Below are 57,671 nucleotides of genomic sequence, written 5' to 3'. Positions count from 1 at the left end.
TGCCCCCGCTGGCGGCCCTGGCCAAGCGGATGGGCGGGATCGCGCCCGAGCGGGACATCCCGGAGCTGGCCCGGGAGCCCTTCACCCGGTGGTGGCGGGAACATGCCCGCACGGTGCCTCGCGCCGGAAACGGCGCCCGCACCGTCGTCCTGTGGCCCGATACCTTCACCAACCACCTCTCCCCCTCCGTCGGCCGGTCGGCGGTCGCCGTACTGGAGGCGGCCGGGCTGCGGGTGGTCGTCCCGCCGGGGCCCGTGTGCTGCGGCCTGACCTGGGTCTCCACCGGCCAGCTCGACCGCGCCCGCGCGGTCATGCGGCGCACCCTGGACGTCATGGCCCCGGCCCTGGACGCCGGCCTTCCGGTGGTCGGCCTCGAACCCAGCTGCACCGCCGCCCTCCGCACCGACCTCCCCGAACTCCTCGGCGCCGACCCCCGCTCCGCACGCCTCGCCGAGTCCGTCTCGACCTTCGCCCAGGCCCTGGAGGACTACGCCCCCGACTGGCGGCCCCCGAAGGTCGACCGCCCCGTGGTCGGCCAGACCCACTGCCACCAGCACGCCGTCCTCGGCGACGCCGCCGAGCGCCGCCTCCGTGAACGCGCGGGCCTTGCGGGCGCGTTGAGCGGCGGCTGCTGCGGTCTGGCGGGCAACTTCGGCTTCGAGGACGGCCACTACGACGTCTCGGTGGCCTGCGCCGAGGAGCAACTGCTGCCATCGGTGCGCGCCGCGGACCCCGGCACGGAGATCCTGGCGGACGGCTACTCCTGCCGTACCCAACTGACCCAACTGGCGGGCCGGAAGAGCCGCCACCTGGCGGAGGTCCTGGCAGAGCGCTTGCGGTGAGGGGCGGGCGGCTCGGCGAGGTGTGGCGTTCGTCTCGCGCCTTCGGCGCACTTGGACTGCGGGCGGTAGGCGGCAAAATCCCCACCAGTGCGACGGCCCGCCCCTCCCGGTACCCCTCCGAAAAACGCTTGATCTGACGCAACTAATTCATCAAACGATTTCCAGAGGGGGTACCCACCCCCCGGCTGTCCGGCATCGGCCTCGCCCGCCGACCACGGAAGCCGCCACCGGCGCTCGCCTCCACCGGCCCGGCGGCCGGCTCGGCCCCGGCGCCCCCTGCCCCGCTGCTCAATGGCGCCGAAGGCGCGAGACGAAACCCGCACCCGACCGAGCCGACGAGCCCAGCACACCTCACAACGCACGCCCCACAACGCACACCCCACAACGCACACCTGACAAGACCTGGCCCCAACTCAGCCCAACCGGCTGAATCATGCAAGCGTGCTTGATTGTTTCCCGTCGCGCTGCCACCCTCGCTCGACAAGAACGAAGGACAGCCGACACACGACTGACCCGACGACGGGAGCGACGCGTGTCCGAGACGGAGGCTCTGCTCGGCGATCTGCGGGCGGAGGGGGACGAGTTGGACGGCTTGGTGGCCGGGCTCGGGGGCGCGGAGTGGCGTACGGCGACGCCCGCGCCCGGGTGGAGCGTCGCGCACCAGATCGCCCATCTCGCGTGGACCGACAAGCGGGCCGTACAAGCCGCCGAGGACCCGCAGGGGTTCGCCGACGAGGTGCGCCGGGCGTGGACCGCGCCGGAGGCGTTCGTGGACGAGGGCGCGGAGCGCGGGGCGGCCGAGCCGCCCGAGGTGCTGCTGGAGCTCTGGCGCGCGGGGCGGGAGCGGTTGCTCCGGACGCTGGCCGCGCAGCCGCCGCGCGCCCGGCTGCCGTGGTACGGGCCGCCGATGAGCGTGATGTCGATGGCCACCGCCCGGCTGATGGAGACCTGGGCGCACGGCCAGGATGTCGCCGACGCGTTGAGGGTGCGCCGGGTACCCACCGCCCGGCTGCGCCATGTGGCCCGGCTCGGGGTCCGGGCGCGGGGTTACGCGTACGCGGCGCGGGGGCTGGAGCCGCCGGCCGAGGAGTTCCGGGTCGAGCTCACCGGCCCGGACGGTGAGTGGTGGACGTACGGGCCCCAGGACGCGGCCCAGCGGGTGACCGGGCCCGCGCTGGACTTCTGTCTGCTGGTGACCCAGCGGGCGCACCGCGACGACCTGGCCGTACGGGCCGAGGGGGCGGACGCGGACCGCTGGCTGGACATCGCGCAGGCGTTCGCGGGCCCGCCCGGCAAGGGCCGCGCCCCGGGGCGGAGACCGGGTCACCCGGCGGGTGACGACGGCGTGAGCGGCGACCGCGCCGGAGGCGCTCCGTGACCCCGCCGCCCCCACCCCTCCGGATCGGCAATGCCTCCGGCTTCTACGGCGACCGCTTCGACGCGGTGCGCGAGATGCTCACCGGTGGCCCCCTGGACGTGCTGACCGGGGACTATCTCGCCGAATTGACCATGCTCATCCTGGGCCGGGACCGCGCCAAGGACCCGGCGCGCGGCTATGCCACCACCTTTCTGCGCCAGCTCGAGGACACCCTGGGGCTCGCCATGGAGCGCGGCGTACGGCTCGTCACCAACGCGGGCGGGCTCAACCCGGCCGGGCTGGCCGACGCGATCCGCGCCCTCGCCGAGCGGCTCGGCATCGGCTGCCGGGTCGCCCATGTCGAGGGCGACGACCTCCTCGGCATCCGGGACTGGGGGCCGGGGGTGTTCGCCGCCAACGCCTATCTCGGCGGCGCCGGCATCACGGCCTGTCTGCGCGGTGGCGCGGACGTGGTGGTCACCGGGCGGGTGACGGACGCCGCGCTGGTGACGGGCCCGGCCGCGGCGCACTTCGGCTGGGCCGCCGACGACTGGGACGCGCTCGCGGGAGCCGTGGTCGCCGGGCACATCCTGGAGTGCGGTACGCAGGCGACCGGCGGCAACTACTCGTTCTTCACCGAGCACGACCTCCGCCGCCCCGGCTTCCCCCTCGCCGAGATCCACCCCGACGGCTCCAGCGTGATCACCAAGCATCCGCACACCGGCGGCGCCGTCACGGTCGGGACCGTCACCGCCCAGCTCCTCTACGAGACGGCGGGCGCCCGCTATCCGGGCCCGGACGTCACCGCCCGGCTGGACTCGGTGCGGCTCGCCCCGGACGGCCCGGACCGGGTGCGCGTCCACGGCGTACGCGGCGAGGCGCCGCCGCGCACCCTCAAGACCGGGCTGACCCGGCTCGGCGGCCACCGCAACGAGGTGGTGTTCGTGCTCACCGGCCTGGACGTCGAGGCCAAGGCGGCGCTCGTACGGGACCAGATGGAGGGGGCGATGAGCAAGCGCCGCCCCGCCGAGGTCCGTTGGACCCTCTCCCGTACCGACCACTCCGACGCGGCCGTGCAGGAGGAGGCGAGCGCCCTGCTGCGGCTGGTGGTCCGGGACCGGGACGCGGCGGCGGTGGGCAGGGCGATCAGCGGCGCGGCCGTCGAACTGGCCCTCGCCAGCTACCCCGGCTTCCATGTCACCGCCCCGCCCGGAAAGGGCTCCCCTTACGGCGTCTTCGAAGCCGTGGACACCCCGGCCGACACCGTGCCGCACACCGCCGTACTGCCGGACGGCTCCCGGCTGACCATCCCCCCGGCCCCCACCACGCCCGCCGCCGGAGGCCGCGCGGACGAGCCGCCCCTTCCGCCGCCGCTGCCGCCCGGGCCGACCCGCCGCGCGCCGCTGGGCGCGGTCGCCGGGGCCCGCAGCGGCGACAAGGGCGGCAGCGCCAACATCGGCGTCTGGGCGCGAAGCGAGGACGCCTGGCGCTGGCTGGCCCACACCCTCACCGTCGACCGGCTGCGCGAACTGCTCCCGGAGACGGCCCCGTTGAAGATCACCCGCCATCCGCTGCCCCGGCTGCGGGCCCTGAACTTCGTCGTGGCGGGCCTGCTCGGTGAGGGCGTGGCCGCACAGGCCCGCTTCGACCCCCAGGCCAAGGCCGTCGGCGAATGGCTGCGCTCACGCCATCTGGACATACCGGAGGTACTGCTTTGACCGCGCTCGCGTCCGCGCTCGACCCCGCAGGCGCCGATCACACGGCCCATCGGGAGGCGATGCTCGCCAAGCTCGCCGAGTTGGAGGGAGAGCACGCCAAGGCGCTCGCCGGGGGCGGTGAGAAATACCTCCAGCGCCATCGCAAGCGCGGCAAGCTGCTGGTCCGCGAGCGGATCGAGCTGCTGCTCGACCCCGACACCCCCTTCCTGGAGCTGTCGCCGCTGGCCGGCTGGGGCAGCGAGTATCCGGTGGGGGCCTCGCTCGTCACCGGCATCGGGGTGATCTCCGGTGTGGAGTGCCTGATCAGCGCCAACGACCCGACCGTACGCGGTGGGGCCAGCAACCCCTGGACGCTCAAGAAGTCGCTGCGCGCCCATGAGATCGCCCGCGCCAACCGGCTCCCGCTCGTCAGCCTCGTCGAGTCCGGCGGTGCCGATCTCCCGTCCCAGAAGGAGATCTTCATCCCGGGCGGGGCGATGTTCCGGGATCTCACCCGGCTGTCCGCCGCCGGAATTCCCACGATCGCCGTGGTCTTCGGCAACTCCACCGCCGGAGGCGCGTACATCCCCGGGATGTCCGACCACGTGATCATGGTCAAGGAGCGCTCCAAGGTCTTCCTGGGCGGTCCGCCGCTGGTGAAGATGGCCACCGGCGAGGAGAGCGACGACGAATCGCTGGGCGGTGCCGAGATGCACGCCCGCACCTCCGGCCTCGCCGACTACTTCGCCACCGACGAGCCCGACGCGCTGCGCCAGGCCCGCCGGGTCGTCGCCCGCCTCAACTGGCGCAAGGCGCACGCCGATCCGGGGCCCGCCGAACCGCCGAAGTACGACGCCGAGGAGCTGCTCGGCATCGTTCCCGGCGATCTCAAGGTCCCCTTCGATCCGCGCGAGGTGATCGCCCGGATCGTGGACGGCTCGGACTTCGACGAGTTCAAACCGCTGTACGGGCGCAGCCTGGCCACCGGCTGGGCCGCGCTGCACGGCTATCCGATCGGCATCCTGGCCAACGCCCAGGGGGTGCTGTTCAGCGAGGAGTCCCAGAAGGCCGCGCAGTTCATCCAGCTCGCCAACCAGCGCGACATCCCGCTGCTCTTCCTGCACAACACCACCGGCTATATGGTCGGCCGCGACTACGAGCAGGGCGGGATCATCAAACACGGCGCCATGATGATCAACGCCGTCTCCAACTCCCGCGTCCCGCATCTGTCGGTGCTCATCGGCGCCTCGTACGGCGCCGGTCACTACGGGATGTGCGGCCGGGCGTACGACCCCCGCTTCCTCTTCGCCTGGCCCAGCGCCAAGTCAGCCGTGATGGGCCCGCAGCAGCTCGCCGGGGTGATGTCGATCGTCGCCCGGCAGTCCGCCGCCGCCAAGGGGCAGCCGTACGACGAGGAGGCCGACGCCGCGCTGCGCGCCATGGTGGAGCAGCAGATCGAGTCCGAGTCGCTGCCGCTCTTCCTCTCCGGGCGGCTCTACGACGACGGCGTCATCGACCCGCGCGACACCCGCACCGTGCTCGGCCTGTGTCTGTCCGCCCTGCACACCGCGCCGGTCGAGGGCGCGCGCGGTGGCTTCGGCGTCTTCCGGATGTGAGTGAGGAACCCGTGATTCGTTCCCTCCTGGTCGCCAACCGCGCCGAGATAGCGCGACGTATCGTCCGCACCTGCCGTGACCTCGGCATCGCCACCGTCGCGGTCCACTCCGACGCGGACGCCGGCGCGCCCCACGCACGCGAGGCCGACACCGCCGTACGGCTGCCGGGCGATGCCCCGGCCGACACGTATCTGCGCGGCGATCTCCTCGTGAAGGCCGCCCTGGCCGCCGGGGCCGACGCCGTCCACCCCGGCTACGGCTTCCTCTCCGAGCACGCCGACTTCGCGCGCGCCGTAAGGGACGCGGGGCTGGTGTGGGTGGGGCCGCCGCCCGAGGCGATGGAGGCCATGGCCTCCAAGACCCGCGCCAAGGAGATCATGCGCAAGGCGGGCGTGCCGCTGCTGGACGCGATCGACCCGGCCGAGGCCACCGCCGATGATCTGCCGCTGCTGGTCAAGGCGGCGGCGGGCGGCGGCGGCCGGGGCATGCGGGTGGTCCGCGAGCTGGACGCGCTCCCCGCCGAACTCGACTCCGCCCGCGCCGAGGCGGCCGCCGCCTTCGGCGACGGTGAGATCTTCGTGGAGCCCTATATGGAGGGCGCCCGCCATGTCGAGGTCCAGGTGTTCGCCGACACCCACGGCACCGTCTGGACCCTCGGCACCCGCGACTGCTCCCTCCAGCGCCGCCACCAGAAGGTCATCGAGGAGGCCCCGGCCCCGGGTCTGGACGAGGAACTGCGGCGCACCCTGGCCGAGTCGGCGGCGAACGCGGCGCGTGCCATCGGCTACGAGGGCGCGGGCACGGTGGAGTTCCTGGTCTCGTCGGCGGGGCGGGCGTACTTCCTGGAGATGAACACCCGCCTGCAGGTGGAGCACCCGGTCACCGAGGAGATCTACGGCCTTGACCTGGTGGCGCTGCAACTGCGGATCGCGGAGGGGGAGCCCCTCGACGCAGAGCCGCCGGCGCCCCGGGGGCATGCCGTCGAGGCGCGGCTGTACGCCGAGGACCCGGCGCGCGACTGGCGGCCGCAGACGGGGATCATGCACCGGCTGGACATCCCCGGGCTGCGGGTCGACTCCGGACCGGCCGACGGGGACGCGATCGGCGTCCACTACGACCCGATGCTGGCCAAGGTCATCGTCGTCGCGCCCACCCGGGCGGAGGCCGTGCGGCGGCTGGCCCACGGGCTGGAGCGGGCCCGGATCCACGGCCCGGTGACCAACCGGGAGCTGCTCGTACGGGCCCTGCGGCATCCGGAGTTCGCGGCGGCCCGTATGGACACCGGCTTCCTCGAACGCCATCTGGCCGAGCTGACCGCAGCCGCCTTTGATGACGACGGGGCGGCCTCGCCCGCCGAGCTCGCCGCCCTCGCCGCCGCCCTGGCCGACGCGGCGCGGCGGCCGGGGACCGCGACCGTGGCCGGGCGGTTGGGCGGGTGGCGGAACGTGCCCTCGCAGCCGCAGTCGAGGAGCTACCGCGCCGAACCGGGCGGCACCGAGCACGAGGTGCGCTACCGCCTCACCCGCGAGGGGCTGCACGCGGAGGACATGCCCGACGTGCGGGTGCTGGGCGCGGCAGCGGAGTCGGTCGTCCTCGATGTGGCCGGGGTCCGACGGACGTTCGAGGTGACGGCCCATGGGGACCGCCGCTATGTCGACACCCCCAGGGCGGCTTTGTGTTCACCGCGCTGCCCCGCTTCCCCGACCCCACCGCCCGTGCCGAACCGGGCTCGCTGCTGGCGCCCATGCCGGGCACGGTGGTCCGGGTCGCCGAGGTGGCGGTCGGGGACCGGGTCGAGGCCGGACAGCCCCTGCTGTGGCTGGAGGCCATGAAGATGGAGCACCGCGTCACGGCGCCCGCCGCCGGGGTGCTCACCGCCCTGCACGCCACCACCGGCCGCCAGGTCGAGGTCGGAGCCCTGCTCGCCGTCGTGGCGGCGGGGGAGTGACGAACCCCCGCGCGCCACTCAGCACGTCCGGGCCCGGACAGACCGTCCGGGCCGTGCGGGAGAGCACACCGCCCGCACCACGCATCGCAAGTGGGAGGAGCCGTCCATGACCAGCCCGCATACGCCCGTGGACACCCCGGAGCGCGTGGCGCTCCGCGCGGCGGTGTCGTCGTTCGCCAAGGGACACGCCCCGGGCGGCCCCCAGGAGCGCGACGGCGTGCGCCAACTGTGGGCCGAGGCAGGCAAGCTCGGCTATCTCGGCGTCAACCTCCCCGAGGAGTACGGCGGCGGGGGCGGCGGCATCACCGAGCTGTCCATCGTCCTGGAGGAGCTGGGCGCCGCGGGCTGCCCGCTGCTCATGCTGGTCGTCTCGCCCGCCATCTGCGGCACCGTCATCGCCCGGTTCGGCACCGCCGAGCAGAAGGAGCGCTGGCTGCCCGGTCTGGCCGACGGCAGCCTCACCATGGCCTTCGGCATCACCGAGCCCGACGCCGGATCCAACTCGCACCGCATCACCACCACCGCCCGCCGGGAGGACGACGGCGGCTGGATACTCAACGGCCGTAAGGTCTTCATCTCGGGTGTGGACATCGCCGACGCGACCCTGATCGTCGGCCGCACCGAGGACGCCCGGACCGGGAAGCTCAAGCCCTGCCTGTTCATCGTCCCGCGCGAGGCGCACGGCTTCTCCTACCGCCACATCCCCATGGAACTGGCCGCCGCGGAGAAGCAGTTCGAGGTGGTGCTGGACGACGTACGGCTGCCCGCCGACGCGCTGGTGGGCGACGAGGACGCCGGGCTGCTCCAGCTCTTCGCGGGGCTCAACCCGGAGCGCATCATGACGGCGGCGTTCGCGCTGGGGATGGGCCGCTACGCGCTCGACAAGGCCGTCGACTACGCCCGCACCCGGCAGGTGTGGAAGGAGCCCATCGGCGCCCATCAGGCGATCGCCCACCCCCTCGCCCAGTCCCATATCGAGCTGGAGCTGGCCCGGCTGATGATGGCGAAGGCGGCGTACCTCTACGACATGGGCGATGACGCGGGCGCGGGCGAGGCCGCCAACATGGCCAAGTACGCGGCCGGGGAGGCCACGGTGAAGGCGGTGGACCAGGCGGTGCACACCCTCGGCGGCAACGGCCTGACCGCCGAGTACGGGCTGGCCCGGCTGATCACGGCGGCCCGGGTGGCCCGGATCGCCCCCGTCAGCCGGGAGATGATCCTCAACTACGTCTCCCACCAGACCCTGGGGCTGCCGAAGTCGTACTGATCGTTCCTTCCGCTGCGAGGGGCGTCCGGAGGCGCCGTACCGGCCTTGCGGGCGCCGTACCGGACGGCGTCGTACCGGCCTCACGAGTTGGGCAGAACGGACAGGTAGGTCCATCAGAGCTGAGGGGAACGGCCATGGTGCTGCGCAGCGAGTATCCCGATGTCCCGCCTGTCGATCTGCCCATCCACGACGCCGTACTGGCCCGCGCGGCCGAGGAGTTCGGCGACCTGACCGCGCTGGTGGACGGCGTGACCGGGGCGGCCCTGAGCTATGCCGCACTGGATCGCGCCTCTCGCCGGATCGGGGCCGCGCTGGCCGAGGCGGGGGTGCGCAAGGGCGATGTGGTGGCCCTGCACAGCCCCAACTCGATCATGTACCCACCGGCCTTCTACGGCGCGACCCGCACCGGGGCCGCGGTCACCACGGTGCATCCGCTGGCGACCCCGGAGGAGTTCGCCAAGCAGCTCCGGGACGCGGCCGCGTCCTGGGTCATCACCGTCTCGGCCCTGCTGGGCGTGGCCCGGCAGGCCGCCGAACGGGCGGGCGGGGTACGGGAGATCTTCGTCTGCGACGAGGCGAGCGGCCATCGTTCGCTGCGCTCCATGATGAGGAGCACCGCGCCCGAACCGGTGGTGGAGATCGACCCGGCCGAGGACATCGCGGTGCTGCCGTACTCCTCGGGCACCACCGGCACCCCCAAGGGCGTGATGCTCACCCACCGCAACATCTCCACCAACCTCGCGCAGGTGGAGACGCTGGTCCCCAACCAGCCGGGGGAGCGGGTGCTGGCCGTCCTGCCGTTCTTCCACAGCTACGGCCTTACGGCGCTCATGAACGCGCCGCTCCGCAACGGCGGCACGGTGATCGTGCTGCCCCGCTTCGAACTCGACACCTTCCTCGCCGCCATCGAGAAGCACCGGGCCCAGGCGCTCTATGTGGCCCCGCCGATCGTGCTCGCGCTCGCCAAGCATCCGTCGGTGGACGGCCACGATCTGTCGTCGGTGCGGTACGTGCTGAGCGCGGCGGCCCCGCTGGACGCCCGGCTCGCGGAGGCGTGCGCCCGGCGGCTCGGCGTACCGCCGCTGCTGCAGGCGTTCGGGATGACGGAGCTGTCGCCGGGCTGCCACCTGGTGCCGCGCGACGCGAAGAACGCACCCCCGGGGACGGTCGGAAAGCTGCTTCCGAGCACCGAGATGCGCATCGTGGCCCCGGACACCGGCGAGGACCTGGCCGTCGGCGAGGACGGCGAGATCGTCATCCGCGGACCGCAGGTGATGAAGGGCTATCTGGGCCGCCCCGAGGACACCGACGCGCTGATCGACGCCGAGGGCTGGCTGCACACCGGCGACGTCGGGCACGTGGACGCGGACGGCTGGCTGTATGTGGTGGACCGGGTGAAGGAGTTGATCAAGTACAAGGGCTATCAGGTCGCCCCGGCCGATCTGGAGGCCGTGCTGCTCGCCCATGAGGCCGTCGCCGACGCCGCCGTGATCGGGGTGACGGACGGGGCGGGCAACGAGATCCCCAAGGCGTATGTGGTGCGCCGGCCCGGGACCCGGATCTCGGAGGACGACCTGATCGCGTACGTTGCCGGACAGGTGGCCCCGTACAAGAAGGTGCGCCGCGTGGAGTTCACGGACACCGTGCCGCGCTCGGCCACCGGCAAGATCCTGAGGCGTGAACTGCGCGCCAGGGAAAGGAGCTCGACCACCCCATGACCGACGGCCCCACGACCGATGGCCCGCCGACCGGAGACCTCACCGCGATGCCAAAGCCCCTCGTACGGTCCGCCTCCGCGCGCGGTATCACCACGCTCACCCTGGACTCGCCGCACAACCGCAACGCCCTCTCGACGCGCCTGGTCGCCGAGTTGCGCGAGGCGCTGGCGGCGGCCGGGCGGGACGACCGCGTCCGGGCGGTGCTGCTCACCCACACCGGCACCACCTTCTGCGCGGGCGCGGACCTGAGCGAACCTCCCTCGGCGTCCGGTGCGGCCGGACTGGTGGCGCTGTTGCGGTCGATCGTGGAGCTGCCCAAGCCGGTCGTCGCGCGCGTCACCGGACATGTGCGGGCCGGTGGGCTCGGACTGCTCGGAGCCTGCGACATCTCGGCGGCCGGGCGCGGCGCCAGCTTCGCCTTCACCGAGGCGCGGCTCGGCCTCGCCCCGGCCGTCATATCGATGCCGCTGCTGCCCCGGCTGGACCGGCGCGCGGCGGCCCGCTACTACCTCACGGGGGAGCGGTTCGACGCCGCCGAGGCGGCCCGGATCGGGCTGGTGACGATCGCCGACCCGGATGGCGACGCGGACGAGGCGCTGGCGCCCGTCCTCGACGGGCTGCGCCGGGGCTCCCCGCAGGGCCTCGCCGAGTCCAAGCGGTTGGTGACCGCCGATGTGCTGCGCGCCTTCGACCGGGACGGCGAACCGCTGGCCGCGCTGTCGGCCCGCCTCTTCGCCTCCGAGGAGGCCCGGGAGGGCATGACGGCGTTCCTGGAGCGGCGCGAGCCGGTGTGGGCGCGGGAGACGGCGGGGGACGTGGCGCCGGACGCTCAGACCGCGCCGGGCGCCGGGGCCGCGGGGGCGTCCCGATGACCCCCCGTACGGCACTGCGCGACCCCAAGCAGGACCGCAGCCGCGCGACTCGCAGGCGGCTGCTGGAAGCCGCCGTGGCCTGCCTCGCCGAGCGCGGCTGGGCAGGCTCCACGGTCGCGGTGGTCGCCGAGCGGGCCGGGGTGTCGCGGGGCGCGGCCCAGCACCACTTCCCGACCCGTGAGGACCTCTTCACGGCCGCCGTCGAGCATGTCGCCGAGGAGCGCTCGGCCGAGCTGCGCGCCCTCCCCGCCCCGCACGGGGAGGGCCGCGTCCACACGGTGGTCGAGGCGCTGATCACCCTCTACACCGGCCCGCTCTTCCGGGCCGCCCTCCAGCTGTGGGTGGCGGCCTCGTACGAGGAGCAGCTGGGCTCCCGGGTGACCGCCCTGGAGGCGAAGATCGGCCGTGAGACGCATCGGATGGCGGTGGAGCTGCTGGGCGCCGACGAGTCGGTGCCGGGCGTCCGGGAGGCCGTCCAGGGCCTGCTCGACATGGGACGCGGCCTGGGCCTGGCCAACCTCCTGACGGACGACGGCCACCGCCGGGAGCGGGTGGTGGCCCAGTGGTCGAGGGTCCTGGAGACGATCCTGACCCCGCGGGACTAGCCGCCGTCGGCCGCCCGGACTACCGCTTCGTGTCCCCGTACCCGTCGATCTCGTGCGGGCTGCGCGTGCCCGGGCCGACGTACCGGGCCGACGGCCGCACCAGACGGCCGGTCCGCTTCTGCTCCAGGATGTGCGCGCTCCAGCCCGCCGTGCGGGCGCAGGTGAACATCGAGGTGAACATGGGCGCCGGGACCTCGGCGAAGTCCAGCACGATGGCCGCCCAGAACTCCACGTTCGTGGCCAGCACCCGGTCCGGCCGCCGGTTGTGCAGCTCGTCCAGGGCGGCCCGCTCCAGCGCCTCGGCGACCTCGAAGCGCGGTGCGCCCAGCTCCTTCGCGGTGCGCCGCAGCACCCGCGCCCGCGGGTCCTCGGCGCGGTAGACGCGGTGGCCGAAGCCCATCAGCCGCTCGCCCCGGTCGAGGGCCTGCCGGACGTAGCCGGTGGCGTCCCCGGTGCGCTCGATCTCCTCGATCATGCCGAGCACCCGGGAGGGCGCGCCGCCGTGCAGCGGCCCCGACATGGCGCCCACCGCGCCGGAGAGCGCGGCGGCGACATCGGCGCCGGTGGAGGCGATGACGCGGGCGGTGAAGGTGGACGCGTTCATTCCGTGCTCGGCCGCCGAGGTCCAGTACGCGTCGACGGCGGCGACATGCTTGGGGTCCGGCTCACCGCGCCAGCGCCGCATGAAGCGCTCCACGATGGTCCCGGCCTTGTCGATCTCCCGCTGCGGCACCATCGGCTTCCCCTGGCCGCGGGCCGACTGGGCGACGTAGGACAGGGCCATCACGGCCGCGCGCGCCAGGTCCTCACGGGCCTGCTCCACGTCGATGTCCAGCAGCGGTTTGAGACCCCAGACGGGTGCGAGCATGGCCAGCGCGGACTGGACGTCGACCCGGACGTCCCCGGAGTGGACCGGGATGGGGAACGGCTCGGCGGCCGGCAGCCCCGGGTTGAAGGCACCGTCGACCAGCAGACCCCACACGTTCCCGAAGGAGACATGGCCCACCAGGTCCTCGATGTCCACGCCTCGGTAGCGCAGCGCGCCGCCTTCCTTGTCGGGTTCGGCGATCTCCGTCTCGAACGCGACGACTCCTTCGAGTCCGGGTACGAAGTCGGACATCAGGCGGCTCCTCATGCTGCGGACGACGGCGGTGCCGGAACGGTTACGCGGCCGCCTGACACGGCTCGCGGTCCGTACCGGTCACTCCGGTGATGTGCCCCGTGCGGGTAGTGGTCACCCAACCGCGGCGGGGAGTGACCTCCGGAACACGGGGGGTGGTGCCTGCCGTGCGCCGACAGGCACATGGTCAGCCTCAGTCTGGTGCGTGGACTCGCCACGGGGAAGCGTGAGAAGCGGCACATGCGGTGCGCTTCGCGGGAGGGTTACGGGACGGTGCGGCGGGGGAGAGAGATCGCTCTTACGGGGCAGCCCGTGCGAAGGACCGATGATGTTGCAAGATATGCCCGTGCCTCACGTTGACTCGGAGCCCTCGGCTTCCTCCGCGCGTACGTACGACCCGGCCGCCATGCGCGAGCACTACCGCGCGGCCGGCTTCGACGAGGCGGACCTCGCGGGCGATCCGTTCCGGCAGTTCACCCGGTGGTTCGAGGACGCGGTCGGCAGCGGGCTCTTCGAACCGAACGCCATGATCGTCTCCACGGCCGACGCGGCGGGCCGCCCCAGCTCCCGCACCGTCCTGATGAAGAGCTTCGACGAGCGCGGCTTCGTCTTCTACACCAACTACGGCTCCCGCAAGGGCCGTGAGCTGGGCGAGAACCCGCATGTCGGGCTGCTCTTCCCCTGGCATCCCATCGCCCGGCAGGTGATCGTCACGGGTACCGCGCAACGCACCGGGCGGGACGAGACGGCGGCGTACTTCCGGACCCGGCCGCACGGCTCGCAGCTCGGGGCGTGGGCGAGCACGCAGTCCTCGGTGGTGGGTTCGCGGGAGGAGCTGGACCGCTCGTACGAGGAGCTGGCGGACCGCTATCCGCCGGGGGAGCAGGTGCCGGTGCCGCCGGAGTGGGGCGGGTTCCGGGTGGTGCCGGAGGCGGTGGAGTTCTGGCAGGGCCGGGAGAACCGGCTGCACGACCGGCTGCGGTATGTGCGGCAGCCCGATGAGGAGGGCTGGCGGGTGGAGCGGCTGTACCCGTAAGGCGCGGCGCTCGCGGAGGTCGGTGCTCAGGTGGGTCGGCGCGGACCGTAAGGCCGCCGAGAGCAGACCCGTAGCTGCTGAACAGAAGCCCCCTCAGACCCCTGAAGAGCCGTGACACCCCTGAAGAGCCCTGAGGCCCCTGGAGAGCCCCGAAAAACGCGGACAACCCGCGGGTCTTTCCCCTGACGCCCTGAGGCGGAAGGGGGCCGGTCGGACGTACCGGCGACCCGCGGGTCGGGTGACTGCATGGGATTGGCCGGCTGCGCACCTCTTTCGTGCGCCAGTCCGGCGATGCGCAGAGCGCGACGACGGACTGCTAGCCCGCAGTCACCTCACGCGTCCGGATTTCATACATCTGCCGAACCACCTCCCTTCTCGTGTAGCGCAAGCCTAAGAACCGCCTCCTGCCACACACAAGCGAATTTCCGTGTGGCAACGATTTTGACGAATGCGGTGTGGCGCGTGTCACGTTCGAGTTCAATGTCCGACGTGCCCCACCACGGACAGCCACGTCGAGCAAGGGGTGTCAGGTGAGCGCTTCACAACGTTCCGAACCCGCAGGGCCGGCGCGTTCCGCCCGATCCTCGCGGGGGGTCCCCGGACAGGCGGCCGCCGCGTCCGTCCGTCCCGAGTGCCCGGACGGGCCCGAGCGGCCCGACTCCGAACTGCTCGCCGCGCTGCTCGACGGGATGGACGCCGCCCTGTGCGCGTTCGACGCCGACGGCATGGTGACCCACTGGAACCACGAGGCCGAGCGCATCCTCGGCTGGACGGCGGCGGAGGCGGTCGGCCGCAAGGGGCTGGGCGGCTGGGCCGCCCGCCCGGGGGACGCACGGGACGTCGACGCGCGCCTTACGGAGGCCATGGGCAGCCCGGGGCGCCGGGTGCACGAGTTCGCGCTGCTGACCAAGGACGGCGGCCGGGTCCTGGTCCGTACGCAGTCCTCGGCGGTGGCGGGCGCGGACGGCCGCCCGGCCGGGGTGTACTGCGCCTTCAGCGAGGTGCACGCACAGGTCGACCTGGAGCGGTCGATCGCGCTGAGCGAGGCGCTGCTGGAGGACGCGTCGTGGAACGTGGTCATGGTCGACGCGGATCTGCGGGTGGCCGTGGTCAACGCCAGCGCGGCGGGGGCGCTGCGTACGGCCCGTAAGGCCGCGCCCGGCCGGCCGCTGGGCGACTTCCTGGACCAGGGCGTGGAGGAGGCGGAGGCCGCGCTGCAGCACGTCCTGGCGGAGGGCGCGCCCCCGGCGCCCACCGAGCTGTGGGTGACGCTGCGGGACGCCGACGCGGCGGACGGCTTCGAGGGCGCGGACAGCGTGCGCTACGAACTGCTCGACGACGACGAGGCGGTGCGCGGTGAGGGCGCCGACCGTGGCGAGGCCGGCGCGGCGGCCCGGCGCCGCTGCTGGCGCAGCGGCTTCCTCCGGCTGGCCTCACCGCTCACCGAGGAGCCGACGCCGCTCGGCGTGGCCTGGATCTTCCAGGACGTGACGGAGGCGAAGGGCCAGGAGCAGGAGAGCGCCCGGATGCGCTTCCGGGGCAATCAGCTGCACCGGGCGGCGCGAGCGGCGGCCGAATGCGAAGACCCGATGGAGGCGGCCTCGGTCCATCTGGACTTCGCGCTGGCGGGCTTCGCCGATCACGCCCTGATCGACCTGGTCCTGGACCCGCCGCCGGGCGCCCCGGAGGGTCGGGTCCGGCTCGTCCGGGCGGCGGCCACCCCCATCGGCGCCCCCGGTCCCTGCCCGCCCGTCGCCCCCGGGGCATCCCGCTGGGCTACCCGGAGGGCCATCCGGCGCTCCAGGCGGTCGACCGCTGCGGTTCGGTACGGGCGAGCACGAGACGCTCGGACGAGCCCGCGGCGGCCCAGTGGGCGGTGGCCCGCAAATGGCCGGAGGGCACGGTGCACGGCCTGTGCGCGGTACTGCGCAGCCGCGGCCGCACCCTCGGCGTGGTCACCTTCCTGCGCACCTCCAGCCGCCGGGCCTTCGACCGTACGGACGCGACGTACGCGGAGGACGTCGCGGCCCGCGTCGCAGCCTCGGTGGACCTGGCCGTGGGCCGCCGCTGACGCCCCGACCGATACGCCCCGACCCGTGAAGCCCCGGGCCGGGAGGCATCGCGCACCCGCCGCCCGCGGCCAATCCAGCCCCGCTGGCCTTTGAGGAGCGGGGCCCAGGCGCGAAGCCCCGGCCGGGGTCCGGGGCCGCCCCGGGATTGGCTCCAGCCCCTCCGGCGTTTGAGGAGCGGGGTCCGGGGCCGCCCCCGGGATTCGGGAAGGGGCGGGGTGGGGGAAGCTACCCCCGCTGCGTGCTCACCGGCGGGGGCCAGCCCGTAGGAGCCACCACCGGTAAAGGCTCCCGGCGAGGGTCCTACCTCCGGTAGAAGATCCGGTCCCCGTATTCGGTCATCACCTTGCGGTTCCACTCATGCCCGCCATCCACGTTCCCCGACCTCAGCATGGGCGGCTCGACCCCCCGCTCGGCCAGCTCCGAGACCCCGGCCGCCACCATGGACTGCATGATCGCGCTCGTCACGACGGTGGACGCGGGGGCGAAGGGCGCGCCGACGCCGTCCACCGTGAGCTCCGCGTCGCCGATCGCGATCTTGTTGTCGATGACCAGGTCGCAGTGGTCCTTCAGGAAGCCACCGGAGGAGTTGCGCGAGGTCGTGCCGGTCGCGTAGCCGACCGAGGTCACCCCGATCACCCTGACCCCGCGCTCCCTGGCGCTCATCGCCATCTCCACGGGCAGGGCGTTGCGCCCGGACAGCGAGATCACGATCAGCAGGTCCCCGGACCGGAGCGGACTGGTGTCGAGGACGGTCGTGGCGAGTCCGTCGACGCGTTCGAGCGCGCTGCCGAGGGTGGCGGGGATGACGTCCACGCCCACCACCCCCGGCACCGCCAGCAGATTCATCAGCGCGAGCCCGCCCGCGCGGTAGACGACGTCCTGCGCGGGCAGGGAGGAGTGCCCGGCGCCGAACGTGAAGAGGCGGCCGCCCGCGGCGACGGTATCGGCGATCAGGGTGCCCGCCGCGGCGATATGCTCGCCCTCCTCGTCCCGCACCTGCCGCAGCAGGCCGATGGCCGCGTCGAAGAATTGCCCGGCCGGTTTGGACTCGTTCATCAACGCGTCGCCTTCCCTGTGGGGGTTTCCGATCATGACGCTGTCAATAGCAGCCCGGTCCCTTGCGGCGGAAGAGGCCGTCTCGGCCCCGTTGTCGGCGGGATGCGTCAGAATTGGCTGAGGGCCACCGCACGACACTTCGAGGGGCACGCATGTCCGGACTGATCGACACCACGGAGATGTATCTCCGCACCATCCTCGAGCTCGAAGAGGAGGGCGTGGTCCCCATGCGCGCCCGGATCGCGGAGCGGCTCGAGCAGAGCGGGCCGACGGTCAGCCAGACGGTGGCGCGCATGGAGCGCGACGGGCTGGTCACGGTCGCGGGCGACCGTCACCTGGAGCTGACCGAGGAGGGCCGCCGGCTGGCCACGCGGGTGATGCGCAAGCACCGGCTCGCCGAGTGCCTGCTCGTCGATGTGATCGGGCTGGAGTGGGAGCAGGTCCACGCCGAGGCGTGCCGCTGGGAGCATGTGATGAGCGAGGCGGTGGAGCGGCGCGTGCTGGAGCTGCTCCGCCATCCGACCGAGTCGCCTTACGGCAACCCGATTCCGGGCCTGGAGGAGCTGGGCGAGAAGGCCGAGGCCGATCCGTTCCTGGACGAGTCCATGGTGAGCCTGCGTGAGCTGGAGCCCGGCGCGGAGGGCAAGACGGTGGTGGTGCGCCGCATCGGCGAGCCCATCCAGGCCGACGCCCAGGTGATGTACACGCTGCGGCGGGCCGGGGTGCAGCCGGGCTCCGTGGTGAGCGTCACGGAGTCGCCGGGCGGGGTGCTGGTCGGCAGCAGCGGTGAGGCGGCGGAGCTGGAGGCGGAGATCGCCTCGCATGTCTTCGTGGCCAAGCGCTGACTGCGGTCTTTGTGGCCGAGCGCTGACTGCGGTCTTCGTGGTCAAGCGCTGATCCCGGCCGGGCACGAGCTTCTCGCGTCCTGATTCCTGATCCTCCGCCCTGTTCCAGACCCTGCTCCCCCGCCCCCCCCCACAGGCCCCGACCCGACCGCCCCGCCCCCGCGGCGGCTCAACGCCTCCCGCGTACACCCCCGCACAACCGCACGCGCTTCGACACGCTGACCGATACACCCCGTTCAGTCGATTCGGCCGTCACGACCTGCGCCGACGGATTTTCCCGAAACCGGAGTCGAAAGAAACCGAGCGGGCGGGGCCGACGCGTGCGACGCTGTCGCTGACGCTCAGGCCGTCAGGGGAGGGGGCCGCGGTGGGCCCGAGAGGCTGTGCCGCCGAGGGGGAGATCTTCAGCGAGGGCCCCGGTGCCGTCAGGTGCCGGGGCCCCGCTTCCCCATATCCCCCCGCTGGACCCCGGGCCGCACGGACCGCGCGAACGCGGCCGGTGCGACCCGGAGCCCTGGTGACCCGGAGCCCCGAGCTCTCAGGGTCGTCCCCCGCGGACTCCCTTCCCCGAGTAGTCCGCCTCCCGCTAGCTGTCTCCCCATGGCACAGACGATCAATCCCTGACGGTGGTCACTCGAACGAGGGGTGTTGGACGTAACAGCACCGTGTTCGAATACGAGTTCGATACTGTGAGGGTGTTCGAGAGAGGGCTGGAGGTGCCAGACCACATGGTGCGACGCATCGAGGTGACCGGGACCGGCGGCGTGCGGCTCGCCGCCTGGGAGTTCACCGATCCGCCCAAGGCAGGCGCCGGCCGTGAGGGAGTGCGGGGTCCCGGAGTGCTGTTGCTCCATGGGCTGCTGGGCCGGGCGGCCCACTGGGCGGAGACGGCCCGCTGGCTCTCCACCCGCCATCGGGCGGTCGCCCTCGATCAGCGCGGCCATGGCCGCAGCGACAAGCCGGCCGAGGGGCCGTTCGACCGCTCCACCTATGTGGACGACGCCGAGGCGGCCGTGGAGCAGCTCGGCCTCGCCCCCGTGACCCTGATCGGCCATGCCATGGGCGCCCTCACCGCCTGGCAGCTCGCGGCCCGCCGCCCCGATCTGGTCCGGGCGCTGGTCATCTGCGATATGCGCGCCTCGGCCCTCGGCGCCGCCTCACAGCGCGAATGGGCCGAATGGTTCCGCTCCTGGCCGGTGCCGTTCGCGACGCTCGCCGATGTGCGCAAGTGGTTCGGTGAGGACGATCCGACGCTGGAGCGGCCGAATCCGGCCCGTGGCGATTTCTTCGCCGAGGTCATGGCCGAGCGTTCGGACGGCTGGCGCCCGACCTTCTCCTGCCGCCAGATGCTGAAGGCCCGTGAGGCCTGGGTCCAGGACGCCCATTGGGAAGAGCTCGCCCTGGTCGAGTGCCCCACCCTGGTCGTCCGCGGGCTGGACGGCCGGCTCGGCCGCGCGGAGGCGCAGGAGATGGTCCGTGTCCTGCCCCGCGGGCAGTATGCGGAGGTGGTGGACGCGGGCCATCTGGTCCACTACGACCAGCCGGACGGCTGGCGCCGCGCCGTGGAGCCCTTCCTGGCCTCGGCCCTCCCGGTCTGACGACGGCCCCCCGGTCTGACGACGGCCCGACCCGACGGCGCCCCGACGGCGCGAGCCCCGCCTCAGAACGCCCAGGTGAACGGCTCGCCGCCGATCTCCGTCCACATGACCTCGACCGACCTCGCCCGCGCGGGAATCAGGAAGGTGGTGCAGAGCAGATAGCTCTGCCCGTTCTTCCAGTCCTTGATCTCGTCCGGGTCCGCGCAGCCCTTGGGCTGCCCGGCATCGCCCACGACCTTCGCTCCCCGCCGGCCGTCCGCGTACACCTCCGCGTAGTCCCCGACCCGCGGATACTCCCGCACCGTGGCCCCGCGCAGATGGGTGTACTTCACGGAGGCGACCGCGGGCACCAGGCCCTTGGCGTCCGCCGGTTCCGGCACCAGCGCCTTGGCCTCGTCCGCCGTGCCGATGTCGACCTCCTGTGCCGCGATCCGGTAGATGGGCTCGACCCCGGTGTCCTCCTTGAACGCACGCGCACCGCTCTGACCCGGCCAGAACACCCCGCCCCCCGACCGCATCCCCACCGTCTGCGCCCCACCCTGATCTCCACCGGCGGCCTCCGGGCGGGACGCATGCCGTGCGTTCTCGGATGTATCGCCCTTTTCCCCGAATGGTCCGCACGCGGTCAGGGCGAGAGCCAGTACGGCAACGGGCGCCCCGACCCGAAGCCATGTTGTCTTGGTCAGCGGCACGGTGGAACTCCAATGCGGGAACTGTCTCCGTCGTGTTCCGGTGTGATCCCTTGAACGCGACCGACGGTTCGTTGATCCTACGAGTCCTCTACTCCCTTACGGCAATGGCAAATTGACCAGTAATGAACAAGTGAAGGGATGCACATGATCGGCGGCGACATCACGGATCCGGAACCCGGCAAGGACTGGGCGGCATTTCAGTACGAGATCTATCTGAACGGGATGACCGGCGCCGTTCCCCGGCTGCCCGCCGATCTGACCCGGCTCGAGGAGCTGGCCGAGGCCCGGCTGGGACCCGGCCCGGTGGGCTATGTCGCGGGCAGCGCGGGCAGCGGCAGCACCGAGCGGGCCAACCGGGCGGCGCTGGACCGGCATCGGATCGTGCCGCGGATGCTCCGTGACGTACGGCGGCGGAATCTGTCGGTCGAGCTGCTGGGCACCCGGCTGCCCGCGCCGCTCGCGCTCGCGCCGATCGGCGTGCTGTCGATCATGCACCCGGACGCCGAGTGCGCGGCGGCGCGGGCCGCCGCGGCGCAGGGCGTGCCGTTCATCCTGTCCTCCGCGTCCAGCACGCCGATGGAGCGGGTGGCGGAGGCGATGGGGGACGGCGAGCGGTGGTTTCAGCTCTACTGGGGCAAGGACCGCGAGGTCACCAGGAGCTTTCTGGACCGGGCGAGGACGTGCGGTTTCACGGCGCTTGTGGTGACCCTCGACACCCCGCTGCTGGCCTGGCGGCCGCGCGATCTCGACCAGGCGTATCTGCCGTTCCTGCACGGGGTGGGAACCGCCAACTACTTCACCGATCCGGCGTTCCGGGCCGGGCTCGCCAAGCCGGTCCACGAGGACCGGGACGCCGCGGTGCTGCACTTTGTGCAGATGTTCGGTGACCCCGGGAAGACCTGGGAGGACCTGGCGTTTCTGCGTGAGCACTGGGATGGCCCGATCGTGCTGAAGGGGGTGTTGCACCCCGATGACGCCCGGCGCGCGGAGGCGGCGGGGATGGACGGCGTCGTGGTGTCCAACCACGGCGGCCGCCAAGTGGGCGGCTCCATCGGGGCGGCCGACGCGCTGCCGGGGGTGGCGGCGGCGGTCGGTGACCGGCTCGCGGTGCTCTTCGACAGCGGGGTGCGCACCGGTGACGATGTGTTCAAGGCACTCGCCCTCGGCGCCCGTGCGGTGCTGCTGGGGCGGCCGTACGCGTATGGGCTGGGGCTGGACGGGCAGCCGGGGGTGGAGCATGTGATCCGCTCCCTGCTGGCCGAGTTCGAGCTGACGATGGCGCTGTCGGGCCATACGGATGCGGCGGGGCTCACCCCGGACGCACTCGGCTGACGCTCGGTCGGCAATTCCCTTCGGCTTTCAACTTGTTGCCAGATGCATCGGTCCGTCGGCGACTCGCCGCAGGGCCGTCGGGCTTTACCGGGTCATGAGCATCCGGATTGCCGGGTGCTACGCTCATCGGCGCGCAGTGAATTAACCGATCATGCAGTGAATTAACCGATCACGGGGGGTGGTTGCGTGAAGATCCAACGTAAAGCCTCGATGGTCGTGCTCGCGGCGGCGCTGATGCTGGGCGGTTCGGTGGCCTTGGCGCCAACGGCGTCGGCGGTGGGGTCATCGGCGTGTCAGTTCAATTCCCCGGATGTCAATTTCAAGGTCTCCACCAGTGGGGCGAGATTCCGTACCGGACCGGGAAAGCGGTACCGCGCTATAGGGACGCTTTACCGGGGGATTCCTTCCGGTACTTCTGCCGCACCCGGGGCTTCGAGAAGAGCTGGTCCTACGGAAAGATCCTCAGGCGGACGACGACGGGAATCCGGGCCGGAACCAGAGGCTGGGTGTACAGCAAGTACCTCGACTAGCCGGAACGTTACGGCAGTTGAGCTGCGAGCGGTTCGTGCGGCACCACCACGCATCGGCGGGGCCGGGGTGAGTCCCCGGCCCCGCCGACGCGCTGTGTGCCCGGGGTCACCCCTTGTTGACCGCCGCCAGGATCTCCGGCAGCCGCGCCGCGACCCGCGGCGCCGCCAGCCGCAGGCCGGTCTCCGCGAGAGCCGCGCCGTACACCGCGCCCAGCGGGAGCACCACCCACAGCCAGCCGTGCGCCCCGGAGACATGCAGCCAGATCGTCAGGCCCAGCACCGGTGCGCACAGCACGGAGCCCACGATCATCCCGACGAGGAGGCTGATCCAGGCGATCCCCGCCTGGCCCGGGGCGACGTTCTTGTAGCCGCTGTCCTGCGGAATCGAGTACGGGGCCAGCGCGGAGGCCATGGCGCCGGTCGCCAGCATCGAGCCGAGCAGCGCCAGGGCGATGCCGAGCGCCTCGGGAGCGGCCGACCAGTTCTTCAGGACGGCGGCGGAGCCGAGCACCGCCACCGCCATGTAGGGCACCGCCACCAGGAGGAGCGCCAGCGTGCGGCCGCGCAGCTCCAGATAGGCGTCGCGGGGCGAGGAGATCGTCTGCGCGACCATCCAGAAGGCGGAGGAGTCCTGGCCGAACTGGTTGTACATCAGCATGCCGAGCATGCCCGACGCCCAGCAGGACCAGTAGACCGAGCCGTTGTCCTGGACGGCCGTGACGAAGGGCAGCAGCAGGCCGACGCCCAGCGAGGTGGCCCAGGCCGACTTGGTCTTCGGGTCCCGTACGGCATAGCGCAGCGTCCGTAGCAGCACCGTGCCGCTGCGGCCGGCGGGCAGCAGCCGGGCGAACGGGCCCGAGGCGTCCGGGGTGTCGGCAGCGCCGGAGCCCCGCCGCTCGCGCGGTGCCGCCGCCTGGAGCGTGGAGGCGTCCGGGGTGGTCATCAGGTGGGTGAGGGTGCCCCTCCACCACCACAGCAGCACCGCCAGCGCGCCTATGGTCAGCGCGAACTGGGCCGCCGCGACCCCGTAGGCGCCGTCGCTGACGCCCTGGACGGCGTCGACCGCCGCCGCGGGCGGCACCCAGCGCAGCACCGCCGCGGCCGGTTCCAGCACGGCCAGGCCGTTCTCACCGCCGAGCCGCTGGGCGCCGAGGTTCACGAACTGGGCGCCGATGGCCACGAACAGACCGCTGAGCACCGCCAGATCGCGGCCCTTACGGCTGGTGAGGAGGCGGGTGTTGGCCGTGGCGACGGCGCGGGCCAGCGCCACGCACACCAGCACCGTCAGTACGACGGCCACCACCGCCGCCCCCGCGGCCGCCGCCCCGTGCGCGACGGCGACGGCCGAACCGGCCGCCAGGGTCAGGGTGAACAGCGGGCCGATGCCGATCAGCGAGGACACCAGCAGCGCGGTGATCAGCGAGCGCGGCCGCAGCGGCAGCATCACCAGCCGCGTCGGGTCGAGGGTTTCGTCGCCGCCGGGGAAGAACAGCGGCATCACCGCCCAGCCGAGTGCCAGCACCGCCGTCAGCAGCGTGACCAGCGCGTCGACGTGGTTCGTGTCGCGCAGCAGCACCAGACCGAGCAGCTGCAACACGGCGAACAGCAACGCCAGCACCAGCGAGGTGATGTACGCGGCCCGCCGACCGCTGGACTGGCGCAGCCCGTTGCGCAGCAGCGCCAGCTTCAGGGAGACGAAGACGGGAGTGGGGGAGGTGGTGGGGGCGGCGGGCGGCGCGGGCGCGGCGGTGCCGAGCGGGCCCTTGGCGTCGAGTGGGTCGGTGAGTGTCATCGGGCGCCGCCGCCCAGCCAGTCGAGGCTCTGGCCCGCCTCGCGCCGATTGGCGCCGACCAGCTCCAGGAAGGCGTTCTGCAGGGACGGTGCGTCGCCCCGCACCTCGGCCAGCGGGCCATGGGCCCGGATCCGGCCGCTCGCGATCACCGCGACCCAGTCGCACAGCGACTCCACCAACTCCATGACATGGCTGGAGAAGACGACGGTGGCGCCGGAGTGGGTGTAGCGCTCCAGGACGCCGCGGATGGTCTGGGCGGAGACCGGGTCGACCCCCTCGAAGGGCTCGTCGAGGAAGAGGACTTCCGGGTTGTGGAGCAGCGCGGCGGCCAGCCCGATCTTCTTCCGCATCCCGGTGGAGTAGTCGATGACCAGCTTGTTCTGGGAGCCCGCGAGATCCAGGACGTCCAGGAGCTGGGTGGCGCGCTTGTCGACCTCCGCACCGGGCAGCCCGCGCAGCCGCCCGGTGTAGGTGAGCAGCTCCCGGCCGGAGAGCCGCTCGAACATCCGCAGTCCCTCCGGCAGCACCCCGATCCGCGCCTTGATCTCGACCGGGTCCCGCCAGACGTCGTGCCCGCCGATCTCCACGGTCCCCGAGTCGGGGCGCAGCAGGCCGGTGATCATCGAAAGCGTGGTGGTCTTACCGGCGCCATTGGGCCCGACGAGCCCGATGAACTGCCCGGCGGGCAGCTCCAGATCGATCCCCGCGACCGCGATCTGCTCTCCGTAGCGCTTCCACAGGCCGCTCACCCGCACGGCGGCGGCCCTGATCGGTTCTGTGCTGGCTGCTGTTGGCTCCTGAGGCACCGGCTTCCCCCGTTTTCCTGTGGGACGAATCTCGGGGGGCCGGTCATGGCGCCCCCGTCCGTCGCTCCACGATAGGGGCCGACCTGGGGAGCGCTCCGGGGGCGTCGGCGGTGCGCAGTGTCGCGGCGGGCGCGGGGTGCCAGGGGCGCGGTGCGTCAGCGGCCCAGAAGTGTCAGCGGCGCTCGCGGCCGCAGGCGTAGGCGAGAGCGCTCACCAGCTCCTGGGCGTCGGGCAGCCAGCGGTTGGCGGCGGTGGGCCGCTGGGCCCACTGGATCGGGCCGCGCAGGCCCACCCGGGTCGGGGGCGCGACCACATAGTCGCCCTCGCCGCGCGCGGTCAGGTCGATCGCGTTCGGCGGCCAGCCCAGATTCCGCACCAGGTCGGGGACCTTGGCTGCGGCGCCCGGGAGGACGAAGAAGAGCATCCTGCGCCCGGGGGTGCAGGTGACCGGGCCCAGCTCGACCTGGCGACGCTCCATGCGCGCGAGCGCCAGACAGCCCGCCGACTCCGGTACGTCGAGTGCGTCGAAGGTGCGGCCGGTGGGCAGCAGGATGGAGGCGCGCGGCGTCCTGGCCCACATGCGGCGGACCACGACCGCGCTGCCCGTGGCCTGGTTCACCCAGTCCCGGCCGGTCGGATGGGCGCCGGGGGCCGGGCAGTCGGCGGTTCCGCAGGAGCAGCGCTCCACTCCGTCCACGGTCTCCAGCCAGGCGCCGGAGAGCACGTCCCAATGCCGCTCCTCGGCATATCGCACCGCCGCGTCGCGCAGCCGCTCCCCGCGCTGCTGAGGGATCTGCGAGGTTCCCGCGGTGAACCGCGATGGTCCTGTCACGTCCATGGTCTCTTCCACGCAAGGACAACTTCCGCCGTCAACGGGGGTTACGGCCGGACCCCCGCACGGGCGGGCCGCCGGGGGCCCGGGGTGCGCGGGGACGGCACGGCGGGGCGCATGGGTGCACAGTCGGGGGCGCGTGTGGGGTTGCGGCTCTGTAAGCGGGTAACCACCATGCGTGACAGGCGTGCGAGTGTCCGGCGGCCATGCCGCGGCGCCAGGGGGAGGGCGGTCCCGGACTCGTATCGGCGCCGTACGCGAACGATGCGGTCGACGCGGTCAATACGGGCAAGTTCCGCATTCACCGTATACCTGCGATATCTGCGGGGCATCACTCAGCAACAGAGACGGATACGCCGAGAACGCAAGCAGTCACAGGGGGTAACGCCATGGCCGCTAGGCCGCTCGTGGCGCGGCAGCCGAACGAACGGCTGCAGGCGCTCATCCAGGAAGCCGGCTGCTCCAACGCCGGGTTGGCGCGCAGGGTCAATATGTGCGGCGCCGAGCACGGTCTCGATCTGCGGTACGACAAGACCTCGGTGGCCCGTTGGCTGCGTGGTCAGCAGCCCCGGGGCCGGGCGCCGGGCATCATCGCCGAGGCGCTCGGCCGCAAGCTGGGCCGTACGGTCACGATCGACGAGATCGGCATGGCCAACGGCAAAAACCTTGCCTCCGGGGTCGGTCTGCAGTTCTCGCCCACCGTCCTCGGAGCGATAGAGCAGGTCTGCGAGCTGTGGCGCAGCGATGTGGGGCGCCGCGACTTCCTCAGCGGTTCGACGGTCGCCGCCTCCGCGCTGGTCGAGCCCAGCCGCGACTGGCTGATCACCGGTGCGGACGCCCAGGTCGCGCGCACCGCGGGCGCCCGGGTGGGGCGTTCGGACGTCGCGGCGGTGCGGGCCACCACGGACGCCCTCGTCGATCTGGACCACCGCTACGGCAGCGGCCATGTGCGCCCCGTCGTCGTCCACTATCTGAACAGCGTGGTCTCCGGGCTGCTGGCCGGCTCGTACACCGAGGCCGTCGGCCGTGAACTCTTCGCGGCCGTCGCGCGGTTGACGGAGCTGGCGGGCTATATGGCGGTCGACACCGGGCAGTCCGGTCTCGCCCAGCGCTATTACATCCAGGCGCTGCGGCTCGCCCAGGCCGCCGGGGACCGGGGTTACGGCGGCTATGTGCTCGCCGCCAGCATGAGCCATCTCGCCGCCCAGCTCGGGAATCCCCGGGAGATCGCCCAGTTGGCGAAGGCCGCGCAGGAGGGCGCCCGCGGCCAGGTGCCGCCGCGAGCCGAATCGATGTTCCTGGCGGCCGAGGCACGCGGCCACGCCCTGATGGGGGACGCCCGGGCCTGCCAGTCCGCGGCCGGGCGCGCGCTGGACGCGTTGGAGCGGGCGGTGGGGAGCGGTTCGGGCTCCGTCACGGGTGACGACCCCATCTGGATCCGCCACTTCGGCCATGCCTATCTCGCCGATGAGCTGGCCCACTGTCACCGCGACCTGGGCCAGGCCGAACAGGCCCGGCGGCGCGCCGAGGAGGCCCTGGAGGGGCTTGCGGAGGGGCGGGTGCGGCGGCGGGCGATCGGGCTGCTGCTGCTGGCCACCGCGCATGTGCAGCAGCGCGATGTGGAGCAGGCGTGCCATATCGGCACCCAGGCGGTGGATCTGCTGGGCTCGTTGCGGTCCAACCGGGGGGCGGAGTATCTGGACGACTTCCAGCAGCGGTTGGAGCCGTATCGGGACGAGCCGGTGGTGCGGGAGTTCGGGGCGCGGCTGCAGATGCAGGTCGCCTGAGATTTCCGCTGGGTGCGGGGGCGTTGTGGGGCCTTGTGGGGTGCGGGGGTTATGGGTTCGCGTCGCGTTGTGGCTGCTGGTGCGTGTGGTGTTGGTGGGTGTGATGAGGCGCGTGCGTGGGAGGTGCGTGTTGGGGTGTGCGTTGCCTTGTGATTACCGGGGGTACGGATGGGGTTCATATCGCCCCTGGTCGCGGCGGTGTGCCCCCTGTCGCGGTGACCAGTCTCTCGCCGTCCCCATGGGCTCATGGGCATCGCGCCGTCTGGGGAACCGGTAGCGTGAGCCGACGATTCCGTAGTCCCGTATAACCAAGGAGTCCCGGTGACACAGAGCGGTCAGGGGAATGAGCCGCGGCTTCCCGCGGTCCCGCCCGCGCAGCCTGTGCGCGAGGGGGTTGTGCTGCCTGCCCAGGGGGACTACAAGCCCTCGGACGGCCACCAGGCGGCCCCGGCCGGGGGACAGGCATGGGGGCAGCCTTGGGGTCCGCAGAGCGCTCCGGAACTGCCGCCGCAGGGGGAGTTCGGCGCGCCGCCGCCTCCTGAGGGACAGCCTTACGGGCCGCCCGAGGGGCAGACCTACGGGGGGTCGCCCGGGGCGCAGCCTTACGGGCCGCCCGGGGGACAGTCTTACGGGGCGCCCGGGGGGCAGACCTACGGACGGCCGCCGGAGGGGCAGCCTTACGGGGCCCCCGACGGGTCTTACGGGTCACCTGAAGGGCAGCCGTACGGGGCCCCTGAGGGACAGCCTTACGGCCGGCAGCAGAATTGGTCGGCTCCCCAGAGACCGGCTCAGCCGCCGTACCAGGCCGCCGACGAGACCCAGGTGCTGCCGCCGCAGCCCGCCGGGGACGCCGACGCGACCCAGTTCATACCCCCGGTCCCGGGTGAGGCCCCGCCGCCTCTGGACACCCCCACCACCACGCTCGCCACGGTCAAGAGCGCGCCGCTGCCGCCCGAGAACCGGCCCGAGTCGCCCGCCGAGTCCACCACCCGGCTGCGTGCCGTCCGCCCCGGCCACCGGGGCGCCCACCGCCAGCAGGCCGCCGCGGAAGAGACCGCGGTGCTCCCGCCCACGCCGCCCGCACCCGCGCCGAACGCACCCGTGCCCGCGTCCGCGGCGAACGTCCCGGAGCGGCCCGGCAGCGCCCCGTACGCGATCCGACCCGGCCGTCCCGGGGACCGGCCGCCGCCCTCGGAGTTCGACGGTCTGTTCCGCGACGAGGGCGCCCATGAGACCCAGCAGCTTCCGCAGTTCTCCCAGGACTTTCCGCAGCCGCAGCCGTCGCCGTCCGGTGGTGGTGGCGGCGGTGGTGGTGGGCGGCGCCGGATGTCGCGGGGCATGCTCATCGGCATCGTGGTGGCGGGCTGTGGCATCGCCGGGCTCGCCGCCGGAGCCGCGCTCAGCATGGGCGGCGACGACGACAAGAAGGACAACTCGACCCTGAGCAGCTCCTCGCCGAGCGCCGGGGAGGACGAGCCGTCCAAATCCGCCGACCCCGCCGAGCCGCAGGCGAAGGCGCTGGACGCGCTGCTCGCCGACAGCAACAACAGCCGCGCGTCGGTGATCAAGGCCGTGGACAACATCAAGTCCTGCAAGGACCTGTCCACGGCGGCATCGGATCTGCGGACGGCCGCGGGCCAGCGCAATGGCCTGGTGACCCGGCTGGGCAAGCTGTCGGTGGACAAGCTGCCCGACAACGCGCGGCTGACCGCGGCTCTCACCAAGGCGTGGAAGTCCTCGGCCAGGGCCGACAACGAGTACGCGGCCTGGGCCGATCAGGTCGGCGGCAAGAAGGGCTGCCCCAAGGGCAAGGCCCGCCGTACGCCCCGGGTCGGGGCGGCCGAGCGGGCGAGCGGCGAGGCGACGCAGGCCAAGAAGACCGCCTCGGGGCTGTGGAACCCGATCGCCTCCCAGTACGGCCTCACCGCGCACCAGGCCACCGAGCTGTGACCGGACGGGCCGGGGGCGGCGCCGCCGTCCCCGGCCCGGTCTGCAGGGTGTGAGCGGCTCAGCCCGCCGGGTGGTAACGCTCCAGGATCTTGGACACGTTGACGAATCCCTTGCGCACCGCCACCAGCCGGCCGTCGCGCACCATCTGGTAGGTGACGTCCGCGTTGACGATCCGCGAGTAGTTGGGCACGTGCAGCGTGTCGTCGTAGCCCCAGCGCAGCGTCGGCGTCAGCCCGCCGGTGTTGACCGCGTGGCCGTTGTCCAGCGCGGTGCGCACGGTGCGGGCGCTGATGTCGTCGGCGTGCAGGGACATCAGGACCGAGCGCAGCACCGTGTAGCCGATCCAGGTCGTCTGCGTGCCGGGGTCGTCCGGGTCGATGCGGTTGTCGTCGAAGGCGTACTTGTTGATGACCTTCTTCATGGGGTTCCAGCGCGCATCGTCCCCGACCGGGTACCAGCCGGTGGCGTAGGTGCCCTCCAGGGGGCTGGAGGTGCCGCCGGTGGAGTCTATGAGGGACTGCCGGACACCGCCGAGGATGGAGGCGATCCGCACCTTCGGATGGTTCTCCTGCACCCGGCGGAAGGAGTCGAAGAAGGTGCCGGTGCGGTTGCCGAGTGCCGCGGTGACGCAGGAGCTGTCCAGGGCCGCGCCCTGGGCGGCGCCGCCGAGGGAGCTGTCGGCGCCGACGCTCTTCAGGGCGGTGGCGGCCTGGTCGCTGTAGTCGCCCGCGTCCTCGGGGGCGCGGACGTCATGGGCGGCGTCGCGCCGGCCCGCCCGGAGGCCGGTGTTGAGGAGCTGGGGGAGCTCGTCGCCCGCGATGGTGTCGGGGCGTACGAGCGCGGTGCGCTCGCAGCGGGAGGCGAGCTGGCGGCCGTTGCCCACCAGCAGGGCGGCCTGGCCGCCGTTGACCGGATAGGAGTACGGGCTGTCGAACTCCTCCTGCGTCACGCCGTAGCCGCCTATGTAGGGGATGCCGGCGACCTCCAGCGGCGAGATGAAGGCCCGGCCGTACTGGCTGTACGAGCCGACGACCGCGACGGCCTTCTCGTCCTTGGCCTGCTGGGCGCAGCGGGCGGCCTGGACGGCGTCGTTGCGCTCGTTGCAGGTGATGACCTGCAGCTTGCGGCCGTGGATGCCGCCGGAGTCGTTGACCCAGCGGGCAAATGCCTTCGCCATTGCCGGCATTCCCGGCATATTGGTCGCTTTGGTGCCCTCGGGGGCCCAGGTCATGACGGTGATGGGGTCGCTGTCGCTCTTGTTCGACAGCACCCCGCCGCAGCCGGTCAGCAGCGACGCACCGACCGCCGTGCACAGTGCCGCGACGGCGGCTCGGAAGGGGCGGAAGGAAGGGCGTCGCCGACCGGTCATGACAAGCGAGCCTCTCCCGTCGCGAGGAACGGCGCGGCTATGACAAGACAAGGAACGGTGTCATGGAGGTGAACTCCGGGGGCCGATTCATCGCTATGTGTGAAGAACGTACGATCGGTGATTGTGCAAGGTTCGGAGAAGTCTTCCCGTCGCGCCCGTCGCTCGACCACCATGGGAGGCATGCCTGTCAACGACATGCCCTGGTGGCGCTGGCGCACCAATGTGCGCTCGGCGCTGCATATGCTCTCGGATCCCGTCTTTCAGCAGGAGTGCTGGCTGGCCGGCCAGGCCGGGTACGGGGATGTGACGGACGCCGTCTACCGGCTCGTCGAGGACACCTGGTTGGACAACTGGTCCGCCGAGAAGTACGTCGGCACGATCTTCCGTGACTCGCAGGAGGCGGCGCTGGTCGATGTCGCCGTGCTGCGGGTGCTGAGGATCATGCACCAGGTGGGCGCGGACGCCCTCGTCTCGGCCTACCTCGAACACCATGGCTGGCCGGAGGCCGTGCGGGCGGCCCGCGAGGCCCATGTGCGGCTGGCCACCAACGACGGCGAGGACCCGGATGTGCCGCCGCGCACCCTCGAAGTACTGGCGATCATGACGCAGGCGGTCTGAGCGACGTCCCGGGTGTGGGACGCTATGGAGTCATGAGCGAGCCGCATTCCGTCCCCGACCAGTACATCCTCACGCTGTCATGCCCTGACAAGCAGGGCATTGTGCACGCCGTGTCGAGCTATCTGTTCATGACCGGCTGCAATATCGAGGACAGCCAGCAGTTCGGGGACCGCGACACCGGGCTCTTCTTCATGCGGGTGGCCTTCCGCGCCGTCTCACCGGTGAAGGAGGAGGATCTGCGGGCCGGCTTCGCGGCGGTCGGCGAGTCCTTCCAGATGGACTGGGAGATCCATCGCGCCGATCGCAAGATGCGCATTCTGCTCATGGTCAGCAAGTTCGGGCACTGCCTGAACGATCTTCTCTTCCGGTCCCGGATCGGTGCGCTGCCGGTCGAGATCGCCGCGGTGGTCTCCAACCACACGGACTTCGAGGAGCTGGTCGGCTCCTACGGGATTCCGTTCCACCACATGCCCGTGACGAAGGACACCAAGCAGGAGGCCGAGGCCCGGCTGCTGGACCTGGTGCGCACGGAGCGTATCGAGCTGGTGGTGCTGGCCCGCTATATGCAGGTGCTCTCCGACGACCTGTGCAAGGAGCTGTCGGGCCGGATCATCAACATCCACCACAGCTTCCTCCCGAGCTTCAAGGGCGCCAAGCCGTACCACCAGGCGCATGCGCGCGGGGTCAAGCTGATCGGGGCGACGGCCCACTATGTGACCGCCGATCTGGACGAGGGCCCGATCATCGAGCAGGAGGTCGAGCGCGTCGGCCATGAGCTGACCCCGGACCAGCTGGTGGCGGTCGGCCGCGATGTGGAGTGCCAGGCGCTGGCCCGCGCCGTGAAGTGGCACAGCGAGCGCCGGGTGCTGCTCAACGGCCACCGTACGGTCGTCTTCGCCTGATTCGCCTGATTCGACCGACTCGGAGACGGCACGACTCAGAGCCGCGAGAGGGACGCGGCGGCGAAGAGGACGTCCCGGATCGCCTCGGTGTCCCCGGACAGACCCGCGGCCGCCTCCTGGGGCGGCACATGCCCGGACGCCAGCAGGTAGAACGCCTCCTGGTCCAGGGCGATCGTCGCCACCGCCTCCTCCGGTGAGGCCACCGCCGCCGGGGAGTCCAGCGCGATGTACCAGTCGCCGCCGCCCGTGCCCTCCACCTGCAGATGGAGCGTACGGCCCGGGGTGCCCGCCTCGACCAGCCGGCGGGGCGGGGCCGCGAGCCCGGCCCGGCGGCGCTCGGCCAGCGTCCCCGGAAGCAGCCGGGCACACAGGTCGATCATGGCTCTGAGGTGGGCGGAGGCCGGTGGTTCATAGGGGTAGTCGATGGCCTCGGCGATGTCCCCGGCGTGCACCCAGCATTCGAGGGCACGGTCGAGGAACGCGTCGCGGATCGGCAGCGCGAAGTCCCCGTACGGCACGTCGAGCTCCGCGACCCCGCGCCCGGCGAAGGACACCGTGCGGACCAGGGCATGGCCCTGCTCACGCCACAACTCCCGTACCGCCCCGGGCGGACCGGCCCCGTACGAGGCGCCGGGCTCATGGTGCCAGTACGCCTCCGTACGGACTTGGGGCGAGCGGGGGGCGTCGGTGCCGAGCGGGTCGGGGAGGCCGAGGGAGGCGGCGATGATGCCGTCCACGACCATCAGATGGCCGATCACCCCGGCGACGGTGGTGTCCCGGCCGGTGGGCCGCCGCCCGTCGAACCACTTCAGCCGCACCGGCGCACGCCACTCGGCCTCGCCCATGTCGCGCAGCAGCGCGTCCAGCCGGGCGGCCTCGGCGTCGTACGCACCGGCCCAGCCGGGCATGGGTATCCGGGCCGGACGGCGGCCCAGACAGCCCGCGAGAACCCGGGAGCGGAGCATCGGATCGAGGTCCAGGCTGTGCTCGGTGTGCAGCAGCCCGACGGCGTCACGCAGCCGCAGCGCCTCCTCGGCACAGGAGGGGCAGTGGTTGAGATGCGCCTCGACGGCGGCGGTCTCCTCCGGCGAGCACGCGGTCAGCGCCCAGGCGCCGAGCAGCGAGCGCAGCAGATCGTGCGAGAGCGGATGGGCCGCCGAGGGCGTGGGCGCCGCCAGCGGCGCCGCCAGCGGCGCGACCGGTGGTGCGGGCGCGAACAGGGGTGCGGAGGCGGGCGGCTCCGGCGCTGGGTCCGGTTCCGGGTCGCGACTCAGGGTCGGTTCCTGGTCGGGGCCCGGGTCCGGTTCCGGGTCGGGGCCGCGCCCCGGAGCGGGCTCCGGCTCGGCGTTCGCGGCCGGTTTCGGCGCGGGCTCCGGCGCCCGTCCGGCCGGCGTCTCGTCCGCGGTGGGCGGGCGCGGGGCGGGGATTCCGCCGTCCAGGGCGCCCGGCCAGTGGCCGCTGTCCTCGGCGGCCGGCCGCGGCGGCGGTATGCGGGGTGGCCCGGCGGGGTGGGACGGCAGACCCGGGTCGCCGCCCCGTCCGGGCCCGTCTCTTCCGTCCCCGTCCCCGGGGCCGGAGTTCTCCGCGTAGGCGTCGTCGTACGGGTCCGGCCCGCCGCGCCCGGTCACAGCGCCCGTCCGTAGCCGGGAGGCGAGACCGCGCGGGGCGGCTGGACATGGGCCGTGGAGAGGAGCTGGAGGCCCAGCCGGAGGCGGCGCCTGGCCTCGTCCTCGGTCACCCCGAGGGCGGCCGCGGCCTCGCGGTAGTCGCGGCGGTCGAAGTAGGCCAGCTCCAGGGCGGCACGCAGTGGGGCGGGCATCGAGGTGACGATGTAGTCGGCACGGGCGGCCACGGACACCTCGCGGATCCGCTCCTCCAGGGCCTCGGCCGTGAGCGCGCCCCCGTCGACCGGGGCGGTCTGCGACTCGCGCAGCCGGTGCACCGCCTGGCGCTGGGTGAGCATGGCGATCCAGGCGCGCAGCGAGCCCTGCTGGGGGTCGTACGCGTCGGGGTTCTCCCAGACGTAGCCGAAGACTTCCCGGGTGACGCGGTCGGCGGCGGTCTCGTCCTCCAGGACCCGATGCGCCAGATTATGGACAAGTGACGCGAATCGGTCATAAAGCTCGGCGAGTGCGGCCGCTTCGCCGCGTGCCAGACGCTGTTGCATCCTGCGGTCCCAGCGGGGCGGTGCGTCATTCGCCATGCGGCCCCCATTCCCGAGTCGTCCGACCGGCCCTCCAGGCACTATGCCCACGTTCATATCGAATGTAATGCCGGTTGCTCACGCAACACGCGTCCATCAGGCAAAGTGCGCGAGAAACGGGCGGCGCATGGTATTGGCGTGGTCGCTTTGCGCAGCATCGGGGAGACGAAACGCTTCGGCGCGGCATAGGGTCGTCCCTCAAGGCGTATGCCTGGGGGAGTTTCATGCGCCGACGGGCGGGCAGCCGCCCGTGAACAGCACATTCCGGTTAGGGGCGAGCGAAGGGCTTCGGGCGCGTGACGTTGAAGGTGATGGAGGACCGGCGGGGGGAGTGGGTCGTTCTCCAGGTCTCGGGAGAGATGGACCTGGTGACCTCCCCCGCAGTCCGGCAGCACATCCACGACGCGGTCGCCGAGGGCCGCCACTGGCTGGTTCTGGACCTCTCGGAGGTTCGCTTCTGCGACTCCAGCGGGGTCGGCGTACTGATCGCGGCGCGTCGGCTGATGCGGTCGTGCTCGGGTCGGCTGCGGCTGATCCTGCCGCCGCAGGACGCCGCGCACGGGTCGCATGTGCACCGGGTGCTGGCGGCCCTGGGGGTGCGGCGGCTGTTCGACGTCTACCCCGACCTGGGGGCGGCCACGGAGCTGGACGGGGACGACGAGGAGGCGGCCGACCCGCTGTCCGCCTGAGCGCTCCGCGGGAGGTGCCGCGAGGTGCGGTCGTTCATCCGCGGCCGTGTCGTGGCTGGTCGCGCCCACGGGGCGGAGCCGCGCATCGACACAGCCCCGCGCCCCTTCGGGGCGCACCCGAACCGCACCGGACTTCATCGAGGCCGCCCAGGGGCGTCCGCCTTTGTCCGTCCAGGCGCGCTCGGCCGCCCAGGGGTGCTCGTCCGCCTCCCCGTCCCAGGGCTGTTCATGGCCCGCTCATGCCGTTCCCGTGACCCGCGGGGTCTTGGGGAAGTCGGCCCGTACGACGAAGCCGCCCTCCTCCGTGGGCCCTGCCTCCAGCGTGCCGCCCAGTAGTTGCGCGCGCTCCCGCAGCCCGACCAGGCCGTGACCGCCGCCCGGCAGCCCCGGGGCCACGGCGGAGGCGTCGGGCGGACCGTTGCGCACCTCGACCCGCAGGCCCCGTGTCTCCTCCGCTTTCTCAGCCGCCCCTTGAGCCGCGCCTTCAGCCGCTGACGGAGCCGCGCCTTTGGCCGCCGTTCGAGCCGCGCCATCGGCCGACTCCGCGTCGTTCACCCGTACCGTCACCCGCGCCCCCGGCGCGTGTTTGCGGACGTTGGTCAGCGCCTCCTGGACGATGCGGAAGGCGGCCCGTTCCACCGCCTCCGGATGGCCCGGGCGCCGCGTCGCGTCGTCCGTCTCGAAGCTGACGTTCAGCGCGCTGAGTTCGATCAGCCGGGGCAGATCCGCCAGCCGGGGCTGCGGGGTCAGCTCCTCGTGGTCGCCGCCCGCCGCGCGCAGGATGCCGACCATATGGCGGAGTTCGTCCAGGGTCCGCACGGACAGTTCGCGGATCGTCCGCGCGCCCTCCCGCGCCTTCGCGTCCTCCGCGCTGATCTGCACCGCCCCGGCCTGCAGGCTGATGAGGCTGACCTGATGGGCGACCACATCGTGCATCTCGCGGGCGAGCCGGGCGCGTTCGGTGGACAGCACCTGCTCGGCGATCAGCTCGTCCGCATGGCGGCGGCTGCGGGTCAGGTCCTTGATCCGGGCGGCGAGTTCCCCTCGCGTACGCACCAGGAGGCCCAGTGCGATGGGCCCCACCGAGGTCACGCACGCGTCGATGAGCGTGAGGGTGTTCTCCCGGTACGCGGTCGGCTCGAAGTCGGAGACCGGCCAGGGGATGAAGTGCGCGGCGGCCAGCAGCAGCGCGGAGATCCCCAGCAGCCGGCGGTTGGGGCGGAGCAGGGCCACCGTGTAGAGGGCGATCATCGGCGCGAACCAGACGTAGCCGATGAGGATCCCCGGCAGCGTGATCAGGAAGACCAGCGCGGGCAGCCGCCGTCGCACCAGCAGCGCGGCGGCCGCCGCCAGCGAGACGTTGAGCTCCAGCCCGAAGGTGACGCCGTTGACGAGCAGCGCGTCGGCCACCGCGAGGAGGACGGGGACGATCAGCGAACCCCAGCGCATGACCCGGCGCGGCGGCCGCCACCGGCCGGCGGAGAGAGGCGACGGCGAGGAGGCGGAGGGAGAGGAGGCGGGCGCGCCCGGCGTGCCCGGGGACGAACTGCGGGGCGGCAGCGGGGAGACGGTCATCGGGCGCCGCCTATCGGCGGCCGGCTCGTGACGAGCCCGGCGCGGTCGGCGACGATCGCGGCCTGCACGCGGTTGAGCCCGCCCAGCTTGCCGAGCACCGCCCGCACATGGTCCTTGACGGTGCTGGGCGCCAGCCCCATCCGCTCGGCGATCTGGGGATTGGCCAGCCCCTCGCCCAGCAGGGCCAGCACCTCGCGTTCGCGCGGGGTGAGCGCCTCGACGGCCTCGGCGGCCGTGGCCTCCGCCTCGGCGGCCAGATAGCCGCCGATCACGGCGCGGGTGACGGCCGGGTCGAGGACGCTGCCGCCCTCGGCGAGGGTGCGCACGGCCCGTACGAGCTGTTCCGGATCGGTGTCCTTGAGGAGGAAGCCCGCGGCTCCGGCGCGCAGCGCGGCGGCGAGGTACTCCTGGACGTCGAAGGTCGTCAGCATGGCCACGGCGGGGGAGCGGGGCGCGGCCCGCAACTGTCTGAGCACGGTGAGCCCGTCGGCATCCGGCATCCGGATGTCGAGGAGGACCACATCGGCCTTACTGCCCAACACCGTGGCCACCGCGGACGCTCCGGAACATTCCGCCACCACGTCGATGTCCGGGGCCGTGCCCAGGATCAGTCGCAGACCGGATCGTACGAGCGCTTCGTCGTCCACAACAGCAACACGAATCACCGGCCGCTCCCTCACCTCAGCTGTCATGCCCATTGCCCGGACAGCCTGCCTCATCGGAGAGCGAATATGGAGTGGTTGGCTCCGTCAGTGGGCGGGAACACCCCCGCCGACCGGCGGGGGTGACGGACGCCCAATGGTGGATTTCCCCGGCGGCCGCGGCCAGGCAGAGTGGATCTCAAGCCGCATCACCCCGTGGGGTCGTCCCGAAACCCCAGCCCCGTGAACGCGCCGGAGTGCCTCCCGATGCGCGGTCGGCGGAAACGGCAGGCGGAGTGTTGCCGCGGTCAGGCCGCCGCGACCCCCACACGCGGCGGCCTGACTCATTTCTCCGACCGCCCGCCATGTGGTGCGCCCCGACCAGGTGCCCCACCGGCGCCCCGGGCGCCGGTCGTCCGACCGGTGGCCCAGGCGCCGCCCGGCCCCCGAGAAGGTACGGGGAGGGGCCGGGTGGGCGGTCGGCGGGGGGCGGGGAGGGCCGATGGACGCCTCACATGGGGGGCTCGGCGGGGCCGGGCCCAGGGTGGTGGTGCCGGGCGCGGCGCGGTGGCCGAGCCCGGTGCGGTAGGCGTCCATCGCGGCCTCCAGGCGGCCCTCCCGGCGCAGCAGATCGCCCAGCAGCCGGCACAAATCGGCCAGGTCACCGGCCGCGCCGGTGCGTTCGAGCAGGGACAGCGCCGCGCAGTAGTGCTCCTCCGCGGCCTCGGCGTCGCCCCGTTCGTCCGCGATCAGGCCCAGCAGCCGGTGGGCGCCGCCCGCGTGGACCGCGCCGCGGTCCGCGGTCAGCCCGACCTCGTCCGCCGCGTCGTCCGGCTCTCCGGGGGCGTCCGCGGCCCCCTCGGCGGGGGTGCGGGCCAGCAGCGGCAGCAAGAGGGCCTCCGCGTCGGCGGTGCGGCCGCGTCGGCGCAGCACATCCGCCAGCTCGACCTCGACCTGCACGGTGAACAGCGCGGCCCGCTTGGAGGCCAGCATGTCCCGGGCGGTGCGCAGTTCACGCTCGGCGCGCTCCAGATTGCCGTCCTGGGCGTGCACATAGCCGCGCATCCAGTGGCAGTGCGCCAGGTCGGTGTGGATGCGCAGCTGCTCGTACAGCTCCTGCGCCTTGGCCAGGGAGGCGTCGGCCTCGGCCGTCCGACCCTCGGCGATCAGGGTGCGGGCCACCCCGCGGTGCATCCGGGCGATGAGCCCCGGGTCGTCCACGCTCGGGGCCAGCGCGAGCGCCAACTCGGCGGCGCGTACGGCGCGGGCGTGCGCCCCCATGTCCATATAGGGCGCGATGGCCGCCGTATAGAGCAACAGCAGAGCGTACGGATCGTGCAGCCCGGAGGCGTTGAGCTCGTCGATGGCGCTCTCCAGCAGATAGCAGGAGTAGCGCAGTTCGCCCGCGAGGAGATGGGCCACCGCCCGGCCGCGGATCGCGGGGATCCGGCGGGGCAGCGGCTCCCCGGCGAGCAGCCGCTCCACGGCCTCGAAGTGGTCTCGGGCGACGGTGAGTTCACCGGTCTCCAGTGCGCAGTCGCCGAGCCCCAGCAGGGCCGCCCCCCGCTCCTCGGCGAACCCGAGCCGCTCCGCCTCGTCGCGCACCTCCGCGAAGAGCTCGGCGGCGTCCTCGGCGGCGCCGGTCGCCAGGGCCCGCCGGGCGTCGGTGACGGCGGCGCGCAGCCGGGTGGCGTCACGGGGTGAACGGCCGGTGGTCAGCTCCTCGTAGCTGACGCCGAGCCGGTCCGCGAGATGGCGCAGCGCGGCCTCGGAGGGGCGCACCTTCCCGGCCTCGAGGGTGGAGACATAGGCGGCGGTGTAGGCGGGTTCGGCCAGCTGCCGCTGGGTGAAGCCGCGTTCCGTACGGAGTCTGAGAACCCGGCGCCCTATCTCGGTGGTCGATTCCGCCCCCGCGGCCGCCCCCGTCGCCGTTCCCGCCGTCCGCCCGTCACCGGCGCTTCTGTCGGCCACCGTGCCCTCTTCTCCCCGGCGGTAGCTTAAGCGCCGGGCTAAGTTCATTTAACGTGAGGATTGAAGGATGCAGCAGGCAAGCACAGCGGTACCGGCCGGGCCGGGCGCCGTGACGACCGTCCGTCAGCCGGAACTTCTCCTCGCCGACTATCACTTCGACGTACCGCTCGACCATAAGGCTCCCGAGGGCGAGCTGATCCGGCTTTACGCACGAGAGGTCGTGGCCGCGGAGAAATCCGGTGCCGAGCGCGACCGGCTCCCCTGGCTGGTCTACCTCCAGGGCGGGCCCGGCTGCGGCGCGGACCGCCCGGTGGGCCGTTACGGCTGGCTGGACCGCGCGCTCGACGAATACCGCGTGCTCCTCCTCGACCAGCGCGGAACCGGCCGCTCCACCCCGGCCAACCGCCAGACCCTGCCGCTGCGCGGCGGCCCCGCGGAACAGGCCGAGTACCTCTCCCACTTCCGCGCCGACGCGATCGTCCGCGACTGCGAGCTGATCCGGCGCCGGCTCATCGGGGACCGCCCGTGGACCGTGCTCGGGCAGAGCTTCGGCGGTTTCTGCGCCGTGAGCTATCTGTCCCACGCGCCCGAGGGGCTCGACGCGGTCCTGATAGCCGGCGGGCTGCCCGCGATCGACCCCGACACCGATGTGGACGCCGTCTACCGGGCCGCCTATCCGCGGATGGAACGCAAGATCCTCGCCCATTACGCCCGCTATCCGCGCGACGCCGCCATCGTCCGTGGCCTGGTGCGGCATCTGACCGATCACGAGGAGGTCCTGACGGACGGGACCCGGCTCACCGTCCCCGCCCTCCAGCAGCTCGGCTTCCTGCTCGGCACCGGCGACGGATCGCACCGGCTGCACTACCTCCTGGAGGACGCGTTCGTCCCCACCGCCGACGGGCCGCGGCTGGGCGACGCCTTCCGCGAACAGGTGGCGGCGGTGCTCTCCCGCGCCGCCATCCCGCTCTTCAGCCTTCTGCTGGAGTCCACCTACGCCCAGGACGGCCGGGCCACGGACTGGTCCGCGGAGCGGGTCCGCGCCGAATTCCCCGCGTTCGACGCCGGTAAGGCGGTCACGGAAGACCGTCCGGTGCTCCTCACGGGCGAGACGGTGCACCCCTGGATGCTGGACACCCACGCCGCGCTGCGTCCGCTGCGCGACACCGCCGAGCTGCTCGCCGGGCGCACCGGCTGGGGCCCGCTGTACGACACCGAGCGGCTGGCCCGTAACACCGTGCCGGTGGCCGCCGTGATCTACCACGACGACCTGTACGTGGACACGGCGCACTCCCTGGCCACCGCCCGGGCGATCCGGGGCCTGCGCACCTGGGTGACGGACGAGTTCGAGCACGACGGGATCCGGGCCGGTGGCCGCCGGGTGCTGGACCGGCTGTTGACGCTGGTGCGTGACCGGAGGGGATGACGAGTGGTGACGGCCCCACATGGTTGTGCGGTGCCCGGTTTCCTAGCCACTTCCCTAATTACCATTGCCCACGACCCCCGGACCCCTTAGGTTGAGCGGCGAATTAATCCTGCTTAACTGGCCGCTTATCGCGAAGACTTCGGGAGTCACCGTGCGCAGACGCATACGGAGCCGCATACGCAGCCGCATCTCCCTGCGCACCGCGGCCGCCGCCGGAGGCATCGTCCTGGCGGCGGCCGCAGCCATGACCGGGCCGGCCACCGCCTCGCCCGGAGCGGCCGGCCCGCAGGCAGCGGCCGGCCCGCAGGCAGCGGCCGACTCGTCCGGCCCGGCCGACGCTGCCTCGTCGCAGCGCGCCCTGGACGTGGAGTACTTCACCGGCCCGGGCGCCCACCCCCGCCACACCGAGGTCCCGGCGGCCACCCCCGAGCGCCTGACCCGCGCCGCCCGCTCGCTGTCCGCCAAGGAGATTGCCGCCGACGGCAAGGTCGCCTCGCTCATCGGCAACGGCACCACGGCCGACAAGCTGGACGTCGTCTTCATCGGCGACGGCTACACCGCGTCCCAGCAGGCGGACTTCCAGGCCGACGCACGCTCCAAGTGGGACCAGATGTCCGCCGTGGAGCCGTACGCCTCGTACAAGGACCTGTTCAACGTCTGGACCGTGGACGCCGTCTCCAACCAGTCCGGCGTCTCCGGCGACCCGTCCAGGGACGTCGTCAAGGACACCGCCCTCGGCTCGTACTTCTGGTGCGACGACATCGAGCGGCTGCTGTGCGTCGACACCGCCAAGGTCGAGTCGTACGCGGCCAAGGCGCCCGAGGCCGATCTCGTGGTCGTCCTGGGCAACTCCACCAAGTACGGCGGCGCGGGCTACACCCTCACCTCGCAGGTCGGCTACGACGGCATCGCCACCGCCTCCTCCGACCACGCCGACTCCGACCAGATCGCGGTCCATGAGACCGGCCACTCGCTCGGCAAGCTGGCCGACGAGTACTTCTACCCGGAGTACGGCACCTACACGGGCGCCGAGCCCGACGAGGGCAACGCCACGAAGCTCACCGCGGCCCAGATGACCGCCCAGCAGAAGAAGTGGTACCGCTGGATCGGTCAGACCTCGCCCGACGGCGGCACGGTCGGCGCCTACGAGGGCGGCCGCTACTACCCCAAGGGCATCAACCGCCCCACCGACAACTCGATCATGCGCACTCTGGGGCGGGAGTTCAGCCTCCCCGGCCGCGAGGCGATGATCGCGGGCTTCAACAGCCACGCCAGCGTGCTCAGCAGCCGTACGGCCACCACCACGGCCCTCAAGCGGTCGGCGGGCATCCAGGTGAGCATCCCCAAGAGCGCGTCGCTGAAGTGGTACGTGGACGGCGCGGAGGTCACCGCCGCGAACGGTAAGACGAGCGTCACCCCGGCCACACTGGGCGTCCCGAGCGACGGGGCGACCCACACCGTCACCGCGAAGGCGACGGACGGCACGCATGCGGTGAAGGACCCGGCACTGCGCAAGCTGCTGACGGACTCCCGCACGTGGAAGGTCACCAACTGACCCTTCCGACCCCTTGACTGGCCGCCCCGTGGACCCCCGCCGCGGGGCGGCCCCATTTTTTTTGGGGCTCGGTTCGCCTCCGGGGCGCATAAGTCACCGTCGACGGTCGACCGTGCTCGGCCCCTTCGTTCCTCAGGGGCCTGCGCGCGCTCTCCCTTTCGACAGCGACGCGCCCCTTCGGCTCACTCGCCGGTAAGACCGAGGGGCCGGGAGCTCTACGGCACCCTGCGGCGTACCCCAGCACCGGTGGGAGGTGCCTCCGAACGGAAGAACCAAGGGCCGGAAGAGCGAAGTTGCCCGATGGGGGCGGCCGCGGTCCGCCCCTTTGACATCGGCATGGCCTACGTTCCCGCATGCCGCACCCATGCTCAATCGCCCGTAAGGGCGGCTCCCTGGTCCGGTGTTCGAGGGCTTCGGCGGTGTGAGGCAAGATGAGCCCATGGGTACCGGGGAGAAGGCCGTCTGATCGCCAACCGCTACCGGCTGGCCACGCGGCTCGGACGCGGCGGAATGGGCACGGTCTGGCGGGCCGTCGACGAGCTTCTGGGCCGTGATGTCGCGGTCAAGGAACTCCATGTGGACGAGGGGCTCACGGCCTTCGACTCGCAGTTGCGCGGCGAGCGCACCCTGCGCGAGGCCCGGACCGTCGCACAGATCAAGCATCCGAACGTGATCGTCCTCCACGATGTGATCGAGGAGGACGAATGCGCCTGGATCGTCATGGAGTTGGTCGACGGACCCTCGCTCGCCGACCGGTTGAGCGCGCACGGCCCCGTCGGGGCGCGTGAGGCGGGGCGGATCGCGGCCGCGCTGCTGGACGCCCTGCGGGCCGCGCACGCGCGCGGGGTGCTGCACCGGGACATCAAGCCCGCCAATGTGCTGGTGGAGTCCGGCACCGGCCGGGTCGTGCTGACGGACTTCGGGATCGCGCAGGTCACCGGGTCCACCACGATCACCGAGACCGGCTCGTTCGTGGGCTCGCCCGAATACACCGCGCCGGAGCGGATGTCGGGGCGTCGCACCGGGCCGGAGTCGGACCTGTGGTCGCTCGGGGTGCTGCTCTGCACGCTGGTGTGCGGTGAATCCCCGTTCCACCGCGAGTCCCTGGCCGCGGTGCTGCACGCCGTCGTCTTCGACGAGATCCCCATGCCGGAGGCGGCCGGACCGCTGAAGCCCGTCATCGAGGGGCTGTTGCGGCGGGACCCCGAGGAGCGGCTGAGCGGCGACGAGGTCGAGCGGATGCTGCGGATGGCCCAGGAGGTGGGCGACACCCCGGAGATCCCCCTGGAGTACACCCCGACCCAGCCCAGCGTGCCGATCGGGCCCGACGGCACCGACGGCCGGCGCTCATCGGCGTTCGTGCCCGCTCCCGTTCCCGTCCCTGCCCCCGCCCCGGCAGCCGCGCCCGCCTCCGTTCCGGTGGCCGCCCCGGCCGCCCGGTCCCGTTCGGGTCGTGGCGGGCGCCGCCGTGCCGTCCTCACGGCGGCCGTCGCGGTGGTCGCGCTCGCCGGTGTGGCCGCGGGCGTCGTGGCGCTGCTGGACCACGGGGGCGGTGACGGCGGCACGGCGAAGGGCGGGGGGACGAGCCAGAGTGCCGACAAGGGGGGTGCGCGGAGCCCGAGCGCCCCTGAGAAGGGGCCCCAGCGTCCGGTGAAGGACGCCGACCCCACGGCCGACCCGTCGGCCCGGATCCCCGACGGCTATGAGCTGGTCAAGGACCCGCTCGGCTTCTCGCTCGCCGTGCCCGAGGGGTTCGCCCGCGAGTACAAGGCGCCCCGGGTCTACTACAACTCGCCCGGTATGGAGTTCCGGATCGGGATCCATGTCCAGGAGCAGAGCGCCGAGGGTCCGCTGGGGCTCAGCCGTGCGGCGGACGCCAAGGGCCCGCAGGACTATCCGGGGTACCGCAGCGGCCAGGTCATCGAGACGGAGCACAACGGCCGCCCCGCCGCCCTGTGGGCGTTCATCTGGAACGGCTCGGCCGACGACGGCGGCTCACGGCAGACATACGACTTGAGCTGGAACGAGAACGGGAAAATGTACGACCTGTGGCTGTCCGCCCCGGTTGGCGAGAAGTCCGTGGGTAAGCAGCATTTCGACACCGCCGCCGCCACGTTCGTGCGCCCCGGCGCGGCGAACTGAACGGGGTCGCAACGGCTTTGTCACGAGCGTCCACGGCGGCTTCCCAGCGGTGGCGGAGGGTGCCGCACCCTGGGTAATGATGGGCGCATGACGAACGACGGGGGACGGGCGAACGAGCCCACCAGCTACAGCCTGCGGCCGCCGCACGCGCCGGCCGCCCCGGTACCGGCGTCCCAGCCGCCGCCCGAGCCACCCGAGGCGGCCGCAGCGCCCGAGGGCGCTCAGCAGCCGCAGCAGTGGGCCGGCGCGTACGAGCCGACGCGGTTCGCCGATCCGCGCAGCGGCTCCCAGCCGCCCGCCGGAGAGCCGCCCGCCGGACAGCAACCCGCTCCCGGGGCTCAGGACTCGAACAGCGGACGGCTCATCGGCGGCCGCTATCAGCTCGTCTCCCGCCTCGGCCACGGCGGTATGGGCACCGTCTGGCGGGCCCATGACCAGATCGTGGACCGCGATGTCGCGGTCAAGGAGCCGCGCGTCCCCGACGATCTCCCCGAGCGCGAGCGGCAGACCGTCTACCAGCGGATGCAGCGCGAGGCGCGCGCCGCGGCCCGGATCGACCACCCCTCCGTCGTCACCGTCCACGACGTGGTGGTCGAGGACGGCCGCCCCTGGATCGTGATGGAGCTGGTGCGCGGCCAGTCGCTGGGCGACCGGCTGATGGAGGGCACGCTGGATCCGCGTGAGGCGGCCCGGATCGGCCTCGCCGTGCTCGGCGCGCTGGTGGCGGCCCATGAGGCGGGCGTGCTGCACCGCGATGTGAAGCCGGACAATGTGCTGCTCGGCCGGAGCGAGCGGGTGGTGCTCACCGACTTCGGCATCGCGCAGATCGAGGGCGAGCAGCGGCTCACCGAGACGGGGGGCTTCGTCGGCTCGCCCGAATTCATCGCGCCGGAGCGGGTGCTGGGTCAGCGGCCGGGGCCGGAGTCCGACCTGTGGTCGCTCGGTGTCGTGCTGTACGCGGCGGTCGAGGGCATGTCCCCGTTCCGCCGCTCCCACGCCCCCGCGACCCTCCAGGCCGTGCTCGGCTCCGAACCGCAGGTCCCCGCGCGCGCCACCGGGCCGCTCGCCACGCTGATCATGCAACTGCTGCGCAAGGACCCGGCGATGCGCCCGGCGGCGCCCGAGGTGCGGCAGGCCCTGGAGGCGGCGGCGCGGGAGCCGCGGCCGGTGCCCACCCTGCTCGCGTCGGCCGGATACGCACCGGGCGGCGGGCAGTCCACCGGCGGCCGCTTCGTGCCGCCGATCCTGCACAAGAACCGTAAGGCGCAGCTCGGGTTGGGCGGTCTGGCGCTGGTGGTGGCCGCCGCCGTGGTGCTGGTGGTCATGCAGCCGTTCTCCAGCGAGGGGCTGCCGGCGGGCTGGACGGTCCGGGAGGAGCGCGATGTCGTGGGCGCGTCCCTGGCCGTGCCCGGCGAGTACCGGCGGGTCCAGGACGACAGCGATTCGGACAACCCGGTGGTCACCTACTACGACCCCAGCGGTGTCTTCACCGTGTCCCTGAGGCGGTCGACACCCGACGGCGAGAACGACCCCGAGAGCCTCGACGCGGCCGCGGACCAGATCGTCGCCTTCTACAAGGACGGCGGCGGGTCGACGGTCGAGGACGCCACGAGCGAGACGGCCAAGACCGAGCAGCAGGGGAAGGAGGCGCGGGACGTCACCACCTCGTATCTGCCGTACGGCACCAGCAGCAACAAGAACCCCATCCGGTACCAGAAGCGCGATCACCTCTACGTCAACAAGGCCAAGGTCGCGTGGGATCTGACGGTCTCCATCCCCGCCGACGGCGACGCCCATGAGGAGGGCGCGAAGCTGTACGAGCGGATCGTGCGGAATCTGAAGATCGACAGGCTCTGAGGGAGTTGGGCGGGTCCGCCGGGGGCCGCCGGACGAAAGTTGTTACCGCCGGGTACCCAAAGCCGCCGGGCGGGCCTACTCTCGCCCCCATGACGGACTCGCACATAACGCAGGGCGGCACCGGAAACCCGGTCGCCCCCGAAGGCACCCGCACCGCCGCCGACGTCGTCACTCCCGAGCTGATCACCCGGCTCACCCGGGGCGTCGCCGGCAGCGGTACCACCGTCAGCCACACCCCGTTTACGGGGGACGTCCTCGCCTCCGCCCTGCCCGAGTCCACCCCCGAGGACGTCGCCACCGCGTATGAGAACGCCCGCGCCGCCCAGCGGGCCTGGGCCGCGACCCCGGTCCGCCGGCGCGCCGCCGTCCTCCTGCGCTTCCACGATCTGCTGCTGCGCCGCCAGCCGGAGATCCTGGACCTGATCCAGCTGGAGACCGGCAAGACCCGGCTGCACGCCCAGGAGGAGGTCCAGGGCGTCGCCATCGTGGCCCGCCATTACGGCCGTAAGGCGCCCGCCTATCTGCGCCCCAAGGGGCATCTGGGCGCGGTGCCCACCCTCACCAAGGTCACCGAACTGCGCCAGCCGCGCGGGGTCGTCGGCCTCATAGCGCCCTGGAACTACCCCCTCCAGCTCTCCGTGGGCGATGCGATACCCGCCTTCGTGGCGGGCAACGCCGTGGTGATGAAGCCCGACACCGAGACCGCGCTGTCCGCCCTGTGGGCGCGCGAGCTGATGGTGGAGGCCGGACTGCCGGCCGGAGTGTGGCAGATCGTGATCGGGGACGGCCCGGTGGTCGGCCCCGCCGTGGTCGAGCACGCGGACTACGTCGCCTTCACCGGCTCCACCCGCACCGGCCGCGAGGTGGCCCAGGCCGCCGCCGCCCGCCTGGTGGGCTGCTCCCTCGAACTCGGCGGTAAGAACGCCATGCTGGTGCTGCGCGACGCCGACCTCGCCCGCGCGGTCGACGGCGCGGTGCGCGGCAGCTTCGCCTCCGCCGGGCAGCTGTGCATCTCCATGGAGCGGCTGTACGTCCACGAGTCGATCGCGGACGCCTTCCTGGAGCGCTTCGTCGCCCGTACGAAGGCCATGCGGCTCGGCACCGCCCTCGCGTACGGGGCGGAGATGGGCTCGCTCGTCTCGGAGCGCCAACTGGAGACCGTCACCCGCCATGTGGACGAGGCCGTCTCCAAGGGCGCCACGGTGCTCGCCGGCGGTCGCGCCCGCCCGGACATCGGTCCGTACTTCTACGAGCCGACGATCCTGGACGGCGTGGAGTCCCCGATGGCCGTCTGCGCCGAGGAGACCTTCGGCCCGGTCGTCTCCGTCTACCGCTTCCGCGACGAGGGCGAGGCGATCGAGCGCGCCAATGCCACGTCCTACGGCCTGAACGCGAGCGTCTGGACCAAGGACGCCCGGCGCGGACGCGCGATCGCCACCCGGCTGCGCGCGGGCACGGTCAACCTCAACGAGAGCTACGCCGCCGCCTTCGGCAGCGTCGCCTCTCCGATGGGCGGCATGGGCGATTCCGGGCTCGGCCGCCGCCACGGCTCCGAGGGCATCCTCCGGTTCACCGAGCCGCAGACGGTCGCCCAGCAGCGGCTGATGCCGCTCGGCCCGGCCTTCGGGATGACGGACGAGAAATACGCGGACTTCATGACCCGCAGCCTGCGCGCGCTCAAGGCACTGCGCCTGCGCTGACCAGCACAGTTCAAGGGAGGTACCCGTGTCAGGGGAGAAGTCTGCCCACAGCCGGGAGCGAGAGACCGGGCCCGATGAGGGCGAGTTCGACTACGACGTGATCGTGATCGGCTCGGGATTCGGCGGGTCGGTATCGGCCCTGCGCCTGACCGAGAAGGGCTATCGGGTCGGCGTCCTCGAGGCGGGCCGCCGCTTCACCCCCGAAACCCTGCCCAAGAGCTCCTGGGACCTCCGCAACTACCTCTGGGCCCCGGCCCTCGGCTGCTTCGGCATCCAGCGCATCCATGTCCTCGGCAAGGTCATGGTGCTGGCGGGCGCCGGGGTCGGGGGCGGCTCGCTCAACTACGCCAACACGCTCTACGTACCGCCCGAGCCGTTCTTCCGGGACCGCCAGTGGGGGCACATCACCGACTGGCAGGACGAACTGCGCCCCTACTACGACCAGGCGCGGCGGATGCTCGGGGCGCGCCTCAACCACACCCTCACCCCCTCCGATGTCCACCTCAAGGCGGCCGCCGAGAAGATGGGCGTGGGGGACACCTTCCATATGGCGCCCGTGGGGGTCTTCTTCGGGGACGGCCACGACGCCGACGGCGCCACGAGGGCCGAGCCGGGCCAGGCCGTGCCCGACCCCTACTTCGGCGGCTCCGGCCCCACCCGTAAGGCGTGCACGGAGTGCGGTGAGTGCATGACCGGCTGCCGCCACGGCGCCAAGAACACCCTCAACGAGAACTATCTCCACCTCGCCGAACGGGCCGGCGCCGTCGTCCACCCGATGACGACCGTCGTCGCCCTCTGCGACGATCCTCATGGCGGCTATGCGGTCACCACCGTCCCGACCGACAACCGCCGTAAGGGCAAACCGAAGACGCTGCGCTCCCGGTACGTCGTCCTCGCGGCCGGTACGTACGGCACCCAGACGCTGCTGCACACGATGCGGGACAAGGGGCTGCTGCCGCGCCTCTCGGAGCGGCTCGGCATCCTCACCCGCACCAACTCCGAGGCCCTGGTGGGCGCGCAGACCACCGACCGCCGCTACCGCCGGGCCCGGGGCGGGGAGGAGCGGGCGGACTTCACCCGGGGTGTCGCGATCACCTCGTCCATCCACCCCGACGAGAACACCCATATCGAGCCGGTCCGTTACGGCAAGGGCTCCAACGCGATGGGGATGCTCTCCATCCTGCAGATCCCGCACGGCGGCCGGCTTCCGCGCTGGCTGCGCTTCCTGGGCGCCAACCTCCGGCATCCCAGCCTGGCCGTGCGCTCGCTGTCCAACCGCCGCTGGTCCGAGCGGACCATCATCGGCCTGGTCATGCAGACGCACGACAACTCGCTGACCACCTACCGCAAGCCGAAGGGGCCGGGGAAGGGGCTGCTCACCGCCCGCCAGGGGCACGGCGAGCCCAACCCCGACCACATCCCCGAAGGCGCCGAGGCGGCCCGCCATATCGCCGACTCGATCAACGGCTTCGCGGGCAGCAACGTGGGCGAGCTCATGGGCACTCCGCTGACCGCCCACTTCCTCGGGGGCTGCCCGATCGGGGCGTCCCGGGAGGAGGGCGTCATCGACCCGTACCACCGGCTCTACGGCCATCCGGGCATCCATGTGGTCGACGGCGCCGCCGTCTCGGCCAACCTGGGCGTCAACCCGTCCCTGACCATCACGGCCCAGGCCGAGCGGGCGATGTCCCTGTGGCCCAACAAGGGCGAGGCCGACCCCCGTCCGGCCCCGGAGGCGCCGTACGAACGCCTCCAGCCCGTCCCGCCGGGCAGCCCCGCCGTACCGGCGGACGCCTTCGGCGCCCTGAGGCTCCCGCTGCTGCCGGTGCCGAAGGTCCCGCCGGGCCCGGCGGCCTGAGCGGAGGGGGCGGGGCGGGCCGGTGACCGGCCCGCCCCGCCCCCTGAAAACCGTCGGACTCAGGACCGTCAGACGGTGGCGCGACGGCGGCGGACCACGAAGACCGCGCCTCCGCCCGCGGCCATCGCCACACCACCGATCAGGGCGATCATCGGCAGCGCCGAGGAGGAACCGGTTTCGGCCAGGCTGCCCTGCGGGCTGATCTCCGTGTTGCCTTCCGGCTTGTGCGGCAGCGGCTTCTTGCCACCCTGCGGCTTCGGGTCGGCCGGCGGCACCTCGCCCGGCTCCGAACCCGCCTTCAGCACGTCGAACTCGTAGTACTCACCGGTCGAGTAGACGCAGTTGCCCTCGTCGTCCGCGTACACGCCGACGCTGATGGCGTAGCCGAAGCCCTCGGGCGCGCTCTTGGCGACGCTCAGCCGGAGGTCGACCTTGAGGGTCTCGTGCGGACGCACATCGGTGTAGCCGATGTAGCCCGAGCCCGCGTCGTTCTCGTCGGTGGAGATCGCCTTCCAGGCGCCGGACCTCGGGTCCTTGTACTGCAACGTCAGGTACTTGCCCGTCCCGTCCGGGGCGGACTCGTGCACCGTGCCCGCGAAGAGCCCGAAGTCGACCCGCTGGTAGCTGCGGTCCGAGTCGTTCTTCACCTGGAACGTGAAGCCGTGGAAGCCGCTGCCCGCCACCACCTTCGACGGCAGGCCGACCAGGGTCGTGCTGAGCTCCGGGTCCTCGTTGTAGTCCCCGTCGTCCGCGCACTCGTCACCCGGCTCCTCGGTCGGCCCGGTGGTCGGCGTGGCGGTCTCGGTGGGGGTGCCGGAGGGGTCGCCGGGGGTCGGGGCCTGCGTGGCGCTCGTGGACGGCGCCGGGGTGCTCGGCGTGGGCTCGGCGGTCGCAGTGGTCTGCGACGGCGACGGCGACGGGTCCTGCGGAGACGGCGTGACCGTCTCGGGGGCGGACGGCGACGGGCTCTCGCTCGGCGTCTCCGCGAAGGCAGCGGGCGCCGCCAGGAGCGCGGCAGGGGCTATGGCGGCCGTCGCTGCGGCAGCCGCCAAGGCGCGGCGTAGCTTCATGAAGACCTCTTCTGGGTCCGTACGTATCCCCTGGGGGCGATACGCATGTGGAGGCCGTCGCGGTGGGGCGCGGGATGGCCGTGCTTTGCACGTACATGACCAGGCGGATGTCCGAAAGGTTGCCTTCACAGTTGCTCACAGAATGGTCACAGAATCCGCCGCGGGTGCTCGGCCCCGCACGTCATCACCCGTACGGCGCGTGACCGGCCCGCGCGGGGGCTCGTTGTGCCCGGTGCCGCGCCAGCCAGGAGCGGCCCGGAGAAATCCACGCGTGGCTCAGATCCGCCGAAGCGATGAGACGCGGCCCCTGTGGTGATTCAGGCGGCGCGTCGTGGGACCTCGCATCGGCGAGGTGACCGGTCGGCAGGGGACAGCAGCCCGGTCATCACCTCAAGGACGGTCGGTCCCGGGGACGCCTGGGGCCGACCGCATCCGGTCGAAACGGTTGCGCCCGGCGCTCCGCATCCACCACGATGCTGAGAGGGAGAACGCCCCCGGTCACACCCCGACATTGGTCCGACCACGCGGGCGTACGCCGTTCAGACACCCCTGACATACGGGCCCCAGAAGCCAGCGGCGCAACCCCCCGGCGCCGCCTCTCAGCACCGGCGCTGCCCTGACGCCGGTGCTGACCGCCTAGGGCCCCGGAGGCGCCCGCCCCGTTCGGGCGTCCCCGGGGCCCTTCGCTTGTTCGAGGGGCCCCGTCGCCTGGTCGGGCAGGTCCTCCGCCGGCCTCTCCGCCCGGCCGTGAGACGGCGGTGTCAGACCCGGCCCCGGCACAGCTCCAGCAGCGTCATGGCGAGCGTCGTGCCGGGCTTGCCCAGCCGCTGCCGGTAGCGGTCGAGGATCTCCATCTCGCGGGAGAGCTGCACCCGCCGCCCGCCCGACGCGATCCGCGCCTGCTGGATGGCGGCCGAGACGGCCATCCGCTCCCGGACGAGATCGAGGATCTGCCCGTCGAGGGCGTCGATCCGCTCCCGTGCGGTGCCGATCACATCCGCGGGCTTCGCGGTTTCGGTGGTCTCCGTGCTCTCCGTCGCCGTACTGCTGCTGCTCATGTCCGTATCTCCTGGTCCGTGATCGCGGAGCCCTGGAGTCCGGCAACGGCCCGGAGGAAAGACAGAGCGCCCCGGGCCTTTGCCGGCCCGGGGCGCCTGGGAAGTCGCTGTCAGTGTTTACGCAGCACGACCATGGCAGCCGGACGGGCCGGTGCCATAGGTAAAGACGAAGGTCATGTGCGTGGACATGGCGTCGATTATGAGCCCGTTAGAATCGAAAGTCCAAACCTGCGGTCCCGCCGCAGACGGTTCCACCGCACGCCACCACCGCCGGAAGGCCGCCGAAGTGCCATCAGCGTCCCCTGCTGCCGCCCCCGACACCGTTCTGGTCGTCGACTTCGGTGCGCAGTATGCCCAGCTCATCGCCCGCAGGGTCCGTGAGGCCCGGGTCTACAGCGAGATCGTTCCGTCCACCATGCCGGTGGCCGAGATGCTCGCCAAGAACCCCAAGGCGATCATCCTCTCCGGCGGCCCCTCGTCGGTCTACGCCGAGGGCGCGCCCTCGCTCGACACCGCGATCTTCGAAGCGGGCGTCCCGGTCTTCGGCATGTGCTACGGCTTCCAGCTGATGGCCACGGCGCTCGGCGGCACCGTGGACAACACGGGGGCGCGGGAGTACGGCCGTACGGCGCTCACCGTCACCAAGCAGGGCTCGACGCTCTTCGCGGGCACCCCCGAGGAGCAGCAGGTATGGATGTCGCACGGCGACGCCTGCTCCCAGGCCCCCGAGGGCTTCACCGTCACCGCGTCCACCGAAGTGGTCCCGGTCGCGGCCTTCGAATGCGATGAGCGCAAGCTGTACGGCGTACAGCACCACCCCGAGGTGATGCACTCCACCCACGGCCAGCAGGTGCTGGAGCACTTCCTCTACCGGGGTGCCGGCCTGGAGCCCACCTGGACCACCACCAATGTGGTCGAGGAGTCCGTGGCCGCGATCCGGGAGCAGGTCGGCACCAAGCGCGCGATCTGCGGACTGTCCGGCGGAGTGGACTCCGCGGTGGCCGCAGCCCTCGTCCAGAAGGCCATCGGCGACCAGCTCACCTGCGTGTACGTGGACCACGGCCTGATGCGCAAGGGCGAGTCCGAGCAGGTCGAGAAGGACTTCGTGGCGGCCACCGGGGTGCAGCTCAAGGTCGTCGAGGCCGAGGAGCGGTTCCTGTCCGCGCTCGCCGGGGTGTCCGACCCCGAGGAGAAGCGGAAGATCATCGGCCGGGAGTTCATCCGGGTCTTCGAGCAGGCCCAGGCCGAGCTGGTGGCCGAGGCGGGCGCGGCCGGGGAGGACGTGGAGTTCCTGGTCCAGGGCACCCTCTACCCCGACGTCGTGGAGTCCGGCGGAGGCACCGGCACCGCCAACATCAAGTCCCACCACAATGTGGGCGGGCTGCCCGACGACATCGAGTTCCAGCTCGTCGAGCCGCTGCGCCGGCTGTTCAAGGACGAGGTGCGGATGGTCGGCCAGGAGCTCGGCCTCCCGGACGAGATCGTCCACCGCCAGCCCTTCCCGGGCCCGGGCCTGGGCATCCGCATCGTCGGCGAGGTCAACAAGGAGCGTCTGGACCTGCTGCGCGAGGCCGACGCCATCGCCCGCGAGGAGCTGACCGCCGCCGGTCTGGACCGCGACATCTGGCAGTGCCCGGTGGTCCTGCTCGCCGACGTCCGCTCGGTCGGCGTCCAGGGCGACGGCCGCACCTACGGCCACCCGATCGTGCTGCGTCCGGTCTCCTCGGAGGACGCGATGACGGCCGACTGGTCGCGGCTGCCGTACGACGTGCTGTCGCGGATCTCCACCCGCATCACCAACGAGGTGGACCAGGTGAACCGGGTGGTGCTGGACATCACCAGCAAGCCGCCCGGCACCATCGAGTGGGAGTGACCGCCCTCCCCTGAACATCATCTGATCGTCAACATCGACGCCGTCGCTCATTCGTTTGGGTGGCGGCGTCGACGTTTGCGCTGGGTACTCTGACCGCAGAGGCGAGACTCCGTCCCATGGGAGCAATCATGAGCGCCGCACGCGAGTACGGGCTGGACGAGCAGTACGAGTGGGCCCGCCCGCCGCAGGGCGGCTGGACGGCGGACGATCTCGACCGGCTTCCGAATCTTCCTCCGCACACGGAGCTGATCGACGGGAGCCTCGTCCTCGTGAGTCCGCAGGCCGCGTTTCACGCACGTGTTATGAAACTGCTCCAGATCGCCTTGGATGACCAGGCGCCCGACGAGTCAGAGGTCTTGCCGGAGATGAGCATCCGGCTCGATGAGAAGAACCAGGTCGAGCCGGATGTCCTGGTGACGCAGGCGTACGAGATTCTTGACCCGCACCAGACCTGGTACGGCCCTCAGCAGATCCTTCTGGCCGTGGAGGTCGTGTCGCCGGACTCCAGGGCACGTGACCGTGAAGTCAAGCCGCGCAAGTACGCCGGTGCGGGTGTGCCGCATTTCTGGCGGGTGGAGGAGGATCGCGGCCTCCCCGTTGTGTACGTCTATGAACTCGACTGCGCTACGGAGGCGTACAAACTTACCGGCATCTACCACGACAAGCTCACCCTGACCGTTCCGTTCCCCATCGAGATCGACCTCACCGCGATCAATCGCCGTAGGCCCTGACTCTGGCCTCCTGCGATACCCAGAGGTAGCTTCCGCTCCAGCACCCCCGAAGAGCGGAGCTGTCGATGACGGACCAGCCGCAGACCCCCACCCCGATACCGACCGACCAGCTGCGGTTCACCATGCCCCCGCAGCACGCCTCGCCCCACGACGAGCGCCGCTATCGCAAGGAGCGGCTGGCGGCGGCGCTGCGCCTGTTCGGGCGGTTCGGGTACGAAGAGGGGGTCGCGGGGCACATCACCGTGCGGGACCCGGAATTCACCGACTGCTACTGGGTGAACCCTTTCGGCGTGCCCTTCGGTCATATCACCGTGAGCGATCTGCTCCTCGTCAATCAGGCGGGCCAGGTGGTGGAAGGGCGCTCCCACGTCAACCAGGCGGCCTTTGTCGTTCACTCTTCCGTGCATCAGGCGCGGCCGGACGTCGTGGCCGTCGCGCACAGCCGCTCGGTGCACGGCCGCGCGCTGGCCGCGCTCGGCGAGCCGCTGGAGCCGATCACCCAGGAGGTCTGCGCGTTCTTCGAGGACCACGCGGTCTACGGGGGCACCACGGGCGTCGTCGTGGACGAGGAGGAGGGGCGCGCGATCGCCGCCGCGCTCGGCGGGTACAAGGCCCTCATCCTGCGCAATCGCGGTCTGCTGACGGTCGGGGACTCGGTCGACGCGGCCGCGTGGTGGTTCATCACGATGGAGCGGGCCGCCCAGGTGCAGCTCACCGCGAAGGCGTCGGGCGAGCCGGTGCCCATCGACTACGGCGACGCGATGCGGACGCGCGAGCAGCTGGGAAACGATCTTGTGGCCTGGATCAACTATCAACCTCTGTATCTGCAGATCACCCGCGATGAGCCGGACCTGCTGAGCTGACACCCTCCGCGGTGCGGCACAATCCCCTCTCAATACCTGTCAGTTGGGCGGTGCCGCGCGAACCCGCGGTCCCGTACGGAACGAGTGAACGACGGAGCGACCCGCGTGGCGGTGGAGACGGCGGAGAACGCCACGACGGCAGAAGGACAGCACCCCCATGGGCATCCCCACGGCCACACGGGCTGTGAATGCTCTCAGGGGGCCCGTGAGGGCCATCGGCGGGCCGTGGCCGCGTTCGTGGCCCTGCGGGAGCGTTTCGCGGCCGGAGAGGGCCTTCCGGCGGCTCTCGTCCACTCGGCGGGGGCGTCCCGGCAGTGGGTCTCGGACGAGCTGTCCCAGGCGGCCCGTTCGGTCGCCGACAGCGGCCGCGCCGAGACCTCCGCCTGGCGGCACCGGGTCTGGCGGCGCACCGTGTTCGTGGTGTGGGGCGCGGTCGGCGTGCTGCTGATCGGCCAGCTGGCCACGGCGATCGGCGCGGGCTGGTCGGTCGCGCGGACGGCCGGGCTCACCGCCGCCGTGGTCACCGCCGCGCTGCTGACCCTCACCGCCCGGCTGCACCGCGCGGACGGCGGGCCGCTCGCCCCGCTCGTCGGCGAGGACAACCGCCTCTCCACCTCCCGCGCCGTCGCCGCCGCCTGGCTGCTGATCGCGGTCTTCGCGGTGCTGGTGCTCGGCGTCGAGCTGGCCGTGGCCCCCGGCGACCGGCAGCGGCTGACCGACGGGCTGGCCCTCGACCATGCCGCCGGGCTCCTTACGGTCGCCGCGTTGACGTGCGTGACCGCGGTGCTGGCACGGCTCTTCGTGGCGGCCCGGGTGCGGGCGCAGCGGCTGCAGAAGGTGCGGGCCGTGCGCCCGCGCGCCGCCGATCTGCTGACCGACGACGCGGGCCGCGGCAGCTTCGCCGATGTGCAGTACGTCGTCGTCCACACCGCGGCCCTCGCCTACACCGCCGTCCGCCTCGGCCGCGAGCCGTGGCGGCTGCCCGATGTGCCGTGGGGCCTGGCGCTGCTGGCGGCCGTATCGGTGGTGATGTACCTGACCGGGAAGTACGCGGAGGGCGGCCGGCCGACCGTGCTGTCCGTCGTACGGGTCCGCCCCGAGGAGGGCGCCATCGACCGCGACGCCCCGATCCGCACCGGCGACGACATCGAGATCCGCGGCAGCGGCTTCGTCCCGCCGGGCGCCCAGGACCCGGACCGCCTGGCCAAGTTGGTCGTCCGCATCGGCACGGTGCACGTCCATGTGCCGCTGGTCCCGGTCGCCGGCGGCTTCAGCAGCCCGACCGACACCGCGCTCACGGTGCCGGTCCCGGTGGACGTGGAGCCGGGCCGGGTGGAGGTACAGGTCGTGACGGCCTCGGGCGCGGAGACCAACCCCTACCCCATCGATGTTATGGACTGAGTCGTTCCGGCCTGCCGCTCCGTATGGTTTTGTCGAACGCGCAACGAAATAGCGGCGCGACGGGAGAGGCGGGCGGCATGAGACACGCGGATCGTATGGCCGGTTCGGGCACGGCGGGCAGCGGCGGCAGCGTGCACGGGGTGAGCAGCGTGAGCGGCATAGGCGGGCAGCAGCCCGGGGGAATTCGGGCCACGGCCGCCCGTTACGCGCTGCTGCCCCTGCGGATCTTCCTCGGCGTCACCTTCGTCTACGCCGGGATCGACAAACTCACCGACTCGGCCTTCCTGTCCGACTCGGGCACCGGCTCGATCGGCGAGCTGATGCGTCAGGTGCGGGACAGCTCGGCCCTGCCGTGGATGGTCGACCAGGCCCTCAAGGACCCCACCGCCTTCGGCTACGCCATGGCCTACGGCGAACTGGCCGTCGGCCTCGGCATCCTGGTGGGCCTTCTCTCCCGCCTGGCCGCCTTCGGCGGCGCGCTGATCTCCCTGAGCCTGTGGCTCACGGTCAGCTGGCAGTCGGACCCCTACTACTACGGCAACGACCTGGCCTATCTGATGGCGTGGCTGCCGCTGGTGCTGGCCGGGGCGCCGTATCTCTCCCTGGACGTCGTCATCTCCAGGCGCCGGCGCCGGCAGGGCTCGCAGCTCTTCACGTAGGGCGTGAGGCCGTAGGTGGGGCATGGCGCTTCGCGCAGGACGTGGCCGGGGCCCCGGGCCCCGGCCCGTCAGCCGAGGATGCGGAAGCCGTCCCGGACCTCGTCGAAGATCGGCCGGGTGGTGCCCCAGTCCGCGTCCGG

General features: G+C 72.3%; 42 protein-coding genes and 3 pseudogenes (2 of these 45 running past the window's edge). 30 read left to right on the top strand and 15 right to left on the bottom strand.

The features are described 5' to 3' along the window. From BLV72_RS14270 to BLV72_RS14230, 9 genes and pseudogenes are all read left to right on the top strand, one after another. Positions 1 to 842, top strand: the final stretch of a protein-coding gene (locus tag BLV72_RS14270) for an FAD-binding and (Fe-S)-binding domain-containing protein (RefSeq protein WP_093462647.1). The gene continues 1,981 nt to the left of window position 1, outside the view; 842 of the gene's 2,823 nt are visible here — the last part of the coding sequence; its start codon lies off the left edge, out of view; the stop codon is at positions 840 to 842. 532 nt (positions 843 to 1,374) lie between these two features. Next, entirely contained in the window at positions 1,375 to 2,220 is an 846-nt protein-coding gene (locus tag BLV72_RS14265) for a TIGR03084 family metal-binding protein (RefSeq protein WP_093462645.1), read from the top strand. Further along, entirely contained in the window at positions 2,217 to 3,917 is a 1,701-nt protein-coding gene (locus BLV72_RS14260) for an acyclic terpene utilization AtuA family protein (protein WP_093462644.1), read from the top strand. Before BLV72_RS14265 ends, BLV72_RS14260 begins: the two co-directional genes overlap by 4 nt. Beyond that, positions 3,914 to 5,512, top strand: a complete 1,599-nt coding sequence (locus tag BLV72_RS14255) for an acyl-CoA carboxylase subunit beta (protein WP_093462642.1) — start codon at positions 3,914 to 3,916, stop codon at positions 5,510 to 5,512. The genes BLV72_RS14260 and BLV72_RS14255 overlap by 4 nt, the downstream gene beginning before the upstream one ends. 11 nt (positions 5,513 to 5,523) lie before the next feature. Beyond that, positions 5,524 to 7,460 (top strand): annotated as a pseudogene (locus BLV72_RS14250) (acetyl/propionyl/methylcrotonyl-CoA carboxylase subunit alpha). A gap of 106 nt (positions 7,461 to 7,566) precedes the next feature. Next, positions 7,567 to 8,727, top strand: coding sequence for an acyl-CoA dehydrogenase family protein (locus tag BLV72_RS14245; RefSeq protein WP_093462641.1), 1,161 nt, complete (start codon positions 7,567 to 7,569; stop codon positions 8,725 to 8,727). A 134-nt stretch (positions 8,728 to 8,861) separates the two neighbouring features. Further along, positions 8,862 to 10,445, top strand: a complete 1,584-nt coding sequence (locus BLV72_RS14240) for a 4-coumarate--CoA ligase family protein (RefSeq protein WP_093462639.1) — start codon at positions 8,862 to 8,864, stop codon at positions 10,443 to 10,445. Beyond that, positions 10,442 to 11,317 (top strand): enoyl-CoA hydratase family protein, encoded by an 876-nt coding sequence (locus BLV72_RS14235; protein WP_093462638.1) that lies wholly within the window; start codon positions 10,442 to 10,444, stop codon positions 11,315 to 11,317. The genes BLV72_RS14240 and BLV72_RS14235 overlap by 4 nt, the downstream gene beginning before the upstream one ends. Beyond that, positions 11,314 to 11,922 (top strand): TetR/AcrR family transcriptional regulator, encoded by a 609-nt coding sequence (locus tag BLV72_RS14230; RefSeq protein ID WP_093470340.1) that lies wholly within the window; start codon positions 11,314 to 11,316, stop codon positions 11,920 to 11,922. The genes BLV72_RS14235 and BLV72_RS14230 overlap by 4 nt, the downstream gene beginning before the upstream one ends. A gap of 19 nt (positions 11,923 to 11,941) precedes the next feature. On the opposite strand, the gene BLV72_RS14225 is transcribed toward BLV72_RS14230, so the two are convergent. Beyond that, positions 11,942 to 13,042, bottom strand: a complete 1,101-nt coding sequence (locus BLV72_RS14225; RefSeq protein WP_093462636.1) for a citrate synthase 2 — start codon at positions 13,040 to 13,042, stop codon at positions 11,942 to 11,944. A gap of 340 nt (positions 13,043 to 13,382) precedes the next feature. On the opposite strand from BLV72_RS14225, the gene pdxH reads away from it, so the two are divergent. Together pdxH and BLV72_RS14215 are read left to right on the top strand one after the other, a co-directional pair. Continuing rightward, positions 13,383 to 14,078, top strand: coding sequence for a pyridoxamine 5'-phosphate oxidase (pdxH, locus tag BLV72_RS14220; RefSeq protein ID WP_093462635.1), 696 nt, complete (start codon positions 13,383 to 13,385; stop codon positions 14,076 to 14,078). A gap of 530 nt (positions 14,079 to 14,608) precedes the next feature. Next, positions 14,609 to 16,149, top strand: a pseudogene (locus tag BLV72_RS14215) (PAS domain-containing protein). 301 nt (positions 16,150 to 16,450) lie between these two features. Here BLV72_RS14215 and BLV72_RS14210 read toward each other — a convergent pair. Further along, the gene (locus tag BLV72_RS14210) at positions 16,451 to 17,206 is read right to left on the bottom strand and encodes an SIS domain-containing protein (protein ID WP_093462634.1); all 756 of its coding nucleotides are present in this window, start codon (positions 17,204 to 17,206) and stop codon (positions 16,451 to 16,453) included. Between the two features lie 152 nt (positions 17,207 to 17,358). Here BLV72_RS14210 and BLV72_RS14205 point away from each other — a divergent pair, with 152 nt between their 5' ends. Together BLV72_RS14205 and BLV72_RS14200 are read left to right on the top strand one after the other, a co-directional pair. Then, complete coding sequence (locus tag BLV72_RS14205; protein ID WP_059143620.1) at positions 17,359 to 18,051, top strand: iron-dependent transcriptional repressor DtxR; 693 nt, start codon at positions 17,359 to 17,361, stop codon at positions 18,049 to 18,051. A gap of 728 nt (positions 18,052 to 18,779) precedes the next feature. Then, positions 18,780 to 19,649: an alpha/beta fold hydrolase gene (locus BLV72_RS14200; protein ID WP_093470339.1), complete on the top strand. Its 870-nt coding sequence runs from the start codon at positions 18,780 to 18,782 to the stop codon at positions 19,647 to 19,649. Between the two features lie 62 nt (positions 19,650 to 19,711). Here BLV72_RS14200 and BLV72_RS14195 read toward each other — a convergent pair whose 3' ends face one another. Next, a complete protein-coding gene (locus BLV72_RS14195) occupies positions 19,712 to 20,173 on the bottom strand; it encodes a hypothetical protein (protein WP_244320762.1) in 462 nt (153 codons plus the stop codon). Positions 20,174 to 20,485: 312 nt separating this feature from the next. On the opposite strand from BLV72_RS14195, the gene BLV72_RS14190 reads away from it, so the two are divergent. Further along, positions 20,486 to 21,673: a lactate 2-monooxygenase gene (locus BLV72_RS14190; protein ID WP_093470338.1), complete on the top strand. Its 1,188-nt coding sequence runs from the start codon at positions 20,486 to 20,488 to the stop codon at positions 21,671 to 21,673. Positions 21,674 to 22,309: 636 nt separating this feature from the next. On the opposite strand, the gene BLV72_RS14180 is transcribed toward BLV72_RS14190, so the two are convergent. From BLV72_RS14180 to BLV72_RS14170, 3 genes are all read right to left on the bottom strand, one after another. Then, complete coding sequence (locus tag BLV72_RS14180; protein WP_093462632.1) at positions 22,310 to 23,995, bottom strand: transporter; 1,686 nt, start codon at positions 23,993 to 23,995, stop codon at positions 22,310 to 22,312. Further along, positions 23,992 to 24,750 carry an ABC transporter ATP-binding protein gene (locus tag BLV72_RS14175; RefSeq protein WP_174887529.1) on the bottom strand — a complete coding sequence of 253 codons (759 nt, stop codon included), beginning with the start codon at positions 24,748 to 24,750 and terminating at the stop codon, positions 23,992 to 23,994. The genes BLV72_RS14180 and BLV72_RS14175 overlap by 4 nt, the downstream gene beginning before the upstream one ends. A 223-nt stretch (positions 24,751 to 24,973) precedes the next feature. Continuing rightward, positions 24,974 to 25,639, bottom strand: a complete 666-nt coding sequence (locus BLV72_RS14170; RefSeq protein ID WP_093462631.1) for a bifunctional DNA primase/polymerase — start codon at positions 25,637 to 25,639, stop codon at positions 24,974 to 24,976. 383 nt (positions 25,640 to 26,022) lie between these two features. On the opposite strand from BLV72_RS14170, the gene BLV72_RS49790 reads away from it, so the two are divergent. Together BLV72_RS49790 and BLV72_RS14160 are read left to right on the top strand one after the other, a co-directional pair. Then, positions 26,023 to 27,420: an NsdA family TPR-like regulatory protein gene (locus tag BLV72_RS49790; RefSeq protein ID WP_093462630.1), complete on the top strand. Its 1,398-nt coding sequence runs from the start codon at positions 26,023 to 26,025 to the stop codon at positions 27,418 to 27,420. Between the two features lie 822 nt (positions 27,421 to 28,242). Further along, on the top strand, positions 28,243 to 29,370 hold the full coding sequence (locus BLV72_RS14160) for a hypothetical protein (protein WP_342030661.1): 1,128 nt from the start codon (positions 28,243 to 28,245) through the stop codon (positions 29,368 to 29,370). Positions 29,371 to 29,428: 58 nt separating this feature from the next. Here the strand turns inward: BLV72_RS14160 and BLV72_RS14155 are convergent, their stop codons facing one another. Beyond that, positions 29,429 to 30,739 carry an ABC transporter substrate-binding protein gene (locus BLV72_RS14155; protein ID WP_093462628.1) on the bottom strand — a complete coding sequence of 437 codons (1,311 nt, stop codon included), beginning with the start codon at positions 30,737 to 30,739 and terminating at the stop codon, positions 29,429 to 29,431. 171 nt (positions 30,740 to 30,910) lie between these two features. On the opposite strand from BLV72_RS14155, the gene BLV72_RS14150 reads away from it, so the two are divergent. Together BLV72_RS14150 and purU are read left to right on the top strand one after the other, a co-directional pair. Next, complete coding sequence (locus BLV72_RS14150) at positions 30,911 to 31,357, top strand: SCO4402 family protein (RefSeq protein WP_059143611.1); 447 nt, start codon at positions 30,911 to 30,913, stop codon at positions 31,355 to 31,357. A 32-nt stretch (positions 31,358 to 31,389) separates the two neighbouring features. Next, a complete protein-coding gene (purU, locus tag BLV72_RS14145; protein ID WP_093462627.1) occupies positions 31,390 to 32,259 on the top strand; it encodes a formyltetrahydrofolate deformylase in 870 nt (289 codons plus the stop codon). A 35-nt stretch (positions 32,260 to 32,294) separates the two neighbouring features. Here the strand turns inward: purU and BLV72_RS14140 are convergent, their stop codons facing one another. Both BLV72_RS14140 and BLV72_RS14135 read right to left on the bottom strand, forming a co-directional pair. Continuing rightward, the gene (locus BLV72_RS14140) at positions 32,295 to 33,887 is read right to left on the bottom strand and encodes a zf-HC2 domain-containing protein (RefSeq protein WP_093462626.1); all 1,593 of its coding nucleotides are present in this window, start codon (positions 33,885 to 33,887) and stop codon (positions 32,295 to 32,297) included. Continuing rightward, positions 33,884 to 34,462, bottom strand: a complete 579-nt coding sequence (locus BLV72_RS14135) for a sigma-70 family RNA polymerase sigma factor (protein ID WP_093462625.1) — start codon at positions 34,460 to 34,462, stop codon at positions 33,884 to 33,886. The genes BLV72_RS14140 and BLV72_RS14135 overlap by 4 nt, the downstream gene beginning before the upstream one ends. Before the next feature lie 311 nt (positions 34,463 to 34,773). On the opposite strand from BLV72_RS14135, the gene BLV72_RS14130 reads away from it, so the two are divergent. Beyond that, on the top strand, positions 34,774 to 35,151 hold the full coding sequence (locus BLV72_RS14130) for an STAS domain-containing protein (protein ID WP_014061449.1): 378 nt from the start codon (positions 34,774 to 34,776) through the stop codon (positions 35,149 to 35,151). Between the two features lie 237 nt (positions 35,152 to 35,388). Here the strand turns inward: BLV72_RS14130 and BLV72_RS14125 are convergent, their stop codons facing one another. The 3 genes and pseudogenes from BLV72_RS14125 to BLV72_RS14115 form a co-directional block, all read right to left on the bottom strand. Next, positions 35,389 to 36,726, bottom strand: a complete 1,338-nt coding sequence (locus BLV72_RS14125; protein WP_093462624.1) for a sensor histidine kinase — start codon at positions 36,724 to 36,726, stop codon at positions 35,389 to 35,391. Next, complete coding sequence (locus tag BLV72_RS14120; RefSeq protein WP_043237379.1) at positions 36,723 to 37,391, bottom strand: response regulator; 669 nt, start codon at positions 37,389 to 37,391, stop codon at positions 36,723 to 36,725. The genes BLV72_RS14125 and BLV72_RS14120 overlap by 4 nt, the downstream gene beginning before the upstream one ends. A gap of 492 nt (positions 37,392 to 37,883) precedes the next feature. Continuing rightward, a pseudogene (locus BLV72_RS14115) lies at positions 37,884 to 39,386 on the bottom strand (helix-turn-helix domain-containing protein); the annotation flags it as partial. Positions 39,387 to 39,405: 19 nt separating this feature from the next. On the opposite strand from BLV72_RS14115, the gene BLV72_RS14110 reads away from it, so the two are divergent. The 6 genes from BLV72_RS14110 to BLV72_RS14080 all read left to right on the top strand — a co-directional run bounded on the left by BLV72_RS14110 (position 39,406) and on the right by BLV72_RS14080 (position 49,876). After that, on the top strand, positions 39,406 to 40,764 hold the full coding sequence (locus tag BLV72_RS14110; RefSeq protein ID WP_093462623.1) for an alpha/beta fold hydrolase: 1,359 nt from the start codon (positions 39,406 to 39,408) through the stop codon (positions 40,762 to 40,764). A gap of 151 nt (positions 40,765 to 40,915) precedes the next feature. Next, on the top strand, positions 40,916 to 42,319 hold the full coding sequence (locus BLV72_RS14105; RefSeq protein ID WP_093462622.1) for a M64 family metallopeptidase: 1,404 nt from the start codon (positions 40,916 to 40,918) through the stop codon (positions 42,317 to 42,319). Positions 42,320 to 42,781: 462 nt separating this feature from the next. Then, positions 42,782 to 44,461 (top strand): serine/threonine-protein kinase, encoded by a 1,680-nt coding sequence (locus tag BLV72_RS14095; RefSeq protein WP_093462620.1) that lies wholly within the window; start codon positions 42,782 to 42,784, stop codon positions 44,459 to 44,461. 87 nt (positions 44,462 to 44,548) lie between these two features. Beyond that, positions 44,549 to 46,318 (top strand): serine/threonine-protein kinase, encoded by a 1,770-nt coding sequence (locus tag BLV72_RS14090; protein WP_093462619.1) that lies wholly within the window; start codon positions 44,549 to 44,551, stop codon positions 46,316 to 46,318. A gap of 89 nt (positions 46,319 to 46,407) precedes the next feature. Then, positions 46,408 to 48,018: a succinic semialdehyde dehydrogenase gene (locus BLV72_RS14085; RefSeq protein ID WP_093462617.1), complete on the top strand. Its 1,611-nt coding sequence runs from the start codon at positions 46,408 to 46,410 to the stop codon at positions 48,016 to 48,018. A gap of 25 nt (positions 48,019 to 48,043) precedes the next feature. Beyond that, complete coding sequence (locus BLV72_RS14080; protein WP_093462616.1) at positions 48,044 to 49,876, top strand: GMC oxidoreductase; 1,833 nt, start codon at positions 48,044 to 48,046, stop codon at positions 49,874 to 49,876. A gap of 68 nt (positions 49,877 to 49,944) precedes the next feature. Here the strand turns inward: BLV72_RS14080 and BLV72_RS48750 are convergent, their stop codons facing one another. Further along, complete coding sequence (locus BLV72_RS48750; protein WP_107417410.1) at positions 49,945 to 50,946, bottom strand: LAETG motif-containing sortase-dependent surface protein; 1,002 nt, start codon at positions 50,944 to 50,946, stop codon at positions 49,945 to 49,947. Between the two features lie 761 nt (positions 50,947 to 51,707). Beyond that, the gene (locus BLV72_RS14065) at positions 51,708 to 52,004 is read right to left on the bottom strand and encodes a chorismate mutase (RefSeq protein ID WP_093462614.1); all 297 of its coding nucleotides are present in this window, start codon (positions 52,002 to 52,004) and stop codon (positions 51,708 to 51,710) included. A gap of 286 nt (positions 52,005 to 52,290) precedes the next feature. On the opposite strand from BLV72_RS14065, the gene guaA reads away from it, so the two are divergent. The 5 genes from guaA (at position 52,291) to BLV72_RS14040 (ending at position 57,531) form a co-directional block, all read left to right on the top strand. Next, positions 52,291 to 53,877, top strand: a complete 1,587-nt coding sequence (gene guaA, locus BLV72_RS14060; RefSeq protein ID WP_093462613.1) for a glutamine-hydrolyzing GMP synthase — start codon at positions 52,291 to 52,293, stop codon at positions 53,875 to 53,877. Between the two features lie 128 nt (positions 53,878 to 54,005). Then, positions 54,006 to 54,608, top strand: a complete 603-nt coding sequence (locus BLV72_RS14055) for a Uma2 family endonuclease (RefSeq protein ID WP_093462611.1) — start codon at positions 54,006 to 54,008, stop codon at positions 54,606 to 54,608. 65 nt (positions 54,609 to 54,673) lie between these two features. Beyond that, the gene (locus BLV72_RS14050) at positions 54,674 to 55,471 is read left to right on the top strand and encodes a class II aldolase/adducin family protein (protein WP_093462610.1); all 798 of its coding nucleotides are present in this window, start codon (positions 54,674 to 54,676) and stop codon (positions 55,469 to 55,471) included. A gap of 105 nt (positions 55,472 to 55,576) precedes the next feature. Continuing rightward, a complete protein-coding gene (locus BLV72_RS14045; protein WP_093470335.1) occupies positions 55,577 to 56,872 on the top strand; it encodes a hypothetical protein in 1,296 nt (431 codons plus the stop codon). Positions 56,873 to 56,949: 77 nt separating this feature from the next. After that, positions 56,950 to 57,531 carry a DoxX family protein gene (locus BLV72_RS14040; protein WP_244320759.1) on the top strand — a complete coding sequence of 194 codons (582 nt, stop codon included), beginning with the start codon at positions 56,950 to 56,952 and terminating at the stop codon, positions 57,529 to 57,531. A 68-nt stretch (positions 57,532 to 57,599) separates the two neighbouring features. Here BLV72_RS14040 and BLV72_RS14035 read toward each other — a convergent pair whose 3' ends face one another. Beyond that, on the bottom strand, positions 57,600 to 57,671 hold the end of the coding sequence (locus tag BLV72_RS14035; RefSeq protein WP_093462608.1) for a serine/threonine-protein kinase. The gene runs 1,791 nt beyond the window's last position; the window shows 72 of its 1,863 coding nt (coding positions 1,792-1,863); the start codon falls outside the window, past its right edge; it ends in the stop codon at positions 57,600 to 57,602.

Source organism: Streptomyces melanosporofaciens, from assembly GCF_900105695.1.
In the GTDB taxonomy this organism is placed as follows: Bacteria; Actinomycetota; Actinomycetes; order Streptomycetales; family Streptomycetaceae; genus Streptomyces; species Streptomyces antimycoticus.
This window is presented reverse-complemented; position numbering and strand designations above follow the sequence as displayed.

What these genes read in the sequence shown, in the direction of transcription:
- BLV72_RS14150 (WP_059143611.1), top strand. Translation starts at nt 30,911, where the DNA reads ATGGGAGGCATGCCTGTCAACGACATGCCCTGGTGGCGCTGGCGCACC.
- BLV72_RS14055 (WP_093462611.1), top strand. Translation starts at nt 54,006, where the DNA reads ATGAGCGCCGCACGCGAGTACGGGCTGGACGAGCAGTACGAGTGGGCC.
- BLV72_RS48750 (WP_107417410.1), bottom strand. Translation starts at nt 50,946, where the DNA reads ATGAAGCTACGCCGCGCCTTGGCGGCTGCCGCAGCGACGGCCGCCATA.
- BLV72_RS14110 (WP_093462623.1), top strand. Translation starts at nt 39,406, where the DNA reads ATGCAGCAGGCAAGCACAGCGGTACCGGCCGGGCCGGGCGCCGTGACG.
- BLV72_RS14180 (WP_093462632.1), bottom strand. Translation starts at nt 23,995, where the DNA reads ATGACACTCACCGACCCACTCGACGCCAAGGGCCCGCTCGGCACCGCC.
- BLV72_RS14130 (WP_014061449.1), top strand. Translation starts at nt 34,774, where the DNA reads ATGGAGGACCGGCGGGGGGAGTGGGTCGTTCTCCAGGTCTCGGGAGAG.
- BLV72_RS14230 (WP_093470340.1), top strand. Translation starts at nt 11,314, where the DNA reads ATGACCCCCCGTACGGCACTGCGCGACCCCAAGCAGGACCGCAGCCGC.
- BLV72_RS14125 (WP_093462624.1), bottom strand. Translation starts at nt 36,726, where the DNA reads ATGACCGTCTCCCCGCTGCCGCCCCGCAGTTCGTCCCCGGGCACGCCG.
- BLV72_RS14235 (WP_093462638.1), top strand. Translation starts at nt 10,442, where the DNA reads ATGACCGACGGCCCCACGACCGATGGCCCGCCGACCGGAGACCTCACC.
- purU (WP_093462627.1), top strand. Translation starts at nt 31,390, where the DNA reads ATGAGCGAGCCGCATTCCGTCCCCGACCAGTACATCCTCACGCTGTCA.
- BLV72_RS14200 (WP_093470339.1), top strand. Translation starts at nt 18,780, where the DNA reads ATGGTGCGACGCATCGAGGTGACCGGGACCGGCGGCGTGCGGCTCGCC.
- BLV72_RS14155 (WP_093462628.1), bottom strand. Translation starts at nt 30,739, where the DNA reads ATGACCGGTCGGCGACGCCCTTCCTTCCGCCCCTTCCGAGCCGCCGTC.
- BLV72_RS14135 (WP_093462625.1), bottom strand. Translation starts at nt 34,462, where the DNA reads ATGGCGAATGACGCACCGCCCCGCTGGGACCGCAGGATGCAACAGCGT.
- BLV72_RS14085 (WP_093462617.1), top strand. Translation starts at nt 46,408, where the DNA reads ATGACGGACTCGCACATAACGCAGGGCGGCACCGGAAACCCGGTCGCC.
- pdxH (WP_093462635.1), top strand. Translation starts at nt 13,383, where the DNA reads ATGCCCGTGCCTCACGTTGACTCGGAGCCCTCGGCTTCCTCCGCGCGT.
- BLV72_RS14240 (WP_093462639.1), top strand. Translation starts at nt 8,862, where the DNA reads ATGGTGCTGCGCAGCGAGTATCCCGATGTCCCGCCTGTCGATCTGCCC.
- BLV72_RS14210 (WP_093462634.1), bottom strand. Translation starts at nt 17,206, where the DNA reads ATGAACGAGTCCAAACCGGCCGGGCAATTCTTCGACGCGGCCATCGGC.
- BLV72_RS14245 (WP_093462641.1), top strand. Translation starts at nt 7,567, where the DNA reads ATGACCAGCCCGCATACGCCCGTGGACACCCCGGAGCGCGTGGCGCTC.
- BLV72_RS49790 (WP_093462630.1), top strand. Translation starts at nt 26,023, where the DNA reads ATGGCCGCTAGGCCGCTCGTGGCGCGGCAGCCGAACGAACGGCTGCAG.
- BLV72_RS14050 (WP_093462610.1), top strand. Translation starts at nt 54,674, where the DNA reads ATGACGGACCAGCCGCAGACCCCCACCCCGATACCGACCGACCAGCTG.
- BLV72_RS14040 (WP_244320759.1), top strand. Translation starts at nt 56,950, where the DNA reads ATGAGACACGCGGATCGTATGGCCGGTTCGGGCACGGCGGGCAGCGGC.
- BLV72_RS14190 (WP_093470338.1), top strand. Translation starts at nt 20,486, where the DNA reads ATGATCGGCGGCGACATCACGGATCCGGAACCCGGCAAGGACTGGGCG.
- BLV72_RS14205 (WP_059143620.1), top strand. Translation starts at nt 17,359, where the DNA reads ATGTCCGGACTGATCGACACCACGGAGATGTATCTCCGCACCATCCTC.
- BLV72_RS14170 (WP_093462631.1), bottom strand. Translation starts at nt 25,639, where the DNA reads ATGGACGTGACAGGACCATCGCGGTTCACCGCGGGAACCTCGCAGATC.
- BLV72_RS14225 (WP_093462636.1), bottom strand. Translation starts at nt 13,042, where the DNA reads ATGTCCGACTTCGTACCCGGACTCGAAGGAGTCGTCGCGTTCGAGACG.
- BLV72_RS14065 (WP_093462614.1), bottom strand. Translation starts at nt 52,004, where the DNA reads ATGAGCAGCAGCAGTACGGCGACGGAGAGCACGGAGACCACCGAAACC.
- BLV72_RS14090 (WP_093462619.1), top strand. Translation starts at nt 44,549, where the DNA reads ATGACGAACGACGGGGGACGGGCGAACGAGCCCACCAGCTACAGCCTG.